Source organism: Actinoplanes sp. NPDC049265 (assembly GCF_043197135.1).
Taxonomy (GTDB): domain Bacteria; phylum Actinomycetota; class Actinomycetes; order Mycobacteriales; family Micromonosporaceae; genus Actinoplanes.
This window is the reverse complement of the sequence record NZ_JBICSP010000010.1, coordinates 139,582-196,157: the sequence shown is the minus strand read 5'-3', so window position 1 is coordinate 196,157 and position 56,576 is coordinate 139,582. Positions and strand designations below refer to the sequence as shown.

The 56,576-nt window shown below is 69.4% G+C and carries 49 protein-coding genes, 2 tRNA genes and 1 pseudogene (1 of these 52 running past the window's edge); 21 read left to right on the top strand and 31 right to left on the bottom strand.

The features are described from left to right. A protein-coding gene (locus tag ACGFIO_RS24140; protein WP_392828817.1) for a PASTA domain-containing protein crosses the window boundary here: on the bottom strand, positions 1 to 717 show its 5' portion. 39 nt of this gene lie to the left of the window's left edge; 717 of the gene's 756 nt are visible here — the first part of the coding sequence; its start codon is at positions 715 to 717; the stop codon falls past the left edge of the window. A gap of 124 nt (positions 718 to 841) precedes the next feature. On the opposite strand from ACGFIO_RS24140, the gene ACGFIO_RS24135 reads away from it, so the two are divergent. Then, entirely contained in the window at positions 842 to 2,653 is a 1,812-nt protein-coding gene (locus ACGFIO_RS24135) for a Hansenula MRAKII killer toxin-resistant protein 1 (protein ID WP_392828816.1), read from the top strand. A gap of 383 nt (positions 2,654 to 3,036) precedes the next feature. On the opposite strand, the gene ACGFIO_RS24130 is transcribed toward ACGFIO_RS24135, so the two are convergent. Next, positions 3,037 to 3,618 carry a YceI family protein gene (locus ACGFIO_RS24130; RefSeq protein ID WP_392828814.1) on the bottom strand — a complete coding sequence of 194 codons (582 nt, stop codon included), beginning with the start codon at positions 3,616 to 3,618 and terminating at the stop codon, positions 3,037 to 3,039. 108 nt (positions 3,619 to 3,726) lie between these two features. Between ACGFIO_RS24130 and ACGFIO_RS24125 the strand changes: the two genes are divergently transcribed. Further along, the gene (locus ACGFIO_RS24125) at positions 3,727 to 4,230 is read left to right on the top strand and encodes a MarR family winged helix-turn-helix transcriptional regulator (RefSeq protein ID WP_392828812.1); all 504 of its coding nucleotides are present in this window, start codon (positions 3,727 to 3,729) and stop codon (positions 4,228 to 4,230) included. A gap of 300 nt (positions 4,231 to 4,530) precedes the next feature. Here the strand turns inward: ACGFIO_RS24125 and ACGFIO_RS24120 are convergent, their stop codons facing one another. The 10 genes from ACGFIO_RS24120 to ACGFIO_RS24075 form a co-directional block, all read right to left on the bottom strand. Further along, positions 4,531 to 4,707, bottom strand: coding sequence for a hypothetical protein (locus ACGFIO_RS24120; protein ID WP_392828811.1), 177 nt, complete (start codon positions 4,705 to 4,707; stop codon positions 4,531 to 4,533). 35 nt (positions 4,708 to 4,742) lie between these two features. Continuing rightward, on the bottom strand, positions 4,743 to 7,475 hold the full coding sequence (locus ACGFIO_RS24115) for an ATP-binding protein (RefSeq protein ID WP_392828809.1): 2,733 nt from the start codon (positions 7,473 to 7,475) through the stop codon (positions 4,743 to 4,745). A 103-nt stretch (positions 7,476 to 7,578) separates the two neighbouring features. Continuing rightward, on the bottom strand, positions 7,579 to 8,736 hold the full coding sequence (locus tag ACGFIO_RS24110) for an acyl-CoA dehydrogenase family protein (protein WP_392828807.1): 1,158 nt from the start codon (positions 8,734 to 8,736) through the stop codon (positions 7,579 to 7,581). 10 nt (positions 8,737 to 8,746) lie between these two features. After that, on the bottom strand, positions 8,747 to 10,267 hold the full coding sequence (locus ACGFIO_RS24105; RefSeq protein ID WP_392828805.1) for an acyl-CoA carboxylase subunit beta: 1,521 nt from the start codon (positions 10,265 to 10,267) through the stop codon (positions 8,747 to 8,749). Positions 10,268 to 10,490: 223 nt separating this feature from the next. Continuing rightward, complete coding sequence (locus ACGFIO_RS24100) at positions 10,491 to 11,768, bottom strand: hypothetical protein (RefSeq protein ID WP_392828803.1); 1,278 nt, start codon at positions 11,766 to 11,768, stop codon at positions 10,491 to 10,493. A 237-nt stretch (positions 11,769 to 12,005) separates the two neighbouring features. Further along, positions 12,006 to 13,058 carry a hypothetical protein gene (locus tag ACGFIO_RS24095; protein WP_392828802.1) on the bottom strand — a complete coding sequence of 351 codons (1,053 nt, stop codon included), beginning with the start codon at positions 13,056 to 13,058 and terminating at the stop codon, positions 12,006 to 12,008. Positions 13,059 to 13,213: 155 nt separating this feature from the next. Next, positions 13,214 to 14,551 (bottom strand): acetyl/propionyl/methylcrotonyl-CoA carboxylase subunit alpha, encoded by a 1,338-nt coding sequence (locus ACGFIO_RS24090; RefSeq protein WP_392828800.1) that lies wholly within the window; start codon positions 14,549 to 14,551, stop codon positions 13,214 to 13,216. Further along, a complete protein-coding gene (locus tag ACGFIO_RS24085; protein ID WP_392828798.1) occupies positions 14,551 to 15,165 on the bottom strand; it encodes a TetR/AcrR family transcriptional regulator in 615 nt (204 codons plus the stop codon). Before ACGFIO_RS24085 ends, ACGFIO_RS24090 begins: the two co-directional genes overlap by 1 nt. A gap of 61 nt (positions 15,166 to 15,226) precedes the next feature. Then, entirely contained in the window at positions 15,227 to 16,114 is an 888-nt protein-coding gene (locus tag ACGFIO_RS24080) for a sulfurtransferase (protein WP_392828796.1), read from the bottom strand. A gap of 110 nt (positions 16,115 to 16,224) precedes the next feature. After that, on the bottom strand, positions 16,225 to 17,028 hold the full coding sequence (locus tag ACGFIO_RS24075) for an SGNH/GDSL hydrolase family protein (protein WP_392828794.1): 804 nt from the start codon (positions 17,026 to 17,028) through the stop codon (positions 16,225 to 16,227). A 102-nt stretch (positions 17,029 to 17,130) separates the two neighbouring features. Here ACGFIO_RS24075 and ACGFIO_RS24070 point away from each other — a divergent pair, with 102 nt between their 5' ends. Both ACGFIO_RS24070 and ACGFIO_RS24065 read left to right on the top strand, forming a co-directional pair. Beyond that, positions 17,131 to 18,858 carry a proline--tRNA ligase gene (locus tag ACGFIO_RS24070; protein ID WP_392828792.1) on the top strand — a complete coding sequence of 576 codons (1,728 nt, stop codon included), beginning with the start codon at positions 17,131 to 17,133 and terminating at the stop codon, positions 18,856 to 18,858. Between the two features lie 58 nt (positions 18,859 to 18,916). Then, the gene (locus ACGFIO_RS24065; protein WP_392828791.1) at positions 18,917 to 19,303 is read left to right on the top strand and encodes a CBS domain-containing protein; all 387 of its coding nucleotides are present in this window, start codon (positions 18,917 to 18,919) and stop codon (positions 19,301 to 19,303) included. On the opposite strand, the gene ACGFIO_RS24060 is transcribed toward ACGFIO_RS24065, so the two are convergent. Beyond that, positions 19,300 to 20,151, bottom strand: coding sequence for a LysR family transcriptional regulator (locus tag ACGFIO_RS24060; protein WP_392828789.1), 852 nt, complete (start codon positions 20,149 to 20,151; stop codon positions 19,300 to 19,302). The two genes, ACGFIO_RS24065 and ACGFIO_RS24060, sit on opposite strands and share 4 nt — an antisense overlap. A 69-nt stretch (positions 20,152 to 20,220) precedes the next feature. On the opposite strand from ACGFIO_RS24060, the gene ACGFIO_RS24055 reads away from it, so the two are divergent. From ACGFIO_RS24055 to ACGFIO_RS24045, 3 genes are all read left to right on the top strand, one after another. Further along, the gene (locus ACGFIO_RS24055; RefSeq protein WP_392828787.1) at positions 20,221 to 21,132 is read left to right on the top strand and encodes a DMT family transporter; all 912 of its coding nucleotides are present in this window, start codon (positions 20,221 to 20,223) and stop codon (positions 21,130 to 21,132) included. Positions 21,133 to 21,215: 83 nt separating this feature from the next. Next, complete coding sequence (locus ACGFIO_RS24050) at positions 21,216 to 21,878, top strand: glyoxalase superfamily protein (protein ID WP_392828785.1); 663 nt, start codon at positions 21,216 to 21,218, stop codon at positions 21,876 to 21,878. A 237-nt stretch (positions 21,879 to 22,115) separates the two neighbouring features. Next, entirely contained in the window at positions 22,116 to 22,646 is a 531-nt protein-coding gene (locus ACGFIO_RS24045) for a helix-turn-helix domain-containing protein (protein ID WP_392828784.1), read from the top strand. 122 nt (positions 22,647 to 22,768) lie between these two features. Here ACGFIO_RS24045 and ACGFIO_RS24040 read toward each other — a convergent pair whose 3' ends face one another. Together ACGFIO_RS24040 and ACGFIO_RS24035 are read right to left on the bottom strand one after the other, a co-directional pair. After that, a complete protein-coding gene (locus ACGFIO_RS24040) occupies positions 22,769 to 23,728 on the bottom strand; it encodes a sulfotransferase domain-containing protein (RefSeq protein ID WP_392828782.1) in 960 nt (319 codons plus the stop codon). 9 nt (positions 23,729 to 23,737) lie between these two features. Beyond that, a complete protein-coding gene (locus tag ACGFIO_RS24035; RefSeq protein ID WP_392828780.1) occupies positions 23,738 to 24,139 on the bottom strand; it encodes a hypothetical protein in 402 nt (133 codons plus the stop codon). 125 nt (positions 24,140 to 24,264) lie between these two features. On the opposite strand from ACGFIO_RS24035, the gene ACGFIO_RS24030 reads away from it, so the two are divergent. Beyond that, the gene (locus tag ACGFIO_RS24030; RefSeq protein ID WP_392828779.1) at positions 24,265 to 25,140 is read left to right on the top strand and encodes a TIGR03620 family F420-dependent LLM class oxidoreductase; all 876 of its coding nucleotides are present in this window, start codon (positions 24,265 to 24,267) and stop codon (positions 25,138 to 25,140) included. A gap of 221 nt (positions 25,141 to 25,361) precedes the next feature. Further along, complete coding sequence (locus ACGFIO_RS24025) at positions 25,362 to 25,913, top strand: YbaK/EbsC family protein (RefSeq protein WP_392829020.1); 552 nt, start codon at positions 25,362 to 25,364, stop codon at positions 25,911 to 25,913. 90 nt (positions 25,914 to 26,003) lie between these two features. Here the strand turns inward: ACGFIO_RS24025 and ACGFIO_RS24020 are convergent, their stop codons facing one another. The 5 genes from ACGFIO_RS24020 to ACGFIO_RS24000 form a co-directional block, all read right to left on the bottom strand. Next, the gene (locus ACGFIO_RS24020) at positions 26,004 to 26,744 is read right to left on the bottom strand and encodes a hypothetical protein (protein ID WP_392828777.1); all 741 of its coding nucleotides are present in this window, start codon (positions 26,742 to 26,744) and stop codon (positions 26,004 to 26,006) included. Positions 26,745 to 27,135: 391 nt separating this feature from the next. After that, positions 27,136 to 29,430, bottom strand: coding sequence for an IPT/TIG domain-containing protein (locus ACGFIO_RS24015; protein ID WP_392828775.1), 2,295 nt, complete (start codon positions 29,428 to 29,430; stop codon positions 27,136 to 27,138). 240 nt (positions 29,431 to 29,670) lie between these two features. Beyond that, entirely contained in the window at positions 29,671 to 30,306 is a 636-nt protein-coding gene (locus tag ACGFIO_RS24010) for a DsbA family protein (RefSeq protein WP_392828773.1), read from the bottom strand. A gap of 2 nt (positions 30,307 to 30,308) precedes the next feature. Next, the gene (locus ACGFIO_RS24005; RefSeq protein WP_392828771.1) at positions 30,309 to 30,737 is read right to left on the bottom strand and encodes a SufE family protein; all 429 of its coding nucleotides are present in this window, start codon (positions 30,735 to 30,737) and stop codon (positions 30,309 to 30,311) included. Between the two features lie 89 nt (positions 30,738 to 30,826). Beyond that, entirely contained in the window at positions 30,827 to 31,417 is a 591-nt protein-coding gene (locus ACGFIO_RS24000) for a TetR/AcrR family transcriptional regulator (protein ID WP_392828769.1), read from the bottom strand. Positions 31,418 to 31,500: 83 nt separating this feature from the next. Here ACGFIO_RS24000 and ACGFIO_RS23995 point away from each other — a divergent pair, with 83 nt between their 5' ends. The 3 genes from ACGFIO_RS23995 (at position 31,501) to ACGFIO_RS23985 (ending at position 34,073) form a co-directional block, all read left to right on the top strand. Further along, positions 31,501 to 32,523: an aldo/keto reductase gene (locus tag ACGFIO_RS23995; RefSeq protein WP_392828767.1), complete on the top strand. Its 1,023-nt coding sequence runs from the start codon at positions 31,501 to 31,503 to the stop codon at positions 32,521 to 32,523. A gap of 180 nt (positions 32,524 to 32,703) precedes the next feature. Then, a complete protein-coding gene (locus ACGFIO_RS23990; RefSeq protein ID WP_392828765.1) occupies positions 32,704 to 33,225 on the top strand; it encodes an alpha/beta hydrolase in 522 nt (173 codons plus the stop codon). Beyond that, a complete protein-coding gene (locus tag ACGFIO_RS23985; protein WP_392828763.1) occupies positions 33,213 to 34,073 on the top strand; it encodes an aminoglycoside phosphotransferase family protein in 861 nt (286 codons plus the stop codon). The genes ACGFIO_RS23990 and ACGFIO_RS23985 overlap by 13 nt, the downstream gene beginning before the upstream one ends. A gap of 631 nt (positions 34,074 to 34,704) precedes the next feature. Here the strand turns inward: ACGFIO_RS23985 and ACGFIO_RS23980 are convergent. From ACGFIO_RS23980 to gyrB, 6 genes are all read right to left on the bottom strand, one after another. Next, a tRNA-Ala gene (locus tag ACGFIO_RS23980) sits at positions 34,705 to 34,777 on the bottom strand. A gap of 26 nt (positions 34,778 to 34,803) precedes the next feature. Continuing rightward, complete coding sequence (locus ACGFIO_RS23975) at positions 34,804 to 34,932, bottom strand: DLW-39 family protein (protein WP_392828761.1); 129 nt, start codon at positions 34,930 to 34,932, stop codon at positions 34,804 to 34,806. Positions 34,933 to 34,961: 29 nt separating this feature from the next. Further along, positions 34,962 to 35,038 (bottom strand) — tRNA-Ile (locus tag ACGFIO_RS23970). 89 nt (positions 35,039 to 35,127) lie between these two features. After that, positions 35,128 to 35,991, bottom strand: a complete 864-nt coding sequence (locus ACGFIO_RS23965) for a DUF3566 domain-containing protein (protein WP_392828759.1) — start codon at positions 35,989 to 35,991, stop codon at positions 35,128 to 35,130. A 3-nt stretch (positions 35,992 to 35,994) separates the two neighbouring features. Next, entirely contained in the window at positions 35,995 to 38,511 is a 2,517-nt protein-coding gene (gyrA, locus tag ACGFIO_RS23960) for a DNA gyrase subunit A (protein WP_392828757.1), read from the bottom strand. 138 nt (positions 38,512 to 38,649) lie between these two features. After that, positions 38,650 to 40,599 carry a DNA topoisomerase (ATP-hydrolyzing) subunit B gene (gene gyrB / locus ACGFIO_RS23955; RefSeq protein ID WP_392828755.1) on the bottom strand — a complete coding sequence of 650 codons (1,950 nt, stop codon included), beginning with the start codon at positions 40,597 to 40,599 and terminating at the stop codon, positions 38,650 to 38,652. Positions 40,600 to 41,130: 531 nt separating this feature from the next. Between gyrB and ACGFIO_RS23950 the strand changes: the two genes are divergently transcribed. After that, positions 41,131 to 41,697, top strand: a complete 567-nt coding sequence (locus tag ACGFIO_RS23950; protein WP_392828753.1) for a hypothetical protein — start codon at positions 41,131 to 41,133, stop codon at positions 41,695 to 41,697. A 141-nt stretch (positions 41,698 to 41,838) separates the two neighbouring features. On the opposite strand, the gene ACGFIO_RS23945 is transcribed toward ACGFIO_RS23950, so the two are convergent. The 5 genes from ACGFIO_RS23945 to dnaA all read right to left on the bottom strand — a co-directional run bounded on the left by ACGFIO_RS23945 (position 41,839) and on the right by dnaA (position 48,191). Next, entirely contained in the window at positions 41,839 to 42,438 is a 600-nt protein-coding gene (locus ACGFIO_RS23945; protein ID WP_392828752.1) for a DUF721 domain-containing protein, read from the bottom strand. Further along, positions 42,431 to 43,558 (bottom strand): DNA replication/repair protein RecF, encoded by a 1,128-nt coding sequence (gene recF, locus ACGFIO_RS23940; protein WP_392828750.1) that lies wholly within the window; start codon positions 43,556 to 43,558, stop codon positions 42,431 to 42,433. Before recF ends, ACGFIO_RS23945 begins: the two co-directional genes overlap by 8 nt. 48 nt (positions 43,559 to 43,606) lie before the next feature. Further along, on the bottom strand, positions 43,607 to 44,479 hold the full coding sequence (gene gnd / locus ACGFIO_RS23935; protein WP_392828748.1) for a phosphogluconate dehydrogenase (NAD(+)-dependent, decarboxylating): 873 nt from the start codon (positions 44,477 to 44,479) through the stop codon (positions 43,607 to 43,609). A gap of 39 nt (positions 44,480 to 44,518) precedes the next feature. Beyond that, complete coding sequence (gene dnaN / locus ACGFIO_RS23930; RefSeq protein ID WP_392828746.1) at positions 44,519 to 45,652, bottom strand: DNA polymerase III subunit beta; 1,134 nt, start codon at positions 45,650 to 45,652, stop codon at positions 44,519 to 44,521. Positions 45,653 to 46,481: 829 nt separating this feature from the next. Then, positions 46,482 to 48,191 carry a chromosomal replication initiator protein DnaA gene (gene dnaA / locus ACGFIO_RS23925; RefSeq protein ID WP_392828744.1) on the bottom strand — a complete coding sequence of 570 codons (1,710 nt, stop codon included), beginning with the start codon at positions 48,189 to 48,191 and terminating at the stop codon, positions 46,482 to 46,484. Between the two features lie 519 nt (positions 48,192 to 48,710). Here dnaA and rpmH point away from each other — a divergent pair. The 8 genes and pseudogenes from rpmH (at position 48,711) to ACGFIO_RS23885 (ending at position 55,433) form a co-directional block, all read left to right on the top strand. Further along, positions 48,711 to 48,848, top strand: coding sequence for a 50S ribosomal protein L34 (gene rpmH, locus ACGFIO_RS23920; RefSeq protein WP_392828742.1), 138 nt, complete (start codon positions 48,711 to 48,713; stop codon positions 48,846 to 48,848). A gap of 36 nt (positions 48,849 to 48,884) precedes the next feature. Continuing rightward, positions 48,885 to 49,241 (top strand): ribonuclease P protein component, encoded by a 357-nt coding sequence (gene rnpA / locus ACGFIO_RS23915; protein WP_392828740.1) that lies wholly within the window; start codon positions 48,885 to 48,887, stop codon positions 49,239 to 49,241. Beyond that, a complete protein-coding gene (yidD, locus tag ACGFIO_RS23910) occupies positions 49,238 to 49,495 on the top strand; it encodes a membrane protein insertion efficiency factor YidD (RefSeq protein ID WP_392828737.1) in 258 nt (85 codons plus the stop codon). The genes rnpA and yidD overlap by 4 nt, the downstream gene beginning before the upstream one ends. A 1-nt stretch (position 49,496) precedes the next feature. Further along, positions 49,497 to 50,543, top strand: coding sequence for a membrane protein insertase YidC (gene yidC, locus ACGFIO_RS23905; RefSeq protein WP_392828735.1), 1,047 nt, complete (start codon positions 49,497 to 49,499; stop codon positions 50,541 to 50,543). Between the two features lie 89 nt (positions 50,544 to 50,632). After that, positions 50,633 to 51,211: a protein jag gene (locus tag ACGFIO_RS23900; protein ID WP_392828733.1), complete on the top strand. Its 579-nt coding sequence runs from the start codon at positions 50,633 to 50,635 to the stop codon at positions 51,209 to 51,211. Next, positions 51,211 to 51,873 (top strand): annotated as a pseudogene (gene rsmG, locus ACGFIO_RS23895) (16S rRNA (guanine(527)-N(7))-methyltransferase RsmG); the annotation flags it as partial. The gene ACGFIO_RS23900 and the pseudogene rsmG, both read left to right, overlap by 1 nt. Before the next feature lie 1,149 nt (positions 51,874 to 53,022). Further along, positions 53,023 to 54,393, top strand: coding sequence for an AAA family ATPase (locus ACGFIO_RS23890; protein WP_392828731.1), 1,371 nt, complete (start codon positions 53,023 to 53,025; stop codon positions 54,391 to 54,393). Beyond that, complete coding sequence (locus ACGFIO_RS23885; protein WP_392828729.1) at positions 54,390 to 55,433, top strand: ParB/RepB/Spo0J family partition protein; 1,044 nt, start codon at positions 54,390 to 54,392, stop codon at positions 55,431 to 55,433. The genes ACGFIO_RS23890 and ACGFIO_RS23885 overlap by 4 nt, the downstream gene beginning before the upstream one ends. Positions 55,434 to 56,576 lie beyond the last annotated feature (1,143 nt).

Sequence of the window (56,576 nt, the reverse complement as noted above, 5' to 3'; positions counted from 1 at the left end):
CTGCTGCGGGACGGCGATGACCAGCGTCACCACCGTGTCCGGCGGCACCTCCTGGCCCTCGGCCGGATCGCTGTCGATCACCGTTCCGGCCGGGCTCTCACTCGGCCGGTAGATCACCCGTGACTGGAAGCCGCTCCTGGTCAGCGCGGCCTGAGCCTCCTCTTGCGACAGTCCGAGCAGAGCCGGCACGGCCACCTCGGTCGGCCCGGTCGGCTCGGTCGTGGTCGGCTCGGTCTCTGGCGGCGTGGTGGCCGGCCGGGTGGTCGTGGCCTTCGTCGTCCGTGGCGTCTGGACGGCCGGCGCCGAAACCGGCGGCACCGTCGGGTTGTCCGACGGCTCGTCGGTGTTCGTCGCGATCAAGTAGATGCCCCAGCCCAGCGCACCCAGCAGCAACAGGCCCACGATGCCCACCACGATCGGCATCCACCACTTGCCGCGCGGCTCCCGGGGCTCGCTGGTCGACCAGTCCTCGGACGACGTCCAGTCCTCCCGGCTCGGCCGCGGCGGCCGCACCTGCGCGCGACCGGCCCAGGCGGCGTCGTCGGCCTTCCAGTCCTGGTTCGGCATGACCGACGTCTCACCTTTGTGCGGTGCCACAACGGTGCGGTCGTCGTCCCCCGCCGGACTGGTCTCGTCCGGGTGACTTGGCCGCACCCGTGTCCGATCATCATCATCGTCGTCATCGAAGGGCGAGAACTGCCGTGTCTCGTCGGACATCTGCGCTCCCTCTCCTGCACGCCGGGCGCCGGGGCCAACGTATCCAATCTTGGCGCCGCCGTGTGACACGTGCGGGACAATGACCAACTCGCCGCCATCGTCACGTGCCGCTACAGTGCCCGCCATGGCCGCGAAGGGTTGGACGACACAGGTGGCCGCCGCGGCCGGGGTAGCGGCTGCGACGGGTGCCGCGCAGTTGGGCCTCGGCTACGGGCTCGGCGTGGTGGTGTGGCCGGTCACGGCCGGCGCCGACGACAGCGTGTGGCTGGGCAGCCTCGGCTGGGCGACATGGATCGCCGCGAGCTCGACGGTGTTCGGCGCGATCATCGCGGCCGCGCTGCGGGGCACTCGACCCTCCGGGCCGTTGCGCGCCGGGCTCGCCCTCTCCGCCGGGGTCGGTGCGCTGCTGACGGTCGCGCTGGTCGCGTTGCCGGCTCGCGATGCCGTGGTACGGGCGGGAGGAATCGCGACCGAGAACACGGCGGCGTTGTACGCCCTGATCGGCATCGTCCTGGGCGTGCTCATCGCGTACTGGGCGGTGATCTCGGGTCCCGTGGCGGCCAACCTGATCGCCACCTCGGCCTACCTCTGGACCTTGGCCGCGACCGCGATCGTGGTCGAGCTGACCGTCGGCCGCCCCGCCGCGACATACCTGACCAGCTGGCAATTCGCCAAGATCGCAGAGGATTCACGGTACGGGGCGATCTACTGGCCCAGCGCCCTGATCACCCTGGGCGCGGCGTTCCTGCTGGGCGTGCTGGCCGCGTGGCCGGCCGCCCGCCGAGGCCATTACGGAGTAGGAACGGCCGCCTCGGGCGCCGTCGGCCCGGTCCTGGTCGGCGTCGCGTTCCTGCTCCTGGCCCCCCAGCTGACCGGCGCGATCGGCGAACTCCAGTCGGCGTACCTGATCGCCCCCTACGCCGTCCTGTCCGGCCTGGCCGGTTCCGCTCTGGTGACAACCGCAGCCCAGCGCCGAACCACGCCCACACCGCCGCCGTCCTCCGCCCCACCCCCCACCGACGAGGACGACTGGTCCGAAGCCATCAGCCCACCGTCCTCCCGCCCCAAGCGCCGCCCCACCGGCTCTACCGCGGCCACCCGCCCCGCTTCAGACCCGGCCTCCCGTACCGCCTCCGACCCGGCCGCCCGCCCTGCCTCAGACCCGGCCTCCCGCATCACTCCCGATCCGGCCGGCCGCATCGCTCCTGCGGCCGCCCGCACGACTTCCGATGCGGCTGCCCGCACCAAGCCCGCGGCCGCCCGCACCGTTCCTGCGGCCCGACCTGCGCCTGCGCCTGCGCCTGCGACCCGACCCGCCCCGGCCGCCCGACCGGCCTCCGCCCCGGCGCCCCAACCCACCTCCGCCGCAGCCGCCCGACCCGCCTCTGATCCCTCGACCCGCGAGCCCGCCGCTACCTCGGGCGACCGCCCCTCCGCGGATCCCGTCGCCCGACCTTCGCGCGGCGGCCTCTTCGGACGGCGTAAGCGACAGACACCAGACGACGAGCCGACCCTCGACCTCAAGCCCTCAACTCCTGCCCCCATCTCGGGCTCCGCACCCACCTCGGGCTCCGCACCCACCTCAGCCGGCGCGGCCTCTGCGCCGGCATCCTCTGCTGGGGACGAGGAGCCGACCGCCGACCTGGGCCGCCCGGCCAACTCGCCGAAGGCGAAGTCCCAGCCGTCGGCTTCCCCCGCCCCGGCGAAGTCCGCGCCGGCCGGCGCACCGAAGGCACCCGCCCCGGCGGCCGATCCGTTCAAGCCCACTGCGGTCGGCCGCCCGCGCAAGGGCACGTCACGCAAACAGACCGCGTCGCCGACCGAGCCACCAAAGGCCGAGGACGCCAAGCCGCCGCGCAAGTCGACGGTCGCGGCCCCGCCCGCCAGCCCGCCCATCGCCAAGATCAACCCGCCGCGCGAGGCCGACGAGAAGTAGGTCGTTCGCCAGGAAACCGGTGCTCAGCGCCGGGCGATCGTCGGTCTGAGTACCAGCGCACCGCCGCGAAGGACGGTCACACCGGCCGATGAGCTGAGATCCGTCGCGGCGCGCGAAAGCGCCGCCCCAATCCGTGGAAGCGGCGCTCGGACGATGCGACCGGAGCCGGCGCGAAAGGCCGCCCCCAACCGCGAGAGCAACGCTCAGACGGTGCAACCGGAGCCGGCGCGAAAGGCCGCCCCCAACCGCGAGAGCAACGCTCAGACGGTGCAACCGGAGCCGGCGCGAAACGAAAGCGCCGCCCCCGGAACAGCGGGAGCGGCGCTCGGCGATGTGAATCGAGCCGGTGTGATGCGACCGGCCGAAGCCCGGCGAGCCTAGGATCAGGCCTGGCGGATGGCCTCGCCCTCGATCTCGATCTTGATCTTCTTGCTGACCATGACGCCGCCCGACTCGAGGGCCATGTTCCAGGTCAGGCCCCAGTCCTCGCGGTCGATCTCGGTGGTGGCGCTGAAGCCGAAGACGTCCTGACCGTACGGGCTCTTGCCGGCGCCCTCGAACTCGACCTTCAGCTCGACCGGCTTGGTGACGTCTTTGATGGTGAGCTCGCCGTCCAGGACGAACTCGCCGTCGTCCCAGGACTTGAGGGCGGTGCTGCGGAACTCGATGTTCGGGTACTTCTCCGAGTCGAAGAAGTCGCCACTGCGCAGGTGGTTGTCGCGGTCGGTGGCGTTGGTGTTGACGCTCGCGGTCTGGATCGTCGCGCTGACCGAGGACTGCAGCGGGTCCTCGCCGACCACGATCGTGGCCTCGGCGGTTTCGAAGTTGCCACGCACCTTGCTGACCATCAGGTGTCGAGCCACGAAGCCGACGCGCTTGTGGTTGGCGTCGAGCAGGTAGGTCCCGGCCGGCGGGACCTGAACGCCCTGGAAGTCGCGGGGGCCGATGGCGACGGACTCGGTCATGACTGAATTCTCCTCGGGACTGGATCGTGTCGATGGGGTGTTTGCGTGACGTAGCAACTATATGACGAGCAATATTCCCCCTGTCAAGCTTCTGGTAACGTCATAAGAGTGAACGTCGATCTGGGAGACCCCCGCTTCACGGCCATCGGACTGCTCACCGAGACCTTCACCGGCCTGCGCAGCCACTTCGAGGCACAGCTCGACCAGCACCGCCTCTCGATGGTTGAGTTCGAGGTGCTGATGCGCCTCGCCCGCACCCCTGGGCACCGCCTCCGGATGACCGATCTGGCCGCACAGACGTCCCTGTCCACCAGCGGTGTGACCCGGGTGGTGGACCGGATGGACCGCGATGGGCTGATCGTGCGCGAGGCGTGCGCGAGCGACCGCCGCAGCTCGTACGCGGTGATCACCGAGGCCGGCCTCCACCGGCTGGACGGCCTGCTGCCCGAACACCTCGAGATCATTCAACGCTGGCTGATCGACCCTCTGACCCCGAAACAGCTCGACGCCATGCTCGAAGGGTTGCGAAAAATTCGCGATGCGGTCAACCCGTGCGCGACGGCGGGAACCGGCGGACCGGCAGAACTACCGGCAGAACCCGCCAGCGCCTAGGGCATAGGGCGCGAATCCCCCCAATTGTGCTTCGCTTCGCCGTTAGGGTGATCACGGCAAGGGGGATGCGGCGCGACCGTGGCGGTTTGGCGGGGCGACGGGGGAGCCATCGTTTTCGCCGCGTTACCGGTGGGGCGTTGCGACGGCCGGCGCTGTGGGGGGCCACAGAGAGCGCCGGCCGTCTCACGCGCGCCGCTGCCCCTTGCGTCAAACTTCCACCCCGCCCACCCAACCCGTGCCGGCCGTCCGCGGGCGCTTTTTCGCCGCGACTCCCACACCACGTGTGGTTTGGAAGACGCCCTACTGCATCGACTCCCGCGCCGCGCACCAGCCCGCGCCGAGGGTCACGAACACGCTCGGGCGAGCGCAGGCCGCGCCGTCGCCGGCCATGCGCCGCCGCTTCGTCTCGCAGACCACGACGCGGCGAAGCGCGCGGACCGGCACCGCGGCCAGGCGGTTGGAAGATGGGCGTCGCAACGAGAGAGCACGCACCATCAAGCCCGACGCGGCGGTCAGGTGGGGAGGCCCAGCATCTTTCGCTCGTGCGGGAGCATGGTGATGCTGCCCAGGTCGGCGAGCCGGGCCAGGGCCAACGCGCGCCGTTCGGGATCGGGCGTGGTCGCGGCCAGGCCGATCAGTGCTTCGAAGACGTCACGCGGGTCGGGGCCGCCGAGATAGGCGTCGACCGCTCGCGCGTAATACTCGGCCGCCCGCTCCGGGTCGCCGGTGACCCGGGCGATGGCCGCCTCGACCAGGGCCACCTCACCGTCCATGTAGGGCGGTGAGAGCACGGGGGCCGGCGAGATCGGTGCCGCGGACAGGGCGGGCGGCGAGCTGACCATGGCCGACGCCGGCAGTGAGAGCGGTGGGCTGAGTTCGGCCAGCATCGCCGATGCGTCCTCTACGCGGCCGGCCTCGGCCAGGGCCAACCCGATTCGCCCGATGACCCGCCGGCGGTGGATCGGGTCGCCGAGCCCCTCCAACTCGGCGACCGCCTGGCGGCCGAGCATCTCCGCCTCGGTGAACCGGCGGTCCAGTCGCGCCACCTCGGCCAGGTTGGCCCGGGCCAGGGCGCGGAGCCGGTGCTCGCCGCAGCGTTCGGCCAGGCGGTCGACGGCGAGCAGGCGGTCGCGGGCGGCGGCCAGGTTACCGGACCGGATCTCGTGCCAGGTCAGGTTGTTCTCGGCGACGGCCTGGTCGCGGATCCGGCCGGTTGCCCGGGCCAGTTCGAGCGCGGCCAGGCCGTGCCGCCGGGACCGGTCGTAGTCGTCCCTGGCCATCGACAGTGCCGCCAGCTGGGTGTGCGCGCTCAGCTGGCCCTCGATCAGGCCGAGCCGCTCGAAGTCGGCCAGCGCCTCGGCGGCGGAGACGATCTCGTCGGTGGGGCCGGCCGGGGAGCCGCCAAAAACGCCGGATGGGAAGCCGGCCGAGGAGCTGGGCGCGGAGCCGGCCGAAGAACTGGGCGCCGAGCCGGCCGAAGAACTGGATGCGGAGCCGGCCGAAGAACTGGATGCGGAGCCGGCCAAAAAGCCAGGTGCGGAGCCGGCCAAAAAGCCAGGTGCGGAGCCGGGCGCGGAGCCGGACGAGAAGCCAGGTGCGGAGCCGGACGAGCCGTGTTGCGGGGCGGGCGGTGCCAGCTGGGCCAGCCCGATCTTGGCCCAGGCTCGGACCGCGGGGTCGCCGTCGGCCGTACGCGGATCGTCCAGCAACCGCCGCAACCACTGGCGACCGGTCACGTCCCGCCCCCGGAAGCGCCACCAGCGCGGCAACGCCGCGGCCAGGCGCAGCGCGGTCCGCGGGTCCTCGGAGGCCGCGTAGGCCAGGGCGGCGCCGACGTCCCCGGCCACGTCGTCGAGCCGGTTGGCCGCGTCGGCCAGATGCGGCCCGACCAACTGCGGAGCGATGCCCTCGGCGAGGCCGGCGATCACCTCGGCGTGCCGTTGCCGGCTGGCCGGGAGCTCGCCCTCGGCCGCCGCCCGTTCGGCCGCGTAGTCGCGGACCACGTCGAGCAGCCGGAACCGGAACACGCCGCTGCCGCGGACGCTGAGCAGACCCAGTTCGAGCAGGCGGTCGAGCAGGTGCACGACGTCGGTGTCGCCGGCCCGGCCGGGTTCGATCATCTGCTCGGCCAGGGACACCGACCAGCGGTGCCGGAACATGCCCAGGCGGCGCAGGGCGTACTGCTCCTCGGGGGCGAGCAGGTTGTAGGAGGCGGCGACCGCCTCGCGCAACGACACCGTGGCGTCGCCGGGGCGGCCCGTCAGGTCGAGCAGGCGGTCGCCGTAGCGGTGCAGGATCTCGGCCACGGTCAGCACGCGGCCGTGCGCGGCGGCCAGCTCGATGGCCATCGGCAGGCCACCCAGCCGCCGGACCAGGGTGGCGAGTGGTTGCACCTCGTCGGGGGCGACGGGCTCCCGGCGTACCCGCATCAGACGGTCGAGGAACAGCTGGACCGCGGGAAAGTCGCCCACCTCGGCCAGGGTCCGGGCCGATTCGGGCGGCGCGTTCAGCGGCGCGAGCGGCCAGACCCGTTCGGCCGACAGACCGATCGGGTGCCGGCCGGTGGCGATGAAGCGCAGTGTCGGCACGCGTTCGAGCAGCCGGGACAGTGCCTCGGCGACCGCCTCGGGTGATCGTTCGACGGCGTCGATGAGCAGTGCGCCCGAGGTGCCGGCGAACCGGGCGGTCAGGTCTTCGAAGCGGCCGACGCCGAAGACCGCGGCGACCGTGCCGAGGATGTCGCCGGTGGCGAAGCCGTCGGTGATGACGATGCCGGCCACGCCGCCGGGGTGCGCGTCGACCACGCGGTGGCAGACCGAGAGGGCCAGCGCGGTCTTGCCGACGCCGGCCAGGCCGACCAGGGTGACCACGCGCGGGTGGCGGATCGGGCCGGTGAGCAGGCCAGCCAGTTCGGCGGCGTCGGTGTCCCGTCCGATCAGCTCGGCCGAGGGTGGTAGCCGGACGTAGCGCCGGCCGTTGCCGGTTTCGGCGGCCTGGCCGCGGGCGGCGAGCAGGAACGCGTGGCGGTCGGCCCCGGTCAGGTTGAGGGCGTTGGCGAGCAGCTCGACGGTGGTGCGCTGGGGCCGGGAGGCGCGGCCGCGTTCCAGGTCACGGACGGTACGCACACCGATGCCGGCCCGCTGCGCGAGCTCGTCCTGGGTCAGCCGGGCCTGTCGCCGGTGACCGCCCAGCATGGCTCCGAATCCCGGACCGTCGGCACGGTCCGCCCCGTGATCAGCTGCCATGCCTTGAACCTAGGCATACCGATCGATGCATGTCGTCCCGTATGCAGGCACTTGTCCGGGATCGGACGTGGTTGGGTCGGAATACCGACAGGTAAATGTCGACTCAGAGGCCCAGGCCACGGGCGATGAGCATCCGCTGCACCTCGGACGTGCCCTCGCCGATCTCCAGGATCTTGGCGTCCCGGTAGAAGCGGCCGACCGCCGACTCGTTCATGAAGCCGTACCCGCCGTGCACCTGGGTCGCGTACCGGGCGTTCTCCATGGCCGCGTTGCTGGCGTGCAGCTTGGCCACCGCCGCCTTGGCCTTGAAGTCCTCACCGGCGATCATCCGGGCGGCCGCGTCGTACCAGGCCAGACGGGCGGTGTGGGCGCGCAGTTCCATGTCGGCGATCATGAACTGGACGGCCTGGAAGTTGCCGATCGGCCGGCCGAAGGCCTCGCGCTGGCCGGCGTACGCCACGGACTCGTCCACGCAGCCCTGGGCCAGGCCGACGGACAGGGCCGCGATCGCGATCCGCCCCTCGTCGAGGATCCGCAGGAACTGCGCGAAGCCACGCCCACGTTCGCCCAGCAGGTTCTCGGCCGGCACCCGGGCGTCGTCGAAGGACAGTTCATGGGTGTCGGAGGCGCACCAGCCGACCTTGTCGTAGGCGGGCGCGACGGTGAAGCCGGGCGTACCCGAGGGGACGATGATGGTCGACAGCTCTTTGCTGCCGTCGGGGTTGACGCCGGTCACGGCCATGACCGTGACGAACGCGGTGATGTCGGTGCCCGAGTTGGTGATGAACGCCTTGGTCCCGTTGATCACCCACTCGCCGGTGGCCTCGTCGAGGCGGGCCCGGGTGGTGGTGCCGCCGGCGTCCGAGCCGAAGCCCGGTTCGGTGAGACCGAAGCCGGCCAGGGCCTCGCCGGAGCACAGTTGCGGCAGCCAGCGGGCCTTCTGCTCGGGCGTACCGAAGCGGTGGATCGGCATCGCACCCAGCGAGACCGCGCCCTCCAGGGTGACCGCGACGGAGCTGTCGACCCGGGCCAGTTCCTCGAGCGCGACGCAGAGCGCGAAGTAGTCGCCGCCCATGCCGCCGTGCTCCTCCGGGAAGGGCAGGCCGAAGAGGCCCATCTTGCCCATCTGGCGGATCAGGTCGTACGGGAAGGTGTGCTGCTGGTAGTGCTCGGCGATGACCGGCGCGACCTGTTCGCGTGCGAATTCCCGCACGGCCTCACGCAGCGCCTCCTGCTCCTCGCTGAGCCGGAAGTCGACCATGACTGCTCCCTTACACCGGTGTGACGCCGTGCCGGCGCCGAGAGAAGAAACGTTCCTTGCCGACGGCCGCCGCGAACCGGCGGATCAGCTCGGCGCGCAGGTCGGCGGGCGGGACGATCGCGTCGATGACCAGCTCGGAGGCCAGTCGCATGATGTCGATGTCGCGCTCGTACTCGGCCCGCTTGGTGGCGACGAACTCGGCCCGCTCGGTCTCGTCCTCGATCGCCGCGATCTTGTTGGCGTACACCGCGTTGACGGCCGCGTCGGCGCCCATCACCGCGATCTTGGCGGTGGGCAGGGCGATGGTCGCGTCCGGCTCGAAACCAGGGCCGGCCATCGCGTACAGCCCGGCGCCGTAGGCCTTGCGGACCACGACGCAGATCTTGGGTACGGTCGCCTCGCTGATCGCCGTGATCATCTTGGCGCCGTGCCGGATGATGCCCTGCTTCTCGACCGCCGTCCCGACCATGAACCCGGGTACGTCGGACAGGAAGAGCAGCGGCACGTTGAAGGCGTCGCAGAGCTGCACGAACCGGCTGGCCTTGTCGGCCGAGTCGACGAACAGCACCCCGCCCTTGAACATCGAGTTGTTGCCGACCACGCCGATGACCTCGCCGCCCAGCCGGGCGAAGCCGATTGTCAGCTCCTTGGCCCAGAGCGCCTGGATCTCGAAGAACGAGCCCTCGTCGACGATGCCCTTGACGTACCGGCGCATGTCGAAGGCCTGACGCTCGCTGGCCGGAACCAGCGCTTCAAGATCCACATTGGCCGGTTCCGCGCCCTCTTCCGAAGGCGGCTTCTCCTGAAAATTGGTCGGAAGGTAGGAGAGATAGCGGCGGACCACGTCGAGCGCGTCCTGCTCGGTCTTGCAGAGGAAGTGGCCGACCCCGGACTCGGTGCAGTGCACCCGGGCGCCGCCCATGGCCTCCAGCGTCGTCTTCTCGCCGGTGACCATCTCGACCATCCGGTCCGAGCCGAGGTACATGCTGGCGTTGCCCTCGACCATGGCGACCACGTCGCAGAAGGCCGGGATGTAGGCGCCGCCGGCCGCCGACGGCCCGAACAGCGCGCAGACCTGCGGGATCGAACCGGAGGCCCTGACCTGGTTGTGGAAGATCTTGCCGGCGCCTCGGCGCCCGGGGAAGAGGTCGACCTGGTCGGTGATGCGCGCGCCGGCCGAGTCGACGAGATAGACCATGGGTACGCCGTTCGCGTACGCCCGCTCGATGATCCTGATGATCTTCTCGACGGTCCGGGCGCCCCAGGAGCCCGCCTTGACCGTCGAGTCGTTGGCCATCACGCACACCGGCCGCCCGTCGATCGTGGCATTACCGGTGATCACGCCGTCGGCGGGCAGTCCCTCGGCCAGACTGTTGGCGTACAGCCCGTCCTCGACGAAGGAGCCCTCGTCGGTGAGCAGGCGGATCCGCTCGCGGGCGAACAGTTTGCCCTTGGCCGCGTTGGCCGCGTGGTAGCGCTCAACGCCACCCGCTTCGACCCGCTTGCGGACTTGCTCCAGCTCGGCGGACACCGTACCCCCTGACCTGTGCTCCCGAACAGCGGAAGCAACCTGAACGATCGTTAGGGTAGCGTAGCTCGCCCGAAGCCGAAAGCCGAAAGGGAGCCTCCGCCGGCTGCGGAGGCTCCCTTCCAGTTGCCGCCGGTGCTGTGGAGGAGCACCGGCTCTATCCGACGCCACAGGGCGCCGGCTCGGGCCGCACCCGGGACCGGTGCGACCCGTGACCTTGAAAGGGTCAGCCCAGGGTCTTGAGCAGACCGCCGGTGACGCCGCTCAGGCCCGCCACGTCGGCGTTGTTGGTGCTCAGGCCCTTGGTCACACCGTCGACAGCGGTGCCCTCGGTCGCCGACTTGGTCACCTTGCGGTCCGAGTCGCCGTAATCCGAGTCGTCGCCGTTGTCGCCACCGTTGTTGCCGTGGTCGTCGGTGCCGTTGTCGCCGGCGTAGTCACCGTCGTCGTCGCCGTGGTCACCGTCGTTGTCGCCGTGGTCGCCACCGTTGCCGTGACCGCCACCGTTGTTCCCGCCGTTGTGGCCGCCGTTGCCACCGTTGCCGCCGAAGTCGTTGCCGCAGTTGGCGGCCGCGTTGGCCGAGCCGAGCACGCTCAGGGCGTTCCCGCACAGGTTGAGGCCCAGGTTCACCGGAGCCGCGATCTGGGCACCGTTCAGCGCACCGACGTTGCCGTGCGAGTCCTGCACGACGCCGTCGTTGCCGCCGCCCTTACCGCTCTCGACCTCGTTGCCGGACGCGCCCGCGGCGTGCGAGGAGCCGCCCACCGAGATCGCGTTGCCGGTCACGTTGCCGAGCACGTTGACCGGCAGGGCGAGCTGCAGACCGTTCAGGACCCCGTAGTTGTCGTAGGTGACCTGGTCGACCTTTCCGCTTTCCTGCTTGCCCTTGTTGCCCTTGGCGCCGAAGAAGTTCCAGCACGCGGCCTCGGAGCCGGCCCAGCCCAGGGCCGAGATCGAGTTGCCGCAGACGTTGGCGCCGAGGTTGATCGGTGCGTACGCCTGGATGCCGTTGGCCAGCCCGTAGTTGTCGTACGAGACCTGCGTCGGGTCGCCGTTGCCCTTCTTCGTCTCGAGCTCGGCGCTCTCCTTCTTGCCCTTGTTCCCGCCGAAGCTGTTGCTGCTGGCCCCGGCCGCGTGCGCCGCACCCGCCGCGCTGACCGCGTTGCCGGTGGCGTTGATCCCGCCGTTGATCGGGACCAGCACCTGCAGGCCGTTCAGGGCGCCGACGTTCTTGGTCGACTTCTGCTTGTACGAGCCGCTCTCGAAGACGTTCGAGCAGGCGGCCTCGGCACCGGCCCAGCCCAGCGCCGCGACCGAGTTGCCGCAGGCGTTGGCGCCCAGATTGACCGGGACGGCACCCTGGATGCCGTTGCCGATACCGTAGTTCTGCGAGGTGTCCTGCTGGACCTTGCTGTCGGCGTGAGCGGCGTTGGCCGAGGTGAACAGCAGGGCGCCGGCCGCCAGGACACCAACGCTCAGAGTCTTACGAACCCAGGTCTTCATGAGAAAGAAAATGCCTTTCGAAAAGGGTCAGCAGAATGGTATGCACGTATTAGATTGGCGTTCCGGAAAAGGGCGCAGCGGTGCCTGGGCGTGATTTCTCATTACCTGACTGCCGCTTGTCGACATGCGCCGGTGAAGCGGTGAGAAGTGACGTGGACCGGCCGGGATGGATTCGCCGCTTGTACGCAAACGGTCCGGGAATCGGGGCCGGGTTTCGCCGCACGAGGCGGCGGTCACTCAGTCAGGTGAGACGGTCGGAGCCACGGCGTCATACGGCCGGACCTCGACGTCGGTCGCCCGGAGCAGCCGGTGGGAAGCCACCGTGCCACTCGCGACCGCGGCCGGAAGGACGGCTGCGGAGCCACCCTCCGTCGGAGCTCCCGACGCACTGGTCGAGCTGCCGCTGAGCGCTCCGAACTGCACCTGCGGGGATGCGGGGAGATCGCCGCCGCCAGGCGTGGTGTCCTGGACGGCATCCGGTGCGGTCGCCGTGACGGCGTGCCGCTCCGTACCGATCATCGTGTTCCGCGTGCCGGCGAACGCCGGCGTGGCCGCGATGTCGTGCTGCCCGACCGGTTGGACCAGGTTCACGACGGGTGCGGCCAGGGCCGGTTCCGCCTTCCGGTTCGCCACCACCACACTGGTTTCCCCAGGCGACAGTCGTCCGGGGCGATTGTCGTCCCGGACGATGGTCTTGGCCGGAGAGGGACGCCGTGTCTCGGTTCCGTCCGTCGGGTCGACGGCCGGGTCCTTGACCCCGTTCGGCGTCCGGATGTGCGGTGTTGGTGCCGGGGCGAGCTGCGGGAGGACTGCGGCACCGTCGGCAGGACGGTCGTTGCCGGTCAGATCCCTTACGACGTGGCCGGCCGCGTTCAGTGCGGGCGCCACGTTCTCGCCGTGCGTGACCGTGCCGAGGATGTCGACCGGCCGGTTGAGCACCCGGGCCGGTACCTCGACGACGGAATGGGTCACCGGGTGGCTCTCGTCCAGCGGCTTGGCGGCCGCCTTCAGGACGTGGTGCACCACCGGTGTGGAACCCCGCACGACCGCACCGATCAGCGACGACGTCTCCGTCGCCGGGTCATGGTCCGCGGCCTGCGCGGCGGTTCCGGTGAGCAGCCAGGCCGCGCCGGCGAGGCCACCGAGGACGAGAGCCCGCAAGGCCCAGCGCCGGCCACGCCGCTCCGCACCCTGGTTCGGGGTCGGCATGGGCGTGGTGCGGGCGCCGGTGGGCGCGACGGACGACGCGAGCGGCGTGCGCGGCGTGCGCTCGACCACCTGCCCCGTCATGTCTGACCCCTCGTCGTCGGTTTCCCACCGGTCGGCCGATATCGGCCACTCGGTATGGGTAACGAAACGACAGTTGTGGGGTCACGCCGACAAATAGGGATTACGCCGTTCTTTTTAGGGCCGGCCCGCAGAAAGCCGGACGGCAACCGACGGGATCACCTCATGCGGGAGACGATGCCGGTGTCGTAGTCGCCGCTGGTGAACTCCGGATTGTCCAGCAGCTCGGCGAAGAAGGGCAGGTTATTCTTGGGGCCGGCGATCTGGAAACCGGCCACCGCGGCCCGGGCCTTGGCGATCGCCTCGTCCCGGTCGGCGGCGTAGACGATGAGCTTGGCCATCAGCGAGTCGTAGTGCGGGGTCACGGTCAGGTCGGGACCGTAACCCGAGTCGACCCGGACGCCGTCGCCGGTCGGCTCGACCCAGGTCGTGATGTGCCCGGGGCCGGGGAAGAAGCGTTTCGGGTCCTCGGCGTTGACCCGCAGCTCGATCGCGTGGCCGGTGGTGGTCAGCGCGTCCGGGTCGAAGGTCGGCGCCAGGCCACTGGCGATCCGGAGCTGCTCCTCGACCAGGTCGATGCCGTGGATCAGCTCGGTGATCGGGTGTTCGACCTGGAGCCGGGTGTTCATCTCGAGGAAGAAGAACTCGCCGGTGGCCGGGTCGAGCAGGCACTCGACGGTGCCCGCATTGCGGTAGCCGACCGCCTCGCCGGCCAGCGCCGCGGCGGCCAGCAAACGGGCGCGCGACTCGGGGCTCACCGCCGGGGACGGCGCCTCCTCGACCAGCTTCTGGTTGCGTCGCTGGACCGAGCACTCGCGCTCGCTCAGGGCGATCACCCGGCCGTCGGCCAGGCCGAGGATCTGCACCTCGACGTGGCGTACCCGGGGGAAGTAGCGCTCGAGCAACACCGAGCCGTCGCCGAAGGTCCGTTCCGCGAACGCGGAGACCTGGTCGAACGCCTTGCGCAGGCCGGCCTCGTCCTCGGCCACGGCCATGCCCATGCCGCCGCCGCCGGCCGACGCCTTGACCATCACCGGGTAGCCGATGCCGCACGCGGCCTCGACCGCGTCGTCGGCCGACCCGGCCGGGTCTGGTGTGCCGGGCGCGACCGGCACACCGGCCGCGGCCATCAGGTTGCGCGCGTTGATCTTGTCGCCCATCGCGCTGATCGCGTCGGCGCCCGGCCCGACCCAGACCAGGCCGTTGGCCTCGACGGTGCGGGCGAAGTCGGCGTTCTCACTGAGGAAGCCGTACCCGGGGTGGATCGCCTTGGCCCCGGTGGCCTTGGCCGCGGCCAGGATCGCGTCGGCGTTGCGGTAACTCTGAGCCGGCGCCGCCGGGCCGATCGCGACCGACTCGTCGGCCTCGAGCACGAACGGCATCCCGGCGTCGGCCTCGGAATGGACCGCGATGGTCCGGATGCCCAGGCGTTTGGCCGTCCGGATGATCCGGCGGGCGATCTCGCCTCGGTTGGCGACCAGCAGCGAATCGATCATCAGTCCTCCTGGGCGCGGCCTTCGAGGGCACAGGCCGCGGCTGTGCGGAGCAGGGCCGCGGCGCGCTGCCGCTCGACCTCGTCGCCGAGGAACGGCGTGGAGTTCATCAGGCCGAAGGCGGCGTGGGCGAGGACCCGGGCCTCCTCGGCGTTCAGCTCCGGTCGCAGGGTGGCCAGCACGCGCACCCACTCTTCGACGTAGAGGCGCTGCAGGCGGCGGATCTGCCGGCGCGGGTCCTCGGGCAGCCGGTCGAGCTCGTGCAGGTGCAACGCGATGACTGCCGGGTTGGCCAGCGCGAACTCGACGTGGAAGGCGATCAGGTCGGTCAGTGCGGCGTGCGCGTCGTCATGGCGGGCCACCCGCTCGCGGCCACCGTGCAGCAGGCTCTCGCTGACCGGGACCAGCGCGGCGACGAGCATCGCCTCTTTACCGGCGAAGTGGTGATAGAGCGCCGGACCGGTCACCCCGGCGGCCGACCCGATGTCATCCATCGAGACGCCGTGGTAGCCCTTCGCGGCGAACAGGTCGACCGCGATATCGAGGATCTCGTCGCGCCGCGACCGCCGTCGGGGTGCGGGCGGCCCCTGCCGCTGCTGCTGATCTACCGTCGTCACCGGAAAACAATACCCCGTCGTCAAGTCGCTTACTTAACGCTCGTTCAGGGGCCAATCATAATCAGGGTTTGTCGCCCTTGGCGATGGGGGCCCGGACGAGGTTGCCCCACTCGGTCCAGGAACCGTCGTAGTTGCGGACCCGCGGGAATCCGAGCAGGTGGGTCAGGACGAACCAGGTGTGGCTGGACCGTTCGCCGATGCGGCAGTAGGCGATCACGTCGTCGGACGGCGCCAGGCCCAGCTGATCCTGGTACATCATGGCCAGCTCGTCGGCGCTCTTGAAGGTGCCGTCCTCGTTGGCCGCCGACTTCCACGGCTTGCTCAGCGCGCCCGGGATGTGGCCGCCACGCAACGCGCCCTCCTGCGGGTACGCGGCCATGTGGGTCAGCTCGCCGGTGTACTCCTGCGGCGACCGCACGTCGACCAGCGGCCTCCCGGCGGCACTGTGCTCGGCGACCTGCTCCCGGAACGCCCGGATCTGCTCGTCGTCACGGACCGGGACCGGGTAGTCGGCGCGCTCACGGACGGTCTTTTCCCGGGTCAGCTCGCGACCCTCCGCGGCCCACTTCTGCCGGCCGCCGTTCAGCAGCCGCACGTCGGCGTGGCCGAAAAGACTGAAGACCCACAGCGCGTACGCCGCCCACCAGTTGAAGTTGTCGCCGTAGAACACGATCGTGTCGCCGCGCCCGATGCCCTTGGCCGCACACAGCTCGGCGAAGTCGGCCGGTTCGAGGTAGTCGCGGGTGACCTGGTCGTTGAGCTCGAGATGCCAGTCGACCTTGACCGCGCCGGGGATGTGCCCGGTGTCGTAGAGCAGCACGTCCTCGTCGGACTCGACCACGACCAGGCCCGGTTCACCCCGGTGCGCGGCCAGCCACTCGGTCGTGACCAGGCGCTCCGGATGCGCGTAGGCCTGAAGTTCGGGGCTGGGATCAAGCTCGTAGGCCATGAGAGGAAACCTATCCCCTATTCGATCGGCAGCGGTCGCCCCCGATGAGATGGCCCTCGGTTTTCCTCCGCCCGCCGCGTTTTCCAGGTGAAGGGAAACCGCGGGTCATCTCATCGGTTATCAGGCGACCGCCGGCGCAGCGGAGCGGAGCCAATCGGGCTCAGCTTAGGACGCTTCGGTGTGATCAGGTCGCCGGAGGAACGGCCCTGAAGGCGGCGCTTGATCCACGGCGCCAGGTGCTGACCGGCCCAGCGCAGGTCGGCGCCGCGCGCGGCCAGCCACGCGCTCGGGGCCGGGGCCGGCGGGACCAGCAGCCACTCCTCGTCCACGCCGACGCCCAGCGCGCTCAGCACGTTGGCCGCCACGCGACGGTGACCGGCCGGGGACAGGTGCAGCCGGTCGAGCGACCACATGGCCTGGTTGTGGCGGAAGGCGTCGTCGGCGAACAGGTCGACCAGGTGGGCACCGTGCCGCTCGGCGATCTCACCGACCCCGCGGTTGAGCACGGCCACCCGCGGGCCGTAGATGCGCTGGCCGGGCAGGTGGGTGGAGACGTCGGCGAAGCGGAACATGATGACGTCGGCGCCGGTCGCGCGGATCTGACCGATCACGCCGTCGACCCGCTCGATCAGGGCCACCGGGTCGGTCTTGCGGCGCAGCACGTCGTTGCCGCCGGCGGCGAAGCTGACCAGATCGGGTTTCATGGCCAGGGTCGGTTCCAGTTGCTCGGTGATGACGGCGTTGAGCAGGCGGCCGCGGATGGCCAGGTTGGCGTACCCGAAATCGGGGCCGGCGTCGACCGCGAGCCTGGTCGCGACCAGATCGGCCCAGCCGCGGAACGTCCCGTCCGGGTACGCGTCGTCCATGCCCTCGGTGAAGCTGTCCCCCATGGCCACGTAGCTACGCCAGGTCATCGTCCGCCCCGTTCTATGTCCTTTACAGCTATCCAGCTAAGCACCGGTCGGGCGGGAAAAGCAGCGTGACGCTGCTGACACCTGGTCCCTAGACTCGCGGCCATGCTCCTACGGATGTCCACCATGCTGCTCAAGACCCTGCGTGAGGATCCGGCCGAGGCGGAGGTGCCGAGCCATCGGCTGCTGCTGCGGGCCGGCTACATCCGTCGCGCCGCGCCGGGCGGCTACACCTGGTTGCCGCTGGGCAAGCTTGTGCTGGACAACATCGCCCGGGTGGTACGGGAGGAGATGTTCGCCGCGGGCGCGCAGGAGGTGTCGTTCCCGGCGCTGCTGCCCCGCGATCCATACCAGACGAGCGGCCGCTGGACCGACTACGGCGACGACATCTTCACGCTCAAGGACCGGCGCGACGCCGACTACCTGCTGGCGCCCACCCACGAGGAGATGTTCGCGCTGCTGGTGCAGGACCTGACCAGCTCCTACCGAGACTTCCCGATGATCCTCTTCCAGGTGCAGACGAAGTATCGGGACGAGGCTCGCCCGCGGGCCGGTCTGCTGCGCGGGCGTGAGTTCCTGATGAAGGACGCGTACTCGTTCGATCTCACCGACGACGGCCTGGCCGCGGCCTACCAGGCCATGCGCGGGGCGTACCAGAAGATCTTCGCCCGGCTCGAGGTGGAACACACGATCGTCTCGGCCATGGCCGGCGCGATGGGCGGCTCGGCCTCCGAGGAGTTCCTGGCCGTGGCCGATGTGGGCGAGGACACCTTCGTCGGGTGCACCAAGTGCGACTACGCGGCCAACACCGAGGCCGTCGTCACGCCCGCACCGCCGGCCCCCGAGGGCACGCCCGGCCCGCTGACCGTGCACGACACCCCGGACACGCCGACCATCGCCGCGCTGGTCGACCTGGCCAACCAGCGTGCGCTGGGCGGCCGGACCGACTGGACCGCCGCCGGCACGCTGAAGAACGTCGTGGTGACCGTGCACCACCCCGGCCGCGAGCCGGAACTGCTGGCCATCGGTCTGCCCGGCGACCGCGAGGTCGACCTCAAGCGGCTGGACGCGGCGCTGGCCCCCGCGACGGCGGAACTCTTCGACGACTTCGCGTCCCGTCCCGACCTGGTCAAGGGCTACATCGGGCCGCAGGGCATCCAGATCCGGTACCTCGTCGACCCGCGTGTGGTGGCCGGAACCGCCTGGCTGACCGGCGCCAACGAAGCCGGCAAGCACGCCACCTCGGTAGTGGCCGGCCGCGACTTCACGCCGGACGGGACGATCGAGGCGGCCGAGGTACGCGCCGGCGACACCTGCCCGCAATGCGGCGAGGGCGAGCTGACCATGCGCCGCGGCATCGAGATCGGGCACATCTTCCAGCTCGGCCGGCGCTACACCGACGCGTTCAAGCTGGACGTGCTCGGCCAGGACGGCAAGCCGGTACGGCCGACGATGGGCTCGTACGGCGTCGGCGTCTCGCGCGCGGTGGCCGTGGTGGCCGAGCAGCACCACGACGAGCGTGGCCTGATCTGGCCGGCCGAGATCGCCCCGGCCGACGTGCACGTGGTCGCGGCCGGTAAGGACGGGCAGGTGGAGGCCGCGCTGCGCCTGGCCGAGGTGCTCGTGGCGGCCGGGTTGCGGGTGCTGGTCGACGACCGGGCCGGTGTCTCCGCCGGGGTGAAGTTCACCGACGCGGAGCTGATCGGCATCCCGCACACCGTCGTGGTCGGGCGCCGCTTCGGCGAGGGGTACGCCGAACTGCGTGACCGCCGAACGGGTGGCCGCGACGAGGTTCCGATGTCGGACGTGGTGACCACGCTGACCAGCGTGTAACCATGGATCGCTCCGGGTAGCCCACAGTCGTGGGGCCGGATGGGCGGGAGGTGCCGTGATGGCCAGGACGTCGGTTGCCGATGTGATGACGCGGCGGGTGGTCTACCTCTCTGGTGACACCACCCTCGACGAGGCCGCGCAGGCGATGCGCGACCAGCAGATCGGCGATGTCGTGGTGACCCACGGGCCGACGATCGCCGGCCTGGTCACCGACCGCGACATCGTCGTGCGGGCGATCGCCGAGGGGCTGTCGCCGCGGTCGACCACGCTGGCGACGATCGCCACCCGCGAGATGATCATGGTCGAGCAGGCGGCGACGGTGGAAGAGGCGGTACGCGCCATGCGCGAGCGGGGCGTACGCCGCCTCCTGGTCTGCGACACCGACCGCAAGGTGGTCGGGATCATCTCGCTCAGCGACCTGGCCCTGCTCCCGACCGCGGCCTAGCGCTTCTCGTACAACGCCTTCACCAGCTCGATCAGCTCGTCCAGGCCGGCCGGAGGGCTGTCCGGGCGCCAGGCCAGGCGCACGGTGATCGGCGGCGCGTCGCGCAGCACCCGGTAGGCCACGCCCGGCCTCGGATTCTGCTGCGCGGTCGCCTCCGGGGTCACGCCGACCGCCTGGTTGGCGGCGATCGTGGTCAGCCATTCGTCGACCGTGTGGGTACGCCGGATCGCCCGCGGCCGCGCGTCCGGCGGCCACAGCTCCGGGGTGGTCGTACCGGTCCGTTCGTCCAGCGCCACCGGGTAACGCGCCAGATCGGCCAGGCGCAGCGTGCGCCGCCGGGCCAGCGAGTGCTCGGTGGCCATCGCCGCCACCCGCCGCTCCTCGCCCACCGCCACCGTCGCGAAACGCGGATCGGTCAGCGGCCGGCGCAGCACCGCCACGTCGGCCGTGCCGTCGCCGAGGCCGGCCGTCGGCTCGTTCGCGTGGATGAACACCAGCGGGACGCCCGGATACGCCGCCGCCCAACGTTTCTGCAGGCCACGGGTGTGCCGGCCGAGGGCGGCCCAGGCGTACCCGATACGCACCTCGGCCCTGGTCGCGGCGACGATGTGCTCCAGGTGGGCGACCTCGTCGAGCACGCGGCGGGCCTGGGCCACGACCTTGACTCCGGTCTCGGTCAGTGCGACCTGCCGGGTCGTCCGATGGAGCACGCGTACGCCGAGAGCCCGCTCGAGCGCGGCGATGGACCGCGACACCGCCGCCTGGGACACCCCCAGACCGGCCGCCGCCTCGGTGAACGACCCCGAGTCGACCACCGCGATCAGCGCCCTCAGCTGCCGCAGATCCATACGCCGAGCGTATAGAACCGATGTCCGACGCATTTCCGCTCTTGGAACGCCGCCACGCATGCTGCGGACATGAGGACAGCAGGCGGCATCGCGACGATGGTGGCCAGTGCGGCGAGCAACCAGACCGGCGCGGCGATCGGCGCGCACGCGTTCCCGGCGATCGGACCGGCCGGCGTGGTGGCCGTCCGGCAGATCGTCGCGGCGATCGTCCTGCTGCCCCTGGCCCGCCCCGATCTGCGCCGGATGCGCTGGTCGCAGTGGTGGCCGGTACTGCTGCTGGGCCTCGTCTTCGCGATCATGAACCTGAGCCTCTACACCGCCGTCGACCGGATCGGGCTGGGCCTCGCGGTGACCCTGGAGGTGCTCGGACCTTTGGCCGTGGCGCTGCTCGGGTCGCGTACCCGGATGGATCTGATCTGCGCTCTGCTCGCCGGGCTGGGCGTGTGGGTGCTGGTGCGGCCCGGCCCGTCCAGCGACTGGATCGGCATCGGGCTGGGCCTGTTGGCGGCCGGCTGCTGGGCGTCGTACATCATGCTCAACCGGGTCGCCGGGCGGCGGTTCGACGGCATCGAGGCGCCGGCCCTGGGCTCGGCGGTGGCGGCGCTGCTCAACCTGCCGGTGTTCGTCCTGCTGATGCCGATGTCGCCGGCCGCCCTGCTGTTCGCGGGCACGGCCGGGATCCTGAGCTCGGTCCTGCCGTACACCGCGGACCTGATCGCCCTGCGCCACGTGCCGGCGCGCTTCTTCGGCCTGTTCATGAGCGTGCATCCGGTGATGGCGGCGGTGGCCGGCCTGATCCTGCTGGGCCAGCCGCTGGCCGGCCACGAGCTCGCCGGAATGGCCATCGTCATCACGGTCAATGCCGTGTCGGTGGCCTTGACAGCGGCCCGGCGGTCGGCCGAAACTCCTGGCAGGGCCGACGCAGCCCGCCGCTCGCGCCCCCTGCGGGGCTTGGTGAATGCGTCCACCTCGACTGATTGATTCGCGGCTTTCCAGCTTCTTCGGCGAACCAGTCGGCAACGCGAGCACCGGCCACCACGTTCGCCGTGGAGAGGGACAACGCCATGCGGACTTTCCGCGACGCCAAGACCATGGCCAAGACGCTGCGCAGCGAGGTTCTCGCCCGTACGCGGGCCGACCTGCCGCACAGCGCGGCACTGGAGATCGTCGCCCGCCAGTTCGGCTTCGACGACTGGAACGTGCTCGCCGCCAAGATCACCGCGGCCTCGGCCTCCCGCATCGTGCCGGCCTTCGAGACGTCGGGCCTGGAGCTGACCGACCCGCGCCGGGCCACCACCAGCACCATTCCGATCCTGCGGGTGTTCTCCGAAGACCGGGCGAAGGAGTTCTACCTGGACTTCCTCGGCTTCACGCTGGATTTTGGGGGGCCGGCGGGCGGGCCCGGCACGTCGTTCTACGGGCAGATCATCCGCGGCGCGACGACGTTCCAGCTGAGCGAGCAGCCGTACGACCCGGGCCACGGCGCCACGGTGGCGATCAACATCGACGGGATCGACTCGTTGCGGTCCGAGCTGGCCGACCGGTACGGCGAGATGGGCAGCCGGGTGTGGGGTCCGGCCGTGTGGGTGCCTGAGGTGCAGGAGATGCCGTGGAAGACCCGGGTGATGACGATCTCGGATCCGTTCGGCAACCATCTGCGCTTCAGCGAGCCGCTCGACCCGGCGGCCCGGGCCGCCCTGCCCCGCTGGTCCGAGCCCCGCGCCTGACAACTTGGATACCGCCCGCGCCCACCACTGTCCAAAGCAGTGGTTGGGCTGGGCGGTACTCGAGGCTCGGATGCCGCCGGCGGCTAGCTGGCACTGAGCGGAGTAGTGGTAGGCCTGGGCCGTTGATGGGGCTCGGATGCCGCTCAGGGTTACCACTGTTCGGGGGCGTCTGCTTGAAAGAAGCATCGGCCGTTCGGTTGTTGCATTCCGGTAGTGACAGGCGCCACTATTCGACTCGTGGGCGATCTTCTCACGACCGGGCAGGCGGCGATCATGCTGCGTTCCTCACGGGCGCACGTCGTCGATCTCTGCCTGCGCGGGCTACTCCCCTACGTTCGCGTGGGCGGGCAGCGGCGAATCCGGCGCAGTGACGTCGAGGCGCTGATCGAGCCCGGCCTCAGCCGCGACGAGATGGAGTCGTTGTGGCTGCACCGGGCGGTCGCGGGCAAGGTCGTCGCCAATCCGCCGGCCATGCTCGCGGCCGCCGCCATCAACCTGCGCCGGCTGCGGCGGCTGCACCCGGCCGGCAGCGACTGGGAGTGGCTGGATCGCTGGGACGCGCTGCTCGACGACGGCGTCGAAGCGATGCTGGAGGTGTTGACGTCCAGCTCCGAGCACGCGGTGGGGCTGCGGCGGGCCTCGCCGTTCGCGGGAGTGCTGACCGAGGTCGAACGCCGGACGATTCTGCTCGCGTACGCCGAAAGCAGACGCGGTCACGCCCGGCGCATGCGGGCCGACCAGCTCGAACGCATCCTGAAATCGGTCTGAGCAACAGCCTGCCGATGCGGTCAGGCCAACAGATCGGGCGGCGCCGGCTCGGCCTGAACAACGGCCTACCGGTGCAGCCAGGCCAACAGATCGGGCGGCGCCAGCTCGGCCTGAACAACGGCCTACCGGTGCAGCCAGGCCAACAGATCGGGCGGCGCCAGCTCGGCTGCCCGGGCCTGATAGCGCGCGAACTCGTCGTCGCTCAACAGCTCCCGCCCCGACCCCGAGCCGCCGCGCCGGAAGAACGCCGTCCGGTCCTTCATGATCCCGGCCGGGTCGGGGGCCAGCTCGGCCGCCCGCCCCCGCATCCGCTCGAACTTGGCCGCCTCGACCAGATCGGACCAGACCTCGTCGGGTACGGGGATCCCGAGCCGTTCCGCGATCCGGCGCATCTCCGCGTCCAGGTCGGCCAGCAGGTCGGCGTAGTGCACGAGCAGCACCCCGGGGCGCCGCCACGCGTCGGTGAGGTGCCACATGACGCCCGGCAGGGAGTCGAGGTCGTCGGCGGGTGCGACGTCCTGCTCGATCCAGCGCAACAGGGCGGCCCGCATGTCGGGCGGGGGCGCCGGCTCATCGACCGGCGGCGGCGCCTGCTCATCGTCGGGCGACGGCATCGGCTCATGGACCGGCGGCGGCATCGGCTCATCGTCGGGCGGGGGCGCCGGCTCATCGACCGGCGGCGGCGCACCGGTGAGCTCGGCGATCCGGGCCCGGTTGAGGTTGTCGCCCTGATGGAAGAGCGACACAGCCAGGTCGAGCGGATCCCGCGCCACCACGATGTAGGTGACCCGCGGGTCGATCGGGACGCCGTCCAGGGGCGTGTGCGTCTTGATGAAACGCCGGTGCCGCTGGGCCGCGAGCCGGGCCAGCACCTCGTCGCGCGGCACGATCAGCCAGTCCAGCCACGGTGACAGGGTCGCCAGCGGCGCCGGCAGGTCGGCCGTCTGGAAGATCAGCAGAGCGCAGATCATCTGCATCCAGGTGGTGCCGCTCTTCGACCGGGTGCTGATCACGATGTCTCCGGCCCGGAACGGAAACCCGTACCAGCGGCCGCTGTCCTCGTCCGACGATCGATAACGCACCGCACGAAACTAGGAGGTTTTCTCCGGTACGGCGAGGCTGTTTACCGTCCGGCGGCGTTCGACGACGAAGTACGCGCAGCTCAACGCGTACCCCAGAGAAAGCAGGAGCCCCACGGCCCGGACCGTGGCGGGGTGGACGGCCAGGACCGTCGTGATCAGCGCGCCCGCCGCCCAGCTGGCCAGCAGCACCGCGTTGACCGTGTCGTGGGCGGCCCAGCCGGTCATCGATCGGCGCGCCTGGCGCCGGATCTCCTCCATCAGCGCGTGGCCCATGCCGACGGCGAGCATGCCGAGCAGGATCGTGGCGAAGATCGAATGCGCCCCGCCGGCCACCGCCGCGATGGCCGTGCCGCCGGCGAGCAGGGCCAGGCCACTGACCGTGCCTACCCGCGCGCTACGTCGCTCCTCCACACCAACTGACAGTCGGCAAGATCACGCGTTGCCTGAGGATGCCACGTCCTGGGCGCCCGGATCGTCCGGTGGTCGTTCACCACGAGCGCTCGCACCCGGCCCAACTACCTCATAGATTCAGGGATATGAACAGTCTGGGACGGTATGGCCTCTGGGCGACGTGGCGGGTCTGGCCGACCGGCGCCGAAGCGATCGCCGAGGCCGCGCGCGAAGTGGAGGCCCTCGGCTTCGGGGCGGTGTGGATCGGCGGCAGTCCGGGCGATGACCTCGGGCTGGCCGAGGCGGTTCTCACGGCGACCGGGTCGTTGGTCGTGGGCACCAGCATCGTGGACATCTGGACGAGCGACGGCGAGCAGCTGGCCGCCTCGCACGAGCGGATCCGGCGTGCTCATCCCGGCCGCTTCTACCTCGGTGTCGGTTCGGGGCACGCGCGCACCGCGGAGGCGCGGGGCCAGTCGTACACCCGGCCCTTGAGCCGCCTGCGCGATCTGCTCACCGGTCCGCTGGCCGCGGTACCGTCCGAGGAACGAATGATCGCCGCGCTCGGGCCGAAGACGCTGGCGGCCGCGGCCGAGCTGACCGCCGGAGCCCTGCCGTACCTGATGCCGCCGGCCCACACCGCTGCGGCCCGCGGCATCCTCGGCCCCGGAACGCTGCTGGTTCCGGAGCAGAAGGTCTTCCTGGGCGACGATCCGGTCCAGGCCCGTGCGGCCGGCCGGCAGGCGCTGCGCGGCTATCTGACGTTGCCGAACTACACGCGGCAGCTGGTGCGGTACGGGTTGGACGAGTCCGATCTGGCCGGTGAGGGCAGCGACCGCTTCGTCGACTCGGCGGTCGTCTGGGGTGACGCCTCGCGCGTCCGCGCCGGCGTCGACGCACATCTCTCGGCTGGCGCCGATCACGTGGCGGTGAACGTACTGACCGAGAGCGGCATGCCGACCGAGCTGCCGTTGCCCGAGTGGCGACGGCTGGCCGACGTGCTGGGGTTGGTCTCGCGATAACGCTGCCGGTTGGCCCGCGGGCCGGAACTGCGGGTTGGCCCGTGGGCCAGAACTGCCGGTTGGCCTCGCGGGCCAGAACTGCCGGTTGGCCTCGCGGGCCAGAACTGCCGGTTGGCCTCGCGGGCCAGAGCTGCCGGTTGGCCTCGCGATGGCGCTGCGTTCGCCCAACCGGTGGTCTCGACTTTCTGGGACAACGGTTGTGGACGAGGATGGCGGACGTGATGGGAAGCCTGACGCTAGAACCCGCCCAGTCCCGGCTCGACCTGCTGGCCGAGCCGGTGGCCGCGGCCCTGGAAGTCATTCCCGCCGACGCTCCCTTCGACGGGGACCAGGTGCTGGTCGCGCCGATCGACGCGACCCTGGCCGACACGGCGGCGTTCTGTGCGGCGTACGGCATCCGCCTGGACGAGTCGGCCAACTGTGTGATCGTCGCCGGTAAGCGTGACGGCGTCACCCGATACGCGGCCTGCGTCATTCTGGCCACCACCCGGGCCGACGTGAACGGCGTGGTGCGGCGCCACCTCGACGTCCGCAAGGCCAGCTTCGCGCCGATGGAGGACGCGGTGCGGCTGACCGGCATGGAGTACGGCGGCATCACTCCGATCGGGCTACCCAAGGACTGGCCGATCCTGGTCGACTCCCGGATCGGTGCCCAGCCGCACGTGATCATCGGCTCGGGCGTACGCCACAGCAAGATCGCCATCGCCGGCCCGGCCCTCGGCGCCCTCCCGAACGCCACCGTCATCGACGGGCTGGCTCGCGCGGTTGAGTAGACCGTTCCACGTGAAACAACATCAACCGGCGTCGTGCGGCTCCTTGCCGTTACGGGCGGCGGCCGGCTGCTCGGTTCACGGGAGCGGCTCTCAGCCCAGCCGCTTCCACTCGGTGTCAATGGCGGCCACACTCTTCTGCTCGGAAGGGTCGCCGTCGAGGTCCACCGCCACCGTGTAGACGCTCTTCTTCGCACTGGTGCGCCAGCAGATCAGCAGGGTCGGCTTCCGCTGCGGCTTCGCCTCGTTGACGACGCTGATGGTCTGCGAACACCGGCTGTTTCCGAACTTCTCGCCGTCGTCGGCGACCATGGCGAGCTCCCGCTGCCCGGTCAGGTCACCGCGCGCGGAGACCAGGCGCATGGTTGCCTTGTCCTTCTGCAGAGAGCCGGAGTCCCGCACCGTGATCGCTTCGTCGGGCAGTTCCGGGGAGGTGGGCGCCGGGATGGCCGGCTTCACCGGCACGCCCTCCTTGGCCGCGGCGGCGCGCGCCTCGGCGATCCGTTGGGCCGCGTCCTTGGGCAACGAGGGGGACGGTTCGGGCGACTTCGAGGACGGCGAAGCGGGGGTGTGCGCCGGTGCCGAGCCCTCGCTCGGCGAGGGCGAGGCCGTCGCGTCGACCGGGCCGTCGGTCGAGTCGGAGGCGGCGGTGGCCGGCGCGGCCAATTCGACCGGTACGGCCGGATCGTCATTGCCGGTCCATTGAGTCGCGGCAATCGCCCCGCCGCCCAGCACGACCGCCAGGCCGGCGACGGCCAGACTCCGCTTGCGCCGCCGAGACATCCGGTCCGCTGCTGGGGTCGTCGTGCTGGCGTCATGGTCGGTGTTGTGCATGGAGAGTCCTTTGCGGGTCTCGATAGGGTTCGGCCGCGCGAGGTCTCAGCGGTCGGACCTGGGCGTGTCTGATGGATCAGCCGAATGCGAGGCGCTCTGACCCCCATGCTTCCAAAACTTCCCCGGTATCAGGACGAAACGCCGCCATTGCCGCTGACGGTCCCCGGGGGGATGACCGGGTGCGGTTCTCCGGACGAGCGGGGCAGAACGCCCTACGCTGAGGTGGCGAGGTCACCTGATCGGTGATCGGGCTGTCGTCTTCGTCAGACGGCAGCCCTTTTTCATGCCCCAGCACCCGTGGCCGTCGGAATCCAGTGCGGGGCCGGACAGCAGGCAGCGGCCCGGAGCATGTGCTCCGGGCCGCTGTCGGGCAGTGCTCGTTACGTACCTGTCAGAAGGACGAAACGGTGAACGTCGCCGTGCTGGAAACGGTGCTCTGCACGTAGTTCGGGTCGGTGCTGGACGCGTTGAGCGTGCCGTTGCTGACGAAGGTCATGTTGTAGACGCCCTCGGGAACGGGCATGTTCATCGACAGCAGGTTGGCGGTGGCGGTGCCCGGCGATGCTCCGGAGACCGCGCTCAGCGTGGCGGTGTCGCCGTCGGTGACCGAGTCGATCGTCGTGCCGAGAGTGATGTTGGCGCCGACGATGTAGCGGTCGTCATCGGAGGAGATGAAGGTGTCCGTCGCCGGCGCGGTCAGCGCCGTGGTCGCGTTGGCCGTGGTCACGGTGACCGTCCGCGCGGTCGGCGGCAGCAGCGCCAGCGAGATCGCGGTGTTGGTGGCCGTGGCCGGTGTGGAGATCACTGCCATCCTCGGGCCGATGACGTCGGTGATCGTGGTGCCCGGAGCGAAGTTGGTCGGTGTGGCCTCGTAGATGGTCAGGCCCTCGTGCTCCCGGGTGAAGAGGTCGGCCGTGGTCCGGATGATCCGGCTGTTGACCGTGGTGCCGACCGTGGTCGCGGCCGGGTTACCGATGCCCGTGCCCGGAGCGACCGGGGTGAGGTAGTCGGTGCCCGCGGCGTTCAGCCGACGGGTCAGGTTGAGCGTGCAGATCGCCTCGGTGTCCTTCAGGACCAGCACGTTCCGGCACTCGGCAACCGGCGGGTTCGCCCGCGTGCCGCTGGCGGCAACGCCCTCGTTGCTGGCGTAGGCGCCCTCGACGAGATAGAAGTGCGAGCCCAGCAGGGTGGGAGTGGCGCCCGCGGCGTTGAAGCTCGCGCTCTGGAAGCCGACGCCCTTGATGATCACGTTCACGATGCGCGTGTTCGGCGCGGTGTTCGGGTCGACGATCAGTGCGGCCGTGTAGGAGTACGCGGTGGCCAGGATGTAGGTGCCGGCGGCGGTCGTGACCGTGAGGGCCACGTTGTTCGCCGGGGCGTGCGCGGGCGTGATCGCCTCGAACGCCGTGGGGCTGAGGACCTTGATGCCGGTCAGCGGCGCACCACCCAGAGTCGCGGTGAGCGTACCGTCCGTCGGGAAGGCAGTACCGCTGACGAGGATCTTGGCGTTACCCAGAGCCGGCCCGGCCTTCGGCGAGACATCCGTGGCGGTATGCAGCGTGCTGACCGTGTACGGGCTGTTCGCGACCAGGTCGGACGAGTTGTCGACGGTGCCGTTGTAGACGCAGACGTTCCACACCGGCTGCACGGCCGGCGGCGCCGCCGGGGCCGTGGCCCGCAGCGCGGGCACGGTGAAGGCCAGACGACTGTTGGTGACCTTGCGGACGTCGGCGACCAGGCTGGTGCCGAGGGTGTCGCTCGACTCGTACTTGGCGGGACAGGCCCCGCTCGTGAGGTTGACGCCGGGCGTGTCGAGACCCGCGAGGAAGGGGTTCGGCGACGTGACGTCGAGCGAGTTGCCACCCTGCCACGGACCGGTCTGCTGGCTCAGCACCAGCTGACCGACGGAGTACGAGGCGCCGGTGATGAGCGTCGAAGTGGCGGTGGCGCCGCTGTACAGACAGAGGTTGTACCTGGTCAGGGCCGGGGTGTTGTTCACCACGCCGGTCGGCACCGTGACGGTCGCGGTGGTGTCTCCACCCCTCGTGGCGGTGCCGGCCATTCCGGCGGCCGGAGTGCCGTAGGTGGTCGGGCACTGGTCGGTCATGAACTGGGCGCCGAGCGACGTGACGCCGGTGAAGATGCTGGTCGTCGCCGTGACCGCGACGGTGTTCCCGCCGCCGGTCAGGCCGCTGGCCGGGTTGAGCGTCGGCGGCGTACCCACGTAGAAGGGGTAGCCGTCCGCCTTGCCTTCCCGGGCCGTGCCACCGGTGGCGTTGTAGACGCAGGCGACGTACCGCTTGGCCACGCCGTTGGTCCCCGGAGCCGCACCGGCCGGGACCTTGAACGTGACGCTCTTGCCCGCGAGGCTCGAGGTGGTGGCGGTCTGGTCCGTGGCCAGGATGGTGGTCGTGGCGACCTGGAACGCAGCGTTACAGATCGGGCTCACGGTTCCGGGTGCCGTCAGAATCTCCACCCGGGATGCGGTGGTGTTGCTGCCGTTGGAGAAGGTTGCATCGGTGTCGACGACGGTGATGGAGTCGCCGACCGCCACCACCGGTGGGGTCACCGTGACAGCGGCGAACGCCGCCGTCGGAGCCACGAGCAGAGCGGCACCGACCGCTCCGGTCGTCAACCCGGCGGCCGCCGCCCACCGGGCTTTCGAGCGTGATATGGACTTACGCATGCGAGGGTCCTCCTACGGGTCCCTAGGACCACGTCTCTGGATTGGGTGGGCTCGAAACTCGGTGACACCGGCACGAGCCATCTCGCGGAAGCCTAACCAGAAGTAACCATCTGATTTCGTAGAGTTGCGATATCGTCGAGCGAGATATCGCGATCCGCTTCCGAGCGGCAACCCTCGTTCAGTCCTGACAGCGGCGTTCGATGTGAGCCGCCTCAAGTGGCCGTTCCACGTGAAACCGGGTTAGCCGGCGTCGACCGATTCCCGGCGACGAATCTCGGCGAAGGCATCTCGCAGCGCGGACGTTTCTTGGGCGCCCTGGATGGCGTATTTATGGTCGATGACGAACGTCGGCACGCTCGTAATGCCGAAGTCGCGCGCGGCCATGATGTCGGCCCGGACCGCGTTGACGCCGTCCGACGAGGCGAGATAGGCCAGCGCGGCCGGCTCGTCCAACCCGATCGTGCCGGCGACGCGGGCCAGCGCCGGGTGCGATCCGACGTCGACGCCGTCGGTGAAGTGCGCGACCTGCAGCGCGTCGAGCATCGCGGCCTGCCGGCCCTGCTCGGCCGCCCAGGCGATCAGCCGGTGCGCGTCGAAGGTGTTCGCCGCGACGGCCCGCTCGAAGTTCAGCTCCAGGCCGTCGGAGGCGGCGAACGACCGCACGTGCGCCCACGCCTGCGCGACCTGGTCGGGCCCGCCGAACTTGGGCGTCAGCGCCTGAAGCAGCGGCATCGGCTGCGGCACGGGCGACGGGTCGAGCTGGTAGGCGCGATACGTGACGGTGGTCGTCGAGTCGCCGCGCAGCGCCTCCTCCAGCCGCCGCTTGCCGATGTAACACCACGGGCAGATCACGTCGGCCCACACCTGAATGTCCATGTTCACCCCGCTTGGTCGCGCACCTGTCGCTTCAACCTGGCCAGAATCGCCGCCCCGCCACGGATCCGCAGCGGGCTGATCGCCTGCCCGAGACCCATCCGCGCGTAGAGGTCGTCGGGCACGGCCAGGATCTCGTCGATGGTGGCGCCCTCCAGTCCCTCGGACAGGATGCCGGCGAACGCGCGGGTCGTCGGCGCCTCGGGCGGGCAGTCGAACCAGGTCGCCACGGTCTTGTCCGGGCGTACCGAAGCTTTCAGGAAGAACGCCGTCTGGCATTCCGGCACCTGCTCCATGCCCTCGTGCCCGGCCAGGTCGCCGGGCAGCGGCGGGACCGCGTCGGAGAACTCGAGCAGCATCTCGAGCACCACCTCACGCGGTGCGGAGGTGAACTCGTCGACGATCTCGGCCAGCTTCGGCGGCATGTCGGGCACGACTCGACCCTACTGCGGCCGTGCAGCCTCGGTGATCCGCAGTTCCCGCCAGACCTTCCAATCCTCTTCGGCGAGCACACGCGTTTCGATCACTCGCGAAGGCTCTCACAGGTCAGACCGGCGACCAGGACGGCCACCATGCGACGGCCGTAGCCGGGGTCTTCGTCCGGCAGCGGAGCGCACAGTTTGGCCACCGCGTAGAGCAGGTCCTGGGGGCTGACGTCGCCGCGGATCGCGCCGGCCGCGGCGGCGGTGTCGAGCAGTCCTCCGAGGGCCGGACCGAGCTTTTCCATCAGGTAGGTGGACAGGCCGTCGAACGCCGGATCGCCGGAATGCAGGGCGGTGGCGAACCCGCGTTTCGTGGCGACGAAGGCGGCCAGGCGATCCAGCCATTTCGCCAGGGCGACGCGCGGCCCGTGCTCGGCGGCCAGGGCGGGGGCGGCCTCGGCGCAAGCGTCGATCTCACGCTCGATGACGGCCTTGATCAGGTCGGCTCGCTGCGGGAAGTGCCGATAGAGGGTGCCGACGCCAACGCCGGCCAGATCGGTGATCTCTTTCGCCGGTGCGTCGACGCCGGACGTGCCGAAGACTGTCTTGGCCGCCTCCAGCAGGGACTCGACGTTGCGACGGGCGTCGAAGCGCTTCTGGCGCGGCGCCGGCGCGCTCGTGTCCTCGGGCACATCGCCTCCTCTTGCTTATCCGGAAAAGCTTTCCGTATAGTTCCGGAAAGAGATTCCACTTAAGCGTACGTGAGGAGAGGCTCATGCAGTACCGCACCCTGGGCCGCACCGGGATCAAGGTCAGCCCCTACGCACTCGGCGCGCTGATGTTCGCCACGCAGGTCGGCAACCCCGACCCCGACGACTCGATCCGGGTCATCCACAAGGCATTGGACGCCGGGATCAACCTCATCGACACCTCCGACGCATACGGCGACTCGGAGGAGATCGTCGGCCGGGCGCTGCACGGGCGGCGGGACGATGTCGTGCTCGCCACCAAGTTCAGCCGCCCGACCGGCACCGATCCCAACCATCAGGGCACGTCCCGCCGCTGGATCATGACCGCGGTCGAGAACTCGTTGCGCCGGCTGCGTACCGATCACATCGACCTCTACCAGGTGCACCGCCTCGACCCGGAGACCGACATCGAGGAGACGCTGTCCGCGCTGACCGACCTGATCCGCATGGGCAAGGTACGGGCCATCGGGTCGTCCAACACCCCCGCCGGGGACATCGTCGAGGCGCAGTGGGTGGCCGAGCGGCGCGGGCTGGCCCGGTTCCGCACCGAGCAGCCCGCGTACTCGATCCTCAACCGTGGCATCGAGAGTGAGGTGCTGCCGGCCGTCCAGCGCTACGGGATGGGCACGCTGGTCTGGGGACCGCTCGGGCAGGGGATGCTGACCGGTCGCGTACGCAGAGACGGCGCGAACGACCTCAAGCGGGCACGCATGTTCAAACACCTCAACGACGAGCGCCGGATCGAGGTCGTCGAGCAGCTCGTCCCGCTCGCCGACGAGGCCGGCCTGCCACTGACCCACCTGGCCATGGCCTTCGCCATCGCGCACCCGGCCGTGACCAGCGCCCTGCTCGGCGCCCGCACCGTCGACCAGCTCGACGACCTGCTCAAGGGCGTCGGCGTCACGCTTTCCGACGACATCCTCGACCGGATCGACGCGATCGTCCCGCCCGGCACCGACGTCACCCGCCTCGACCAGGCCTACCTACCCCCCGCCCTGCTCGACCCGAAGCTCCGCCGCCGCCCAGCCAACGAGCGCGGCGCCGCCTGACCAGCCGAGCCACAGCCCCGCGAAAGCTGCGCCGCCTGACCAGCCAAGCCACACCCCCGCGAAAGCTGCGCCGCCTGACCAGCCAAGCCGCGCCCGGGCGAAACCCGAACCTGCGCCGCCTGACCAGCCGGGCCGCGGCCGGGCCAGAAATCGGTCGCGCGAGCGCCTACGGTTGCCGGCATGCCGGATGTCCTGATTCTGCCCGGAGCCTTGTACGGGCCGTATTCGCCGCTGCCCTGGTTCGCCGCCGAGGTCGCCGAACGCCGCGGCGGCACGCTGCATCGTCACACCTGGTCCCGCACCCCCGACCGGAACGCGCCGGAGGAGTTCGTGCGGGGCGAGGTGGTTCCGCTGATCGAGGGGCGCCGGCCGTTGGTGATCGCGAAGTCGCTCGGGACGCTGGCGGCGGGACTGTGCGCGGAGCGGGCCCTGCCGGCCGTCTGGCTGACACCGCTGCTGACCGCGCACGGCGGGTTGCCGGCGCTGGCCGGTGCCCCCGCGCCGTTCCTGCTGGTGGGCGGCACGGCCGATCCAAGCTGGGACGGGGCTTTGGCCCACCGGCTGACCCCGCACGTGCTCGAGGTCGAGGGCGCCGATCACGCGATGGCGATGCCGGGACCGGTCCGTGACACGGTGGCGGTGTTGGCCCGCGTTGTGGACGCGGTCGAGGATTTCCTGGAGGCGATCGCATGGCCATCGTGATTCCCGACAATCTGCGCCGGCTGGCGGACTACGGGGAACCAGAGCGAGAGTGGCTGGCGGCACTCCCCGAAACGGTGACTGAGCTGGCCGAACGCTGGTCGCTGAGGCTGGGCGCGCCGTACCGGCCCGGTGGGTCGGCGGCCTGGGTGGCGCCGGTCACCGGCGCCGACGGTTCGCGCGCGGTGCTCAAGGTGGCGTGGCGGCACTACGAGGCCCGCGACGAGGCGGCCGGCCTGCGGTTCTGGTCCGGGCGCGGGGTGGTCGAGGTTCTCCAGAGCGAGGTGTACGAGCAGACGACGGCGATGCTCCTCGAGGAGTGCCGCCCCGGCACAACCCTGGCGGCGGCACTGCCACCGCCCGAACGCGACGAGGTGATCGCCCGAATCCTCAAGCGCCTGTGGACAGCTCCGCCGCCCGGGGCCCCGTTCCGTCCGCTGGCCGGCATGTGCGAGGCCTGGGCAGCCGGGTTTGCCGAGCGGTCACCCGTACCCCCCGATCAAGGTCTCATGCGGCTGGGCCTCGACCTGTGGAAGACCTTGCCCACCTCGGCCACCACCAGTGTGCTGCTCTGCACCGACCTGCACCCGGACAACGTACTGTCCGCCGAGCGCGAGCCGTGGCTGGTCGTAGACCCGAAGCCCTACATCGGTGACCCCGCCTACGACCCGATCCAGCACATGCTGAACTTCCCCGACCGCCTGGCCACCGCCCCGGCCGCTTTCGCCACCCGGATGGCCACCCTGCTCGACCTAGACCCCTTGCGCGTACGCCAATGGCTCTTAGCCCGCTGCACAATCGAATCCCAATGGCCAGTAGCCAAAGCCCTGAGCACCACTGTGGACGCGTAGCCACCAGGCGAACGAGGGTGCCGTTGAAACCGGCGGCCACCGAGGTCATCGCGTCGAATCAGAAAGCATCCGCAATACGCGCCCTCCGCAGTCTGCGACTGGGCCGACGCCACCCACGCGCGCACCCACCCGGCGAGCCGCAACCCGCCCAGCGCGTACTTGTCGGACCAGAGCAGTCCGGAATGGGCGGCCTCGACGGCGGCGACCAAGCGCAACTTCGACGGAGCTGCCTTCGAGAAGTCTCCTCCCCACGCGCAGAGCCCCAGCCCACGGTCCGCAACCACTGCAACCCCAGCGCAGCCGTTGCAAGCAGCGCAACCACTGCAAGCCCAGCACAGCCATTGCAAGCAGCGCAGCCATTGCAAGCCCAGCGCAACCGCTGCAACCCCAGTGCAGCCGTTGCAAGCAGCGCAACCACTGCAACCCCAGCGCAACCACTCCAAGCCCAGCGCAACCGTTGCAACCCCAGCGCAACCGCTGCAAGCAGCGCAGCCATCGCAAGCCCAGCGCAACCAATCCACCCCAGCGCAACCACTACATCGCGGGGCTTCCGGGGGCTCGGCCCCCGGAGCAGAATCGAGTCTCGGCCCAGGCCCGAGCGTCCCGCGGGCAGACTCCGCCCCGAGACTCGTGGAGCCCAGGGGACTTGAACCCCTAACCCCCGCCTTGCAAAGGCGGTGCTCTGCCAGTTGAGCTAGGGCCCCGGGTCAGCCGGCCCGGCCGAGGCGACTCAGCGCAGGTCGGGAGCGGTGGTGGCCTCGTGCCACAGGGCACGCTCGTCGTTGGACGCCTTGACGCGCTTGAAGACGAGTGCCGCGACGCCGACCACTCCGGCGACGATCAGGAGCTTCTTCAGCATGACTGTCTCCTTGTGGTCGGTGACTGTGATGGTGGGGCTAGATGGAATCGAACCATCGACCTCAGAGTTATCAGCTCTGCGCTCTAACCGACTGAGCTATAGCCCCGCAACGAGAACGAACATTAGCTTACCGCCCTCCGCCACCCAAAATCGGGGGCAGCTTGGGAGCTGCCCCCGAGGTCAGGTGCGTTGCGGTCAGTCGCGTTCGGCCAGGGTGAGCTCGACGCCGCCGACCAGGTCGGCGCAGACGTTGTAGATGAAGGCGCCGAGCGTGGCCAGGGCGGTGAAGAGGACCACGTTGACCGCCGCGACGAGCATCGAGGTGCCGATGACGCCCCAGGCGGTGACCCGGAAGCCGCTGTTGGCGGTGCCGCCGCTGGCGTTGACCAGGTCGCCGAGGCTGGAGTTGACGGTGCCCCAGACGCCCATCGCGTCGAGGGCGAGGTAGAGCACCGACGTGGCGACGACGATGACGATGAACAGCACGACGGAGACGGCGAAGGAGAACTTCATGACCGACCAGGGGTCGATGCGCTTGAGGTTCAGCCGGGCCCGGCGGGGTCCGCGGGCGGCCGCCGAGGCGACCGTCTGGCGGGCCGCACGGACCGTCTCGGTGACTCGGGCGGCGCCGACGGCGGCGGCACCCTGCGCGGCCGGTTTGCCGCCGGCGGGGGCGGCGCTGCCGGGGCGGGGCGGGGCCGACTGGGGCACGACACCGGCCCGACCGGTCGGTCCGCCGGGCTGACCTCCGCCGGAGGTACCACCCTTAGTGACGATCGGCACAGTCGCGGATCCCTTCGCCGCGTTGGGGCCACCGGGACGCTTCGCGTCGTCCTTGGCCGCGCCGCCGGCTGGTTCGCCGGGCGGCGGGCTCATGCCGGGTGCCCGGGTGAACTTGGGCGCGGACGACGAACCCTCGGCGGGCACCGACGCGCGGCCGGCGGCGTCCCGCCCGGCGGCCTCGCGTCCGGCCTGATCAGCGCCGCTCTTGCCGGGCGTCTGGTCAGCCGGTGACGTCGAGGTCCCCGAGCCCCCCGACTTCGCCGTTGTCTCCGTCATCAACTAGTCCTGTTCGTCAGGCTCGTCGGCATTACGAGCAAGCGCCACGATGGTTACACCTTCTGGGAGGTCCATCAGCTTGACCCCCATTGTGTTCCGATCCCGCGTACGCCGTACAGGCTTCACGGGAGTCCGGATGACACCACCATTGCTGGTGATGGCAAACAGCTCATCTTCCGGGTCGATCACGAGCGCACCGACCAGACCACCACGACGCTCCGTGATCTTGGCGGTCAGTACGCCCTTGCCGCCCCGGCCCTGCACCGGATACTCCTCGATCGGCGTCCGCTTCGCATACCCGCCATTGGTCGCGACCAAAACGTCCAGACCGTCGCGAACCACTTCCATGGCCAGGAGTTCGTCGTTGTCACCGAAGCGCATGCCGATCACACCGGAGGTCGCCCGCCCCATCGGCCGCAACGCCTCGTCCGAGGCGTTGAACCGGATCGCCTGTGCCTTCTTCGACACGAGCAGCAGATCGTTCTCCGGTGCGGCCAGTGCGGCGCCCACCAACTCGTCATCCTCCCGCAGGTTGATGGCGATGATGCCACCGCTGCGGTTGGAGTCAAATTCCTCGAGCCGGGTCTTCTTCACCAAGCCATTCTTAGTGGCGAGCACAAGGTAGGGCTCTACCTGGTAGTTCGGGATCTGGATGACCTGGGCGATGTGCTCGTCGGGCTGGAACGCAAGCAGGTTTGCGACATGTTGACCCTTGGCGACGCGGTTGGCCTCGGGGAGCTCGTACGCCTTGGCCCTGTACACCCGGCCCTTGTTGGTGAAGAACAGGATCCAGGCGTGTGTGCTGATCACGAAGAAGTGGCTGACGATGTCGTCCTGCCGCAGTGAGGCGCCGCTCACACCTTTGCCGCCACGCCTCTGGGATCGGTACATGTCGACCTTGGTCCGCTTTGCATAACCGGTACGTGTGATGGTCACCACAACGTCCTCGCGCGCGATGAGGTCTTCCATCGAGACTTCGCCATCGAACGGGATAATTTGGGTCTTCCGGTCATCGCCGTACTTCGCGACGATCTCCCCGAGCTCGTCCTTGACGATCGCCCGCTGCCGCTCGGGCTTGGCCAGGATGTCCTTCAGGTCGGCGATCTCGATCTCGATCTTGCCCAGCTCGTCGATGATCTTCTGGCGCTCGAGGGCGGCCAGCCGGCGCAGCTGCATGTCCAGGATCGCGGTGGCCTGGATCTCGTCGATGTCGAGCAGCGCGATCAGGCCGCCCCGGGCCTCCTCGACGGTCGGCGAGCGCCGGATCAGGGCGATCACCTCGTCGAGCGCGTCCAGTGCCTTGACCAGACCACGCAGGATGTGCGCGCGCTCCTCGGCCTTACGCAGGCGGAACGCGGTGCGCCGGCGGATGACCTCGATCTGGTGCTCGACGTAGTAGCGGATGAACTGGGCCAGGTTGAGCGTCCGCGGCACGCCGTCGACCAGCGCGAGCATGTTCGCGCCGAAGGTCTCCTGCAGCTGGGTGTGCTTGTACAGGTTGTTCAGCACGACCTTGGCGATCGCGTCGCGCTTGAGGACCAGGATCAACCTCATGCCCGTACGCCCGGAGCTCTCGTCCCGGATGTCGGCGATCCCGGTGAGCTTGCCCTCCTTGACGAGATCGGCCACCCGTTCGGCGAGATTGTCCGGGTTGACCTGATACGGCAGCTCGGTCACGACGAGACAGGGCCGCCCGCGGGTGTCCTCCTCGACCTCGACCACCGCGCGCATCCGGATCGATCCCCTACCGGTGCGGTAGGCGTCCTGAATGGCCTGCTGCCCGACGATCAGCCCCCGGGTGGGGAAGTCGGGTCCCTTGACGAACTCCAGCGCCGCTTCGAGGGTCGCCTCCTCGTCGGCCTCCGGGTTGTCCAGGAACCACTGCACCGCGCCGGCGACCTCGCGCAGGTTGTGCGGCGGGATCTTGGTGGCCATGCCCACCGCGATGCCCTCGGAACCGTTGACCAGCAGGTTGGGGAACCGGGCGGGCAGGATCGTCGGCTCTTTGGTACGCCCGTCGTAGTTGTCCTGCATGTCGACGGTGTCCTCGTCGATGTCGCGCAGCATCTCCATGGCGAGAGGCGCGAGCTTCGACTCGGTGTACCGCATGGCCGCCGGCGGGTCGTTACCCGGCGATCCGAAGTTGCCGTTGCCGTCGATCAGCGGGTAGCGCAGCGACCACGGCTGGCCCATCCGGACCAGGGCGTCGTAGATCGACGAGTCGCCGTGCGGGTGGTAGTTGCCCATCACGTCGCCGACCACGCGCGCACACTTCACGTACCCGCGGTCGGGCCGGAAGCCGGCGTCGTACATCGCGTACAGGATCTTGCGGTGCACCGGCTTGAGGCCGTCGCGGACGTCGGGCAGAGCGCGTCCCACGATGACGCTCATGGCGTAGTCGAGGTACGACCGCTGCATCTCGACCTCGAGGCCGACCGGCTCGACCCGCTGCGCCACACCGGCGCCGGTCTCGTCCTGCGGCTGGTCGGCGGCGTCCGGGGTCTCGGGAGTGTCTGTCACTGTTAACCCTTACTGAAGGTAAAACCAGACATTAGGGCCTGGAGTGCGCATATCGCTGTGGATAACACTGTGGATTGGCGCCAAAGCTGTGCATAACCCTGGGTGAGCGGTACCGGTACCGGCACCGCTCGCCTCAGGTCAGATGTCCAGGAATCGCACGTCTTTGGCGTTGCGCTGGATGAACGAACGCCGCGCCTCGACGTCCTCACCCATCAGCACGCTGAACAGCTCGTCGGCCACGGCCGCGTCGTCCAGGGTCACCTGGCGTAGCGTCCGGGTGGCCGGGTCCATCGTGGTGTCCCACAGCTCGTGGAAGTTCATCTCGCCGAGACCCTTGAACCGCTGGATATCGTTCGGCTTCGCGTTGGCCTTCTTCTGCTGACGCAACGCGATCAGGCCGTCACGCTCCCGGTCGGAGTACGCGTACTGCGCGTCGTCGCCCTTGGCGTTCCACTTGATTTTGTAGAGCGGAGGCGCAGCCAGGTAGACGTGCCCGACCTCGACCAGCGGCCGCATGAACCGGAAGAGCAGGGTCAGCAGCAGCGTCTGGATGTGCTGGCCGTCCACGTCGGCGTCGGCCATCAGCACGATCTTGTGATAGCGCAGCTTGGCCAGGTCGAACTCCTCGTGGATGCCGGTGCCCAGGGCGGTGATCAGCGCCTGGACCTCGTTGTTCTTCAGCACCCGGTCGATCCGGGCCTTCTCCACGTTGAGGATCTTGCCGCGGATCGGCAGGATCGCCTGGATCTGGCTGTTGCGACCCTGCTTGGCCGAGCCGCCGGCCGAGTCACCCTCGACGATGAACAGCTCGGACACCGTCGGGTCGGTCGACTGGCAGTCGGCCAGCTTGCCCGGCATCGAGCCGGACTCCAGCAGCGACTTGCGCCGGGCCAGCTTGCGGGCCTGCTGGGCGGCGATCCGGGCGCGGGCCGCCTGGGACGCTTTGGTGATGATCATCTTGCCGTCGGCCGGGTTGCGCTCCAGCCAGTCGCCCAGCTGGTCGTTGAGCACCCGCTGGACGAAGCCCTTCATGTCGGTGTTGCCGAGCTTGGTCTTGGTCTGGCCCTCGAACTGCGGCTCGGCCAGCTTCACCGAGATGATCGCGGCCAGGCCCTCGCGGATGTCCTCGCCGGAGAGCTTCTCGTCACCCTTGAGCAGCTTTTTCTCTGCCGCGTAACGGTTGACCGTGGCGGTCAGCGCGGCACGGAAGCCCTCCTCGTGCGTACCACCCTCATGGGTGTTGATCGTGTTGGCGAAGGTGTAGACCGACTCGCCGTACGACTCGTTCCACTGCATGGCGATCTCCACCGCCATGCCGGCGTCCTTGTCCTCGGACTCGAACTCGATCACCGACTTGTGGATCGCGTTCTTGGTCGCGTTCAGGTGCCGGACGAAGTCGGCGATGCCGTTGTCGTACTGGAAGTTGACCTCGCGCTGCTTGCCGCTGTCGTCGACCTGGCCCTCACGCTGGTCGATCAGGTTGATCGCCAGGCCGCGGTTGAGGAACGCCATCTCCTGCAGGCGGCGGTAGATGGTCTGGAAGTCGAACTCAACCGTCTCGAAGATCGTCGGGTCGGGCCAGAACTGGACGGTGGAACCGGTGATGTCGGTCGCCTCGCCCTTTACCAGCGGCCCCGGCTTGGCGTGGTCGTACTGCTGGCGGTAGACGAAGCCGGCCTTGTGGATCTCCACTGCCATCTTGGTGGAGAGCGCGTTCACGACCGAGACACCGACGCCGTGCAGACCGCCGGAGACGGCGTACGACTTGCCGTCGAACTTGCCACCCGCGTGCAGAACCGTGAGCGCCACCTCGACACCCGGCTTCTTCAGCTTCGGGTGGAGGTCGACCGGGAAGCCACGACCGTTGTCGGTGACCGAGACCCCGCCGTCGGCCAGGAGAAACACGTCGATCTTGTCGCAGTACCCGGCCATGGCCTCGTCCACGGCGTTGTCCACGATCTCCTGCACCAGGTGGTGGAGGCCACGCTCACCGGTCGAGCCGATGTACATGCCCGGGCGCTTGCGAACCGCCTCCAGGCCCTCGAGCACGGTGATCGAATCCGCGCCGTACTGCTCTTGCTCTGCCACCCTCGGCCACTTTCTCGTGCCTGGGCCGAAGCCCCGACACGGGGTTGGCGGGGCCTGAGGCGGGCCGGCGCGCGCAGGCGCCACCGACGACAACCCGCGCGGGTACGAGGCGGACCACCGGTGGAACCGAGCTCGCCGGTCGCCGCGGGTCACCCGCGGATCGTGATCGGCTGGAAAACCGCGTAGCGTGACGTCTGACAACTCTGCGCGACACCTCTGCGCCGTTTTCAGACACCTCGCCGGGCGGTCTCCCGGTCTGCGTCGATTCTACTCCGCCGATGCGAGAAACAGAGGGTCCGGCACCCCGTCCGGGTGCCTCAGATTGCCGTAGCGCCGTCGACCCCGCCTCCCACGCGTCCCCCCACACGGGCCGCGACCGACCGGCAACGGCGAATGATACGGCTGGCATCCCGATGAGCGCGCCTGCCGGACCCGGCGGCCACGCGCTGCGACACTGCCTCACGACGCCACGCGGCGGTGCTTTAATCTTCGCCGCGGTAGAACCACGGCCACGTTGGAGAGGTGGGCCCGATGGCGCTGGACAAGGGACTGGACAACGTCGCGGTCCACTGGCCGCGTACCAACCAGTACTACGACCCGGTCGCGCCCGCCGAGTTCGTCGACTTCGGTGAGATCGCCGACCGGCCCGAGATCGCCGCGCCCACCGGCGCCCTGGCCCTGCACATCGCCAAGACCGGCACGGTACGTGCCACGGCGTACACCGAACTGGTGGATCTTCTGCTCGGGCTCGAAGGTGTGTTGTACGCCACTGAGGCCGCCGCCGAGGACGAGGACCCGGTGATCGACCCGGACGGCTGCGCCTGGATCGCCGGCGGGCTGGAACGGTTCGTCGAGGGCCACCAGGAGTACGGCGACCTGGTCACGTTCGACAGCGTGGCCGGCGTGATGCGGGCCGCGATCTCCGGCGGCCGGCTGGCCGAACAGCAGATGCGCTGGCTCGACTCCCGGCTGGAGGCGATGCGCGACGAGTCCGGTAACGCGCCGCACTGGACCTTCGCCCGCACCGAACTGGTCGTTCTGGCCGGCTTCTACCGCCGCTGCGCCGAACGCGGCTTCGCGGTCTTCGCCGACTACTGAGTCTCCGCGCGCTGAGCTTCTGCGCTCGGTCGCGCGTGCGCCGCTGAAAGCGGATGAGTCGTGCCTACGGCCGACGACGGCTGCGCCGGCGGCGTCCGCAGGCACGACTCATCCGCGCGGCAACGCGCTCCTCGCTGGCTATTAGCCGTAGGTGTCTCGTGGGCCGCGGCCTTGGATTCGTCTAGGGCCCCGAGCCCACGACGGTGCCGCCGGACCGTGGATGTTGAGCCTGGTCACGACGTTATGGCCGACCTCGCCGGCGATGTTCCGGAGCAGCGTGCCGGCCAGCATCCGCAGCTGAGTGGCCCAGGCGGTCGACTCGGCCTCGACGGTCAGCACGCCGTCGTCCAGCTTGATCGGGCGGCTGTGCTTGGCGATGTCCTCGCCCACGACCTTCTCCCAGGCGCCGAAGACGGTCGCCTCGGCCTTGGGCTTCTCCCAGCCGCGCTGACGCATCAGCCGCTCCAGGACGGCCGCGAACGGCTGCGGGTCGCGTGGGTCCGGCCCCGGGCCCGAATAGCCGCGCAGCCGACGCTCGGGGTCGGCGGCGCCGTAATGCCGTCGCTTCTTGGGCGCGGCCGCCCGCCTGGCGAACGCGGCCTCGATCACCGCCCGGGCCAGCTCAGGACCCTTCTTGGGCTCCTCGCCGGGTGCTCCGGCCGCCGGGCCACCCGGCTCGGGCCCGCCCGCTGACCGCGCTCCCCCGCCCGCGGCCGGGTCTTGCGGTTGATGCTCAGACACGGTTCACCGTCCCGGGGGCGATCTCGAAGCGGATGCCGGACAGAGTGGTCGGTACATCCTCTGGCACCGCGCACGTCACGATCAACTGTGCCGCGTCCGACACCAGGGCGGCCAGCCGGTCGCGGCGGCCGGCGTCCAGTTCGGCGAAGACGTCGTCGAGGACCAGGACCGGCTCGATACCGTCGGCCCGCAACAGGTCGTAGGCGGCCAGCCGCAGGGCCAGCGAGAACGACCAGGACTCGCCGTGGCTGGCGTACCCCTTGGCCGGAAGATCGCCCAACGCCAGCGTGAGATCGTCGCGGTGCGGGCCCACCAGCGTGGTCCCACGCTCGATCTCGGCCGGGCGGCGTTCGGCCAGGGAGGCCAGCAGCGCCTCCTCCAGGGCGGCGCGGTCCGGCGTCAGACCCTCACCCAACTTCGACGTGTACGCGACGGAAGCCGCCGCCCGGCCCGCCGCGACCGCGTCGTAGGCCTTGGTGACGTGCGGCGCCAGCGCGGTGACGAGCTCGATCCGGCCGGCCAGGAGCTCGGCGCCGTGGTCGGCCAGGTGCTGGTCCCAGACCATCAGGGTGGACAGGTCCTGGCCCTTGGAACCGCCGACCTTGCGGGTCAGGTAGGCCGTCCGGAGTAGGGCGTTGCGCTGCTTGATGACCCGGTCGTAGTCGGCGCGGACCCCGGCGTACCGGGGTTGGCGGGCCACGAGCAGGTCGTCGAGGTAGCGGCGGCGCTCGGACGGGTCGCCGCGGACCAGTTCCAGGTCTTCCGGGGCGAAGAGCACCATCCGCAGCGCGCCCAGAACCTCGCGGGCCCGGCGTACCGGAGAACGGTTGAGTCTTGCCCGATTTGCCTTGCCGGGAACGATTTCCAGCTCGACCAGGAGTTCGCGACCATCGTGGACGATCGCGCACCGGATCACAGCGGCCGCGGCGCCGGCCCGGACCAGCGGAGCATCAGTGGCCACCCGGTGACTGTCCAGAGTGGCCACGTAACCCAGAGCCTCGACGAGGTTGGTCTTGCCCACCCCGTTCTGGCCGACCAGCACTGTCACGCCGGGTTCGAGATCGACCGCGACCCGCTCGTAGCTGCGGAAATCGGTGAGCTCGACCCGGCGTACGTGCATCCCTCGTTTCTCCTTGCAGTGCGGCGAAGCCGCCTTGGCCGACTCAGCTCAGCTGATCACGGCGTGACCGCCGAACTGCTGACGCAGTGCGGCGACGGCCTTCATGGCCGGCGAGTCGGGTTGGCGGGACTCGAAGCGGGCGAACAGCGACGACGCGATGACGTGCAGCGGGACGGCCAGGCGGACCGCCTCGTCGACCGTCCAGCGGCCCTCACCGGTGTCCTCGGCGTAGCCCTTGAGCTGGGCCAGCTTCGGGTCGCCGTCGAGGGCGAGGTCGAACAGGTCGAGCAGCCAGGACTTGACCACGCTGCCCTCGCGCCAGCTCTTGATGATGCCGGGCACATCGTCCACGTATTCCGACGCCGCGAGCAGTTCGTACCCCTCGGCGAAGGCCTGCATCATGCCGTACTCGATGCCGTTGTGAACCATCTTGGCGTAGTGCCCGGCGCCGGTCGGGCCGGCGTGCACGAACCCGAACGGGCCGGCCGGCTTGAGCGCCTCGAAGATCGGCATCGCCATCTCGACGCTGGACGCCTCGCCGCCGACCATCAGCGCGTAGCCGTTCTTGTGACCCCAGACGCCACCGGAGACGCCGGCGTCCATGTAGTGGATGCCCTTGGGCGCCAGCCGCTCGGCCCGGGGTTTGTCGTCGGTGAACTTGGAGTTGCCGCCGTCGATGATCAGGTCACCCTCGGACAGCAGGTCGGCGAGCTGGTCGATGGTGCCCTCGGTGATCGCGCCGGCCGGGACCATGGTCCAGACCACCCGCGGCGCCTGAAGCTTCTCGACCAGCTCGGTGAGGCTGGCGACGTCGGCGATGTCCGGGTTGCGGTCGTACCCGACGACCTCGTGTCCCGCCTCCCGGATCCGCTCGCGCATGTTTCCACCCATTCGGCCGAGACCGACAAGGCCGAGCTGCATGGTGTTCCCCCTAGATGTGTGGTTCTCTCGCACCAAGTATCAGCGGGTTACCCGGATCGGCATGATCAGATAGCGGTAACCGGGCACGATTTCCCCATCCTCCGACGCCGGAGAGATGACCGCGGGCTTGAACGCGTCGACGAACGCCAGCTGGGCGGTCGGTGCGCCGAGGTTCTGCAGCCCGTCGATCAGGTATTGCGGGTTGAAGCCGATGGTCAGCGGCTCGCCAGTGAAGGTGGCCTCCATCGCCTCGCTGGCCCGCGCCTCCTCCGTCCCACCGGCCTCGACGACCAGACCGTCCTCACTGAAGCTCAGCAGCACCGGGGTGGTCCGTTCGGCGACCAGGGCCACACGCCGGACGACCTCGATCAGCGCGGACACCGGGACTCGGGCCTCGGCGTTGTGGCTGGCCGGGAAGAGCGAACGCACCGGCGGGTAGTTGGCGCCGTCGAGCAGCCGGCTGGTGGTGCGGCGGGTGCCGCCGGCGAAGCCGATCATGCCCTCACCGGCCGCGCCCTGGGCCAGGGCGATCGTCACGTCACCACCGACCGTACCCAGCGTCTTGGCCGTGTCGTTCAGCGTCTTGGCCGGGACCAGGGCGTTCAGGCTGATCTCGGGGTCGTCCGGGTTCCACTGCATCTCACGCATGGCCAACCGGTAGCGGTCGGTGGCCAGCATGGCCAGGTTGCGGCCGTTCAGCTCGACCCGCACACCGGTCATCATCGGCAGCGTCTCGTCGCGCCCCGCGGCGATCGCCACCTGCTGCACCGCGGCGGCGAAGGACGACGCGTCGACCGTGCCCGCGCTCGACGGCATGTCGGGCAGGGTCGGGTAGTCCTCGACCGGCATCGTCGGCAACGTGAACCGGGCGCTCCCGCAGACCAGCTCCAGATGCGCACCGACCGCGGCGATGTCGACCGGCTTGGCCGGCAGTGCCTTGGTGATCTCGGCCAGCAGCCGCCCGGAGACCAGTGCCGCGCCATCCGCGTCGGCCTGCACCTCCACGCTGACCTGGCTGGAGACCTCGTAGTCGAAACCGGAGACGTGCAGGCGGCCGTCGTCAGCGCGCAGCATGACACCGGCCAGAACCGGCACCGACGGGCGGCTGGGCAGGCTCTTGGCCGTCCACGCCACGGCGTCTGCGAGTGCGTCTCGCTCCACCCGGAACTTCATGCTGTCCTCCGCGACTTCCTCGTACGCGTGCGTCTTCTATAAGGGCTGCTGGACCCTGAACTCTATGGCACCGCCCGACCAGCCTCGGTGCTGGGAAGCCCTTCCGACCGCTCGGCGGCTTCTCCACACCTTCCCCAACGCCGGTGATTGGTTTTTGTTCTCTTAGAAGAGATAACTCGTCATAACCATCGGTCCTGTGCACACTGTGGAGAACTCACGTTTGCGCTGGTCAGAGAGTTATCCACCGGTGAGTTGCCTGTGGGCAACCAGGGTATAAACCCCGGTCCGCGTCCACAGTCCTCGTCGCGACAGCGGTTGTCCACCGTTGTCCACCGGCTATCCACCGGATATCCACCAGGTTTGTGCCCAGGCCTGGGGATAACGCCGGGACGCTACCGGCCCGTCGTCCCCAGAACCTTCAACAGGAAATCCACACGCGTCCACAGGCGGTGGACAGAGATGTGACGCTGTGTGCTTGTCCACATCGATTTCCCCAGGAGTTGTCCACATCTGTGCGGAACGGGGGTGAGAGTTATCCACCGTTGGGGACAAACCCCTGGGGACGGACGGTGGATAACAATGGCACGCTCACCTGAGCGAAGGCGGGGCGTTGTCGTGGTCTGGCGGGGCTACGGCGTTTTTGGGGTACGGGCGACCTAGATTTCCGCCATCTCGGCGGGCTGGGGTGTCGCTCGCGGCCGTCCCCGGCATCCGGGTCGGTGGGTGGTTGCGAGCGTTGCGGCGGGGGGTTCGGTCGCGCCGAGATGGCGGGACTTCTAAGTCGCCCGTACCGGAAAAAGAGCTGGACCCCGCACCAGAGCGGAAGCAATCAGGTGTTCTGCTTGATCCGGTTGGTGAGCTCGGCGATCTGGTTGTAGAGGGACCGGCGCTCGGCCATGTGCTGGCGGATCTTGCGGTCGGCGTGCATGACCGTGGTGTGGTCGCGGCCGCCGAAGGCCTGGCCGATGCGCGGCAGCGAGAGGTCGGTCAGCTCGCGACAGAGGTACATGGCGACCTGGCGGGCGTTGACCAGGACCCGGCTGCGGGAGTGGCCGCGCAGGTCCTCCAGGCTGACGCCGAAGTAGTCGGCCGTCGACACCATGATCTGGTCGGCGGTGATCTCGGGGCCGGCGCCGTCCGGCATGAAGTCGCGCAGGACCTCCTCGGCCAGCGACAACTGCACCGAGCTGCGGGTCAGGCTGGCGAATGCGGTCACCCGGATGAGGGCGCCCTCAAGTTCGCGGATGGAATTCGACACCCGGGACGCGATGAACTCCAGCACGTCGTCGGGGGCGAACATGCGCTCCTGCGCGGCCTTCTTCTGCAGGATCGCGATGCGGGTTTCCAGATCGGGCGGCTGGATGTCGGCCAGCAGGCCCCACTCGAACCGGGTGCGCATGCGGTCCTCGAGGGTGGCCAGCTGGCGCGGGGAGCGGTCCGAGCTGATCACGATCTGCTTGTTGGCGTTGTGCAGGGTATTGAACGTGTGGAAGAACTCCTCCTGCGTCCGCTCGCGGTTCTCCAGGAACTGGATGTCGTCGATCAGCAGGATGTCGACGTCCCGATAACGGCGCTGGAAGGCCTGCGTCTTGTCGTCGCGCAGGCTGTTGATGAAGTCGTTGGTGAATTCCTCTGTGGACACGTAGCGGACCGAGCGGGCGTGACCCAGCGTCGTCGCGTAGTGGCCGATCGCATGCAGCAGGTGCGTCTTGCCCAGCCCGGAGCTGCCGTAGATGAACAGCGGGTTGTACGCCTTGGCCGGGGACTCGGCGACCGCGACCGACGCGGCGTGGGCGAAGCGGTTGGACGAGCCGATGACGAACGTCTCGAACATGTACTTCGGGTTGAGCCGGTTGCCGCTGTCGCCGCCGGGGCGTCGCTCGGGACCGGCCGTGTTACGCATCGGGCCGGAGTCGCCGCCCTGCGTCATACGTAAGGAATCGTCGCGGCGGTCGTCGGCGTAGCCCAGGTTGTCGCGCAGCTGGGCCTGCTCGGTCGCCATCCGCCGGCCCGAGTCGTTGGGCTGCTTCTTGTCCACGGCCGCGGCCGGCGCGGCGGGGGCCGGCGGCTGCGGTGCGAGGACCGGCGCGGGGGCGGGGGCCTCGGTGCGGAAGAGCGGCTCCTGGGCCTCGCGGGCGGCCGGGACCGAGCGCGGGTAACCCTGGGAGGGCGACGAATGCTGAGCCGAACCGGTCGGTTCAGCGTAATGCGCGGGCGGTGGCGGCGGCTCGACCGGCGGCGGCGTGCCGTAGACGGTGCCGGGCAGACCGGTCCCGTCCTCCGGCCGGCGCACCGTGACGGCGACCTGGATCGCGCGGCCTTCCTGCCGGGACAGCGCGTCGGTGATGGCCGGCCGCAGCCGGGACTCGATCACGTCGCGGGTGAAGGCGTCGGGCACGGAGAGCAGAGCGGTGTCGTCCACGATCGCGCGCAGACGGGTGAGACGCAGGTACGCCCGCTGCTGCGCCGACACGATCTCATCGGCGAGCTCGGCCACCGCCGCGTCCCACAACCTGCTCAGGTCGCCCGAATCGGCCACCGCCGCGCCACCCCCATCACCCACCGACCCCCGGTGGCCTTGTCCGGCCTTCCGCCCTGTCCGACCGGCGTCCCCACTGTGTCCACCGGCTATCCACAGGTTATCCACAAGCTGTGGGCGCGTCGGCAGTCGCTCACCCCTGGGAGCCTGTGCTGGCGCGAATTAACAGGCTCACCGTGCCGAACGATTCACCGCACTACCCGGTTCCGCCCCGAACCGGGCCGCTCGGCTCATCGCACCGGAGACCAGCAAACGGGCACGCTAACAGCGGTCCCGCCGCCGCTACAACCGGCGTCCCACCCGGCTGTGCGTACGGGCATGCGGAGATTCACTTCCTGCGCAGAAAGACGCGTATCTGTGCCTTCCTCAGATCGACCAGAGGTCATCCGCGGCGCGTATCGTTGACCGTCGCCATGACCGTGCGTAGGGTCGAGCGGTTGCTTTGCCGCGCCCCTGCTAGAGTGGTCGTCTGGCAGCGATGCCCCTTGTCTAGGTTCTGCACTGATTCGGAGTTCTGACGTGAGCAAGCGCACCTATCAGCCGAACAACCGCCGTCGTGCGAAGACCCACGGCTTCCGGCTGCGCATGCGCACCCGTGCCGGCCGTGCGATCCTCGCCAACCGTCGCACCAAGGGCCGTGCCAAGCTGTCGGCCTGAGCCGACCTTGGCCCGCCCGGGATTGCCCAGGTAGTCGTGCTGGCCGCAGCTCAGCGCCTGCGGAAGAGCAGCGACTTCACCGCAACGTTTCGCGGTGGCCGCCGAGTCGGCCGCGGCACCCTGGTGGTACACCTTCAGATCGACGAGCCGGCGCTCGCCTCCACGGCACGCGCCGGCTTTGTCGTGTCCAAGGCCGTGGGCAACGCGGTGGTGCGTAACCGGGTACGGCGGCGGCTTCGTCATCTCGTACGCCCGAGGTTGGCCGATCTTCCACCCGGCACGCGGCTCGTGGTGCGGGCCCTGCCCCCCGCGGCCGACGCCACCGCCGAGACGCTCGGCACCGACCTGGAGGCCGCGCTCGCGGCGGCCCGGTCCCCGCGGCGGCGGCGATGACCGGCCCCGCCCGCCTGCTGGCCTGGCCCATCGTCGCGTACCGTCGATACGTGAGCCCGGCTCTGCCGGCCCGCTGTCGGTTCTATCCCTCGTGCAGCGCATATGCCCTCGAGTCACTCGAGCGGCACGGCGTGATCCGGGGGACGGCGCTGGCGGTCTGGCGGATCCTGCGCTGTCATCCCTTCCACCCCGGCGGGTACGACCCAGTGCCTGATCCCATCCGTCACCGCCCGGCCGATGTGACTGGAGCTTGAATTGAGTCTCGACTGGATCTACACCGCGATCTCGTGGATCCTCCTGAAGTGGCACGCCCTGTGGTCCTTCATCGGCATCCCCGATGGTCCGGTGCTGGGCACCAACTGGTCCTGGATCCTCTCCATCGTGTTCCTGGTGGTCACCCTCCGGGTTGTGCTGTTCCCCGTCTTCGTCAAGCAGATCAAGTCGCAGCGGGCCATGCAGGCACTTCAGCCCAAGGTCAAGGAGCTGCAGGAGAAGCACAAGGGTGACCGGGAGACGCTCCAGAAAGAAATGATGGAGCTCTACAAGACCGAGAAGGCCAACCCGCTGATGGGCTGCCTTCCGATGTTCCTCCAGGTGCCGGTCTTCCTGGGCCTCTTCCACGTGCTGCGGCGGCTCTCCCCGGAAAACCAGGGCAAGACGCTGTACGGATGGACCGTCGACCAGTTCGAGAGCGCGACGCACGCGGCCCTGTTCACGGTGCCGCTGCCGGCCAAGTTCGGTTCGACGCCGGCCGAGCTGAACGCGCTGGGCACCAACAGCACCACGACGGTGAAGGTCGTAGCCGCCGTCCTGGTCCTGATCATGATGGCCACCACGTACCTGACCAGCCGTCAGATGATCCTCAAGACCGGCTGGGCCGAAGACCCGCAGCAGAAGATGATCCAGCGCCTGATGCTCTATGGCATCCCGCTGTCCCTGTTGGTTTCCGGCTCGCTGTTCCCGATCGGTGTGGTCATCTATTGGGTGACCAACAACTCCTTCACGCTGGCCCAGCAGCAGTGGGTGCTGCGGAAGTTCCCGCCCCCGCAGATGGCGAAGAAGGCGACCACGGGCAGCAAGGCGGCGCCGGCCAAGACCGGTCCCCCGGCCAAGAAGAACGGCAACAAGGCGACTGGGCCGGTGCAGCCGACACGGACCAGCGGGGGCCTGTTCGGCCGCAAGCCCGCCGAGCCCGAGCCGCAGAACCCGGTGGTCGACGCGAAATCGCGCGCGCCCAAACCCGGTGCGAAGCCGATAAACCCCAAGAAGGGCGCCCGACCGGCGAACAAGCCGCGGAGCTGACCGACGCAAACCTCCCCACGCCCGGCGCGACCGGGCGTGGGACAGCGGACCGAACAAGGTCCGGGACCGATTAGTACGGAGATGACACCGTGACCGACACCAGCACTCCCGATTCCTCGGTTTCCGAAGCTGCTCCCGAGGCGGCCGAGACCGACTCACCGGAGGCCGCTTCCGGGGAGACCAAGAAGTCGGAGAGCGTGGCTTCCGACAGCGAGTTGTTCCGGCAGAGCGAGATCGCTGCCGACTACGTCGAAGGACTGCTGGACATCCTGGACTACGACGGCGACATCGACGAGCTGGTGTCGGCCGGCCGTCCGATGGTCGAGGTCGTGGGCGGTCGCCTGCAGGCGCTCGTCGGCCAGCGCGGCGCCACCCTCGAGGCGATGCAGGAGCTGACCCGGCTGGCGATCTTCCGAGCCACGGGTACGCCGAGCCGGCTGCTCCTGGACATCGGCGGCTACCGCGCCAACCGTCGCAAGGAGCTGGCCGCGGTCGCTCGTAACGCCGTCGAGAAGGTGAAGGAGCACGGTGACGCCGTGCGCCTGGAGCCGATGTCGGCGTTCGAGCGCAAGTGTGTCCACGACGTTGTCAACGCGATCTCCGGCGTGGAGAGCGAGTCGGAGGGCGTCGAGCCCAACCGGCGGATCGTCGTGCGTGCGGTGGACTGATGACCGACCCGCTCTCCAGCGGGGATGACTCCGGCCCGGGCGTGGTTGCGCCCGGGCCGTCGTCTTCCTCGATCTTCGGTGACCGTCTTCCGCTCGCTTCGGAGTTCGCTTCGCTGCTCGTGACCTCCGGGGTGACCCGGGGACTGATCGGACCACGCGAGGCGCCGCGCATCTGGGAACGCCACCTCGACAACTGCGCCGTCGTGTCCGAAAAGATTGGTATGGGCGCTTCGGTGGTTGACGTGGGCTCTGGTGCTGGTTTGCCCGGTATCGTGCTCGCAGTGGTACGGCCCGACCTCCGCATCACCCTGGTCGAGCCGCTGGCCCGACGAGTCGCGTTCCTCTCCGAAGCGGTGTCTGCGCTCGGCCTCACCTCCGCTGTGACTGTGGTTCGCGGTCGGGCGGAAGAGGTCCGGATGGAACCGGCTGACGTGGTCACGGCGCGGGCGGTGGCGCCGTTGGACCGGCTGGCCCGGTGGTGCCTGCCGCTGGCCGCGGTGGGGGGCCGGGTAGTGGCGTTGAAGGGGGCTTCGGCGGCTGAGGAGGCGGCGGAGCATGCGGCTGCTATCGAGCGGCTGGGTGGGTCGGTGCCGGTGGTGTCGCAATGCGGGGTTGGGGTGATCGAGCCGCCTGCGACGGTGGTGGAGATCGTTCGGGAGCGGGGAGGGTCTTCCCGGTCTGCGGGTAGGGGGTCGTCTTCGTCTCGGGGGTCTTCGTCAGGCGGGCGTTCGTCGGGCGGGTCTTCGTCTGGGGGGCGTTCGTCGGGCGGGTCTTCGTCTGGGGGGCGTTCTTCTCGGGGGTCTGAGGGTTCGTCTCGGGGGTCGGGGCGAAGGGGAATGCGGAAGGACTAGGTACGGATGGGCGGCGGCAGGCGCGACGGACGCGGGCGAGGGGGGCGGACGTCGGGGCCTGTGGTTTCGCCGCTGTTCTCGCCTACGCCGCTGGCTGGGGAATCGTCTTATCCGGTGCCGGCGGTGAGGGTTGGAGTGGGGCGGCCTTCGCCTCGGCGGGGTCGGGCCTCGGCTCGGGCGGCCTTGGGTGGGTCTTCGCCCGCGCCTGCGTCTTCGGCTTCTTCGTTTGAGTTGGGCGCTTCGGTGTGTCCGGGTGGGCGACGTGACTCGCTTGGGCGGGCCGAGTCCTGCGACCGTGCTGATTCTCTCGGCCGTCTCAATTCCCTCGACGGCGTTGGTTCCCGCGGCCGGGTTGACTTCGTTGGGCGGACCGACTCCTGCGACCATTCTGAGGCCCAGGGCCCTGGCCCGGGTCGGCGAGCTTTTTCGGACACCGGTTGGCCGGGCCGGAGCGGACCGGTTTTCGGGGCGCGGCTGGCCCTCGTACCCGGCTTCATGGTTTTTGAGACCGACACCACATCGCCGCCGATGTGGCCCGGCGAGGCCGCTCGGTCTGGGGCCGGCGACGGTCGCTGTGGGCTATCCACAGACGCGGATTTGGGTCTTGCTGGCGAAGCTCGTTCGGATCTAGCCTGGTCAACCTCGGCGTCAGTGACGCCGACTCAAACTCTTACAACGCATCAGCTGGTCGATGTGTCGATGCGAGTCGACAGCGCTCCGTCGGCCGTTCACCCGTTCACCTTTCCGGTGACTGGTGTGGCCAGTGGCGCGTCGCCCTATCAGGCGGACAGGCGTGGCACGGGCCGCCCAACGGCCGTAGGCTGGCCGCGCGTCGATAGTGTGGACCGGTTGGCGGGCGCGCCCGGTGCACCGCCTTCAGCCCCACCTCTTGCGTCGCCTGGCGATGCCGGGGTGGGCACTCGCGGTGCCGACCCATTCCAAGCAGGCAGGGACAAGACGGTGCATGAGTACGGCAGTGGCCTCGACGGATTTCCTCCGATCGGACGCGGCGTTTCACGTGAAACCAACGCGTCCGCGGGTGTAGGTAACTCAGCGTTCCCCTCTCCGTACTCTACGGATACCCATGGCTCGTCGGACTCGACGCCCATCGGGTTCGCTCTTGAGGCTTCGGGCGGCGCCTCGAGTGCGCCCGAGCCCCGTACCGGCACCGGGTATGAGAGTGTCCAGGCCTCTACCGGCGGTCAGGTGTACGGAACGCCGGTAGGTCCGCAGTCTTCGCCGCCGGAGGGTGCCGTCAGTGGTCACTCGGGCGAGTACGGCTATGGCGATGAGGCGCACGCGCCGGCGCCGGCTCCTCGCGTGACAGTGACGCCTCCCTCTGTGGCGCCGGTGTCCGGATCCGCGCCGATTCCGGGCGCTCCCACGTCTGCGCCGCCCATGGAGCACAGCGAGCGTCATCCGGACGAGCATGTTTCACGTGAAACGCCGGGCGGGGATGAGGACGATCCGCCGCTGGCCATGGAAGCGTTGCGTGCTGTGCAGATCCTCAACCCGAGCGGTGAAATCACGATGCCGCGGCCCGATCACCCGAGGGTTCTCTGCGTCGCGAACCAGAAGGGCGGCGTTGGCAAGACGACCACGACGGTGAATCTGGCCGTGGCGCTCGCGCTGCACGGGAACCGTGTGCTCGTGGTCGACCTGGATCCGCAGGGCAATGCGTCCACCGGGCTCAACGTGCCACACCACGCTGGCGTACCCGACGTCTACGACTGCCTGATCGACAATGTGCCGCTCAGCGAGGTGGCTCAGCCGGTCGAGGGCATTCCGAATCTGTTCTGCGTACCCGCCACCATCGACCTGGCCGGCGCCGAGATCGAACTGGTCTCCGTGGTGGCTCGTGAGTCCCGCCTCGCCCGCGCGATCTCCGCGCATCCGGAGAAGTTCGACTACGTCTTCATCGACTGTCCGCCGTCACTGGGCCTGCTGACCGTGAACGCGCTGTGCGCCGCGCAGGAGGTCCTGATCCCCATCCAGTGCGAGTACTACGCGCTGGAGGGTCTCAACCAGTTGATCAATAACATCAACCTGGTGCGCCAACACCTGAACCCGACGCTGGACGTCTCGACGATCCTGCTGACCATGTACGACCGCCGTACGCGCCTCGCGGACGCGGTCGAGCAGGACGTCCGTAACCACTTCGGGGACAAGGTGCTGCACGCGGTGATTCCCCGCAACGTCCGCGTGTCGGAGGCGCCTAGCTATGGCCAGTCTGTGATGACCTACGATCCGGGCTCGCGTGGTGCCACCAGCTACTTCGAGGCCGCTCTGGAGATCGCGATGCGTGGGGTCAGTAACGGAGGCACCGCATGAAGAACCGTCCACGGGGTGGCCTCGGCCGGGGCTTGGGCGCTTTGATTCCGACCGCGCCGGCCGCTGCCGTCGCGACCGAGGAAGCCACCCCTCCCCCGGCGTCGGCTCCAGCGCCGGCGTCGGGATCCGCGCCGGCCCAGTTCTCGACACCGGCCGAGCCCGCGCCCGAACCGGTCCTGAGCGACCCGTCCAGCGAACTCGCTCCGGTGCCAGGCGCCCGTTTCGCCGAGCTGCCGGTCACGTCGATCCAGCCGAACGCGAAGCAGCCGCGTCACGTCTTCGACGAAGAGGCGCTGGAGGAGCTGAAGATCTCCATCCAGGAGGTCGGTTTCCTGCAGCCGATCGTCGTCCGCGACATGGGCGACGGCCAGTACGAACTGGTCATGGGTGAGCGCCGCTGGCGTGCGGCCCAGGCCGTCGGCAGAGACACCATTCCGGCCATTGTCCGCGACACCCGCGACGACGCCATGCTCCGCGATGCTCTGCTCGAGAACATCCACCGCGCCAACCTGAACCCCCTCGAAGAGGCGGCCGCCTATCAGCAGTTGCTCGAGGAGTTCGGTGCCACGCACGAGGAACTGGCGAAGCGCATCGGCCGAAGCCGGCCGCAAATCTCCAACACGATCCGGCTCTTGAACCTCCCCGCTCCGGTGCAACGCCGGGTAGCGGCCGGCGTCCTGTCGGCCGGCCATGCGCGGGCCCTGCTGAGCCTCGACGACTCGGATGCGCAGGACGAGCTCGCCCTGCGCATCGTCCGCGAGGGCTTGTCGGTGCGAGCAACCGAGGAACTGGTGTCGCTGGCCCTGTCCGACGGCCCGGCGAAGAAGGCAACTCCGTCCCGCCGCCCGAAGGTCCACGCCCCAGCACTGAACGATCTGGCCGAACGACTCTCCGATCGCTTCGACACTCGCGTCAAGGTCGACATCGGCCGCAACAAAGGCAAGATCACGATCGAGTTCGCAACGGTCGACGACCTGGAACGAATCGTCGGGATGATCGGCGTAGAAGAAGAGGGCGGCGCGGAGAGCACCGAGGGCTGATTTCCTGGCCACCTACGAAGGCGACGCAAGGCACGTGAACCCAACGGGTCACGTGCCTTCTTCATGTCCGAACTCCCGCCGAGGCCTGTCCCCGAGATGCCGCCTGACCAGCGCTTTCTTCAGGTGGAAACTACAAGATTCAACCACTTCTGTCAGACTGATCCTCCTGAGATTTGTCCTGGCGCCAGAACTACGCCGGTGTGATTCAAAAGCAAGATCAACTCGCCTTCACGCGGGAGCAGCCTCGAACCGAGCCTTCGCGCGCCCAAACGACGAGCCGGCCGCGGTCCAGCACTGATTGCACCGGTAGACGGATGCCGTAGGCGCCCCAAGATCCTGGTTCCGGCCACCGCGACCGCAGCCATCGATATGAAGAATGATCATCCTCTGAGTTGTCGAAGAGCCTCGGCGCCCTCATCGCCACTCGGGTTTCCGAATTTCAAATCGCGCCGCCTAGCGTGAGCGGGCTCAACCTGATGCGTTCAGCTTCTTCACATCCCGAGGAGGCTAGCGAGGTCAGGGGTTGAAACTTTCACGCCGGACTCGCGGGAGTCTTTCGTATCGCGGTCATGCCAACGGGTCGGGCGCCGGATGCTACTTGCCAGGGCGCTGAACACATGGGCCCAAGCTTCCGAGGGCGAGTCCATGTTTCACGTGAAACAAAGAGGCAGCATCGTTCTGCCCGCCTGCTGGTATCGGTCCCCAGCTGCCTCAGTCGCGCCCACGACAGATCTCCCCCGCCAGGATCAAGCCAGGAGACAGCCGTCGTCCCTGCGAACTCGTCATGCCCATGGACAGGGTGCGTAGCGGGTGGGGGTCGGCCGTCTGTCGCAGCTCGGCGGGTTTGGATCGGAAGGCCTTCGGCGGTGCGATGGGGTGCCGGGCGCGCTTAAGCCGCCGAGACTATCCACCATCCCCGCATGCTGAGCGAGGACAAGATCGCGCCCGCAGGCTTATGGGACCGGCGTTTCACGTGAAACGCGCTGTCCCCTCCCGACCGGGTCGGGACCAGAGAGCAACTATCGAGTTCGACCGAGACAAGGATCAGCCATCGAACGAGCTGCGGCTCGACCGAGGCCCGTTTCACGTGAAACCCACCCCCTCCTCTTGAGGTCGACGAGGGCGATAGCCGAGTCGACCGCC

What these genes read in the sequence shown, in the direction of transcription:
- ACGFIO_RS24080 (WP_392828796.1), bottom strand. Translation starts at nt 16,114, where the DNA reads ATGGCCTACGAGCTTGATCCCAGCCCCGAACTTCAGGCCTACGCGCAT.
- ACGFIO_RS24135 (WP_392828816.1), top strand. Translation starts at nt 842, where the DNA reads ATGGCCGCGAAGGGTTGGACGACACAGGTGGCCGCCGCGGCCGGGGTA.
- ACGFIO_RS24055 (WP_392828787.1), top strand. Translation starts at nt 20,221, where the DNA reads ATGAGGACAGCAGGCGGCATCGCGACGATGGTGGCCAGTGCGGCGAGC.
- ACGFIO_RS24130 (WP_392828814.1), bottom strand. Translation starts at nt 3,618, where the DNA reads ATGACCGAGTCCGTCGCCATCGGCCCCCGCGACTTCCAGGGCGTTCAG.
- gnd (WP_392828748.1), bottom strand. Translation starts at nt 44,479, where the DNA reads ATGCAGCTCGGCCTTGTCGGTCTCGGCCGAATGGGTGGAAACATGCGC.
- yidD (WP_392828737.1), top strand. Translation starts at nt 49,238, where the DNA reads ATGACCGGCCCCGCCCGCCTGCTGGCCTGGCCCATCGTCGCGTACCGT.
- ACGFIO_RS24115 (WP_392828809.1), bottom strand. Translation starts at nt 7,475, where the DNA reads ATGGCAGCTGATCACGGGGCGGACCGTGCCGACGGTCCGGGATTCGGA.
- ACGFIO_RS23985 (WP_392828763.1), top strand. Translation starts at nt 33,213, where the DNA reads ATGGCCATCGTGATTCCCGACAATCTGCGCCGGCTGGCGGACTACGGG.
- ACGFIO_RS23990 (WP_392828765.1), top strand. Translation starts at nt 32,704, where the DNA reads ATGCCGGATGTCCTGATTCTGCCCGGAGCCTTGTACGGGCCGTATTCG.
- ACGFIO_RS24025 (WP_392829020.1), top strand. Translation starts at nt 25,362, where the DNA reads ATGGGAAGCCTGACGCTAGAACCCGCCCAGTCCCGGCTCGACCTGCTG.
- ACGFIO_RS24095 (WP_392828802.1), bottom strand. Translation starts at nt 13,058, where the DNA reads ATGACGGGGCAGGTGGTCGAGCGCACGCCGCGCACGCCGCTCGCGTCG.
- ACGFIO_RS24015 (WP_392828775.1), bottom strand. Translation starts at nt 29,430, where the DNA reads ATGCGTAAGTCCATATCACGCTCGAAAGCCCGGTGGGCGGCGGCCGCC.
- recF (WP_392828750.1), bottom strand. Translation starts at nt 43,558, where the DNA reads ATGCACGTACGCCGGGTCGAGCTCACCGATTTCCGCAGCTACGAGCGG.
- ACGFIO_RS24060 (WP_392828789.1), bottom strand. Translation starts at nt 20,151, where the DNA reads ATGGATCTGCGGCAGCTGAGGGCGCTGATCGCGGTGGTCGACTCGGGG.
- ACGFIO_RS24010 (WP_392828773.1), bottom strand. Translation starts at nt 30,306, where the DNA reads ATGGACATTCAGGTGTGGGCCGACGTGATCTGCCCGTGGTGTTACATC.
- ACGFIO_RS24030 (WP_392828779.1), top strand. Translation starts at nt 24,265, where the DNA reads ATGAACAGTCTGGGACGGTATGGCCTCTGGGCGACGTGGCGGGTCTGG.
- ACGFIO_RS23950 (WP_392828753.1), top strand. Translation starts at nt 41,131, where the DNA reads ATGGCGCTGGACAAGGGACTGGACAACGTCGCGGTCCACTGGCCGCGT.
- ACGFIO_RS23975 (WP_392828761.1), bottom strand. Translation starts at nt 34,932, where the DNA reads ATGCTGAAGAAGCTCCTGATCGTCGCCGGAGTGGTCGGCGTCGCGGCA.
- ACGFIO_RS23885 (WP_392828729.1), top strand. Translation starts at nt 54,390, where the DNA reads ATGAAGAACCGTCCACGGGGTGGCCTCGGCCGGGGCTTGGGCGCTTTG.
- ACGFIO_RS24070 (WP_392828792.1), top strand. Translation starts at nt 17,131, where the DNA reads ATGCTCCTACGGATGTCCACCATGCTGCTCAAGACCCTGCGTGAGGAT.
- ACGFIO_RS24050 (WP_392828785.1), top strand. Translation starts at nt 21,216, where the DNA reads ATGCGGACTTTCCGCGACGCCAAGACCATGGCCAAGACGCTGCGCAGC.
- ACGFIO_RS24090 (WP_392828800.1), bottom strand. Translation starts at nt 14,551, where the DNA reads ATGATCGATTCGCTGCTGGTCGCCAACCGAGGCGAGATCGCCCGCCGG.
- ACGFIO_RS24100 (WP_392828803.1), bottom strand. Translation starts at nt 11,768, where the DNA reads ATGAAGACCTGGGTTCGTAAGACTCTGAGCGTTGGTGTCCTGGCGGCC.
- ACGFIO_RS24110 (WP_392828807.1), bottom strand. Translation starts at nt 8,736, where the DNA reads ATGGTCGACTTCCGGCTCAGCGAGGAGCAGGAGGCGCTGCGTGAGGCC.
- ACGFIO_RS24075 (WP_392828794.1), bottom strand. Translation starts at nt 17,028, where the DNA reads ATGACCTGGCGTAGCTACGTGGCCATGGGGGACAGCTTCACCGAGGGC.
- ACGFIO_RS23965 (WP_392828759.1), bottom strand. Translation starts at nt 35,991, where the DNA reads ATGACGGAGACAACGGCGAAGTCGGGGGGCTCGGGGACCTCGACGTCA.
- ACGFIO_RS23995 (WP_392828767.1), top strand. Translation starts at nt 31,501, where the DNA reads ATGCAGTACCGCACCCTGGGCCGCACCGGGATCAAGGTCAGCCCCTAC.
- dnaN (WP_392828746.1), bottom strand. Translation starts at nt 45,652, where the DNA reads ATGAAGTTCCGGGTGGAGCGAGACGCACTCGCAGACGCCGTGGCGTGG.
- ACGFIO_RS24065 (WP_392828791.1), top strand. Translation starts at nt 18,917, where the DNA reads ATGGCCAGGACGTCGGTTGCCGATGTGATGACGCGGCGGGTGGTCTAC.
- ACGFIO_RS24020 (WP_392828777.1), bottom strand. Translation starts at nt 26,744, where the DNA reads ATGCACAACACCGACCATGACGCCAGCACGACGACCCCAGCAGCGGAC.